This window comes from Gemmatimonadota bacterium (assembly GCA_016719105.1).
In the GTDB taxonomy this organism is placed as follows: domain Bacteria; phylum Gemmatimonadota; class Gemmatimonadetes; order Gemmatimonadales; family Gemmatimonadaceae; genus SCN-70-22.
On record JADKAQ010000014.1, the window covers coordinates 114,086 to 171,756 of the forward strand.

Below are 57,671 nucleotides of genomic sequence, written 5' to 3' on the forward strand. Positions count from 1 at the left end.
AGGAGCACCGCGCGCGTCGCCAGCGCGCGGCGCGGCCGAAACGGCATGTTCCACGTGCGCCGTACAAGCGGCGTGCACCTCGTGAGCGGCGTCAACAGCGTGAGCGGCATGGGCGGCGGCTCCGGAATGAGTCGTTAGGCCTGCGGCGGCCACCAAACTTCCCACTCTCGCTGCGCCGCGGCTAGGGGATGCCCCCAACACCGATTGCCAGCGCCCCGTCGCGCCGGTACATTCGCGCCGACCTCACCCTCCCCCGACATGCGGTCACGCCCCGTGGCGCGTTGCCTGGCGCTCCTCTGCTTCGCGTCGATCGCCCCGGTCGCACGGGGCGACGCCCAGCCACTCCCCGTGGCCCCCACCCGGGCCGGCGCCGCCTGGGTCGAGCGGACCCTGCGCGGGATGCCGCTGGAGCGAAAGGTCGCCCAGCTCGTCGTGGCCGAGATGCAGGGGGGGTACGTGAGCAGCGGCGACCCGCGCGTGCAGGGGTGGACATCGCTCGCCCGCGACCACGGCATCGGCAGCTTCGTCTTCTACGGGGGGACGCCGCGCGACGCGGCCGCGCTGTTCAATCGGCTGCAACGCGTCGCGCAGGTCCCGCTCCTCATCACTGGCGACTGCGAGGGGGGACCCGGGCAGCAGGTCTCCGGGGCGACGGAGTTCCCCCGCCAACATGGCCTTTGCCGCCGTCGGCGACGACTCGCTGGTGTATCGCGCCACGTCGGTCGCCGCGCGCGAAGGGCGGGCGATGGGGATTCACCTCACCTACTCGCCGGCCGTCGACATCGCCTGGCGCCCGGAGAACCCGGCCGAAGGGGTGCGCTCCTTTGGCGGTGATCTCGACCTGCTGGGGCGCATGGTGCGCGCCTACGTGCGCGGCTACCACGACAACGGCATGCTCTCGGGTGCCAAGCACTTCCCGGGACGCGGCGACGTGGAGCGCATGCCGGGACGTCCGGACTTCACCTGGAATCCCAAAGCGGCGAATGCGGTGGCCGCGCAGGACTTCGCGGCCTTCCGGCACGCCATCAGCGCCGGCGTCGACTACGTGATGACCGAACACGTCGCCGTCCCTTCGGTCACCGGCGGCTCCGATCTCCCCGCCTCCGTCGAACGCAAGCTCGCGACGGACTGGCTGCGCGACTCACTCGGCTTCAAGGGCATGCTGACGACGGACGACCTGTGGTACGATCACGTCGTCGCGCGCTTTGGCGCCGAAGAAGTCGCCGTACGTGCCTTCGAGGCCGGGCACGACCTCATCCTCAAGCCCAAGGACCCGGTGCGTACGATCGCGGCGATGGTCGCCGCCGTGCGCAATGGACGCATCAGCGAAAAGCGGATCGACGGCGCGGTGCGCCGCCTGCTCACGCTCAAGGCCCGCCTCAACCTGCAGCAGGTGCGGCTGGTCGACGAGTCGAGCCTGGCCGATCGCGTCGGCACCGTGGCCCACTGGAAGCTGGCGCAGGAGGTGGCCGATCGGTCGCTCACGATGCTCAAGAACGATGGCGTCCTCCCGCTCGCCCGCGCGTCCATTCCCAAGCTGGTGAACATCAGCGTACAAAAGCTCGACAACGACCCGGCCCCGGCGACGCTCGCGCAACGACTCGCCGTCACCTTCCCGGGTTCGAAGAGCTTCACCCTCACCGCCCGCATGGATTCGGCCGCCTACGCCGAGGTGTGGAACGCGACGCGCGACGCCGAGCTGGTCGTGCTGTCGCTCTTTGTCGCGCGCGACCGATTGGGTGATGCCACACCGATCCGCGAGAAGGACCTCGCCTTCCTGCAACGCGTGATCGCCGCCAAGCCGCGCGCCGTCGTGGCAATGACGTACGGCAATCCGCACCACCTGCGAAAGCTCCCTGCCGTGTCTGCCTACTTGATCGGTTATGGCGAGCGCGGGTGGTTCGGCAACCAGGAGATCTACTTCTCGTCGTTCATCCGCGCGGTGAAGGGCGAACTCAACCCCAAGGGGCGCTTGCCGGTGAAGGTCAGCGACGCGTATCCCATCGGCAGCGGCCTGTCGTATCCGCAACCATGACCGACCGCGACATCATCCTCGTCGCCAGCGGCGACTCGCGACTCTCCGCCAACCAGGTGTGCTGGCCTGCGCAGGCCGAACTCGAGGCCACGGTCACCGCCACCTTCGCCGCACTCGGACAACGCGTCGTGCGCGGGCACCCGATAGACGCCGCCAAGGGACACGGCTTCATCGACGGTCAGGCGCACGGCATCGAGGTCTTTCGTTCGATCGATCCCGCCGCGCCGCTCGTGGTGGCCGAGGCGGTGTGGCAGTACAGCAGCCATGTGCTGGCGGGGCTCACTCGGCATCGCGGGCCAATCCTCACCCTCGCCAATTGGAGCGGGCAGTGGCCGGGGCTCGTGGGGCTGCTCAACCTCAACGGTTCACTCACCAAGGCCGGGATCCCCTACTCCACCATCTGGAGCGAGGACTTCTCCGACGACTTCGCCCGCGGCTTCATTGCCGAGTGGATGACGCACGGTCGTGCGATCCACAACACCTCGCACGCACGCGCCCTTCGCGACGACACCTTCGCCCGCGCCTTCGACGAGGATCGTGAGGTGGGGGCCGAGGCCGGCGCCCGCCTTCGCGACGAGCAGGCCATACTCGGCGTCTTCGACGAAGGGTGTATGGGGATGTACAACGCGATCATCCCCGACCACCTCATGCACGCCATGGGGCTGTTCAAGGAACGCCTGAGCCAGAGCGCCCTGTACGCGGCGATGCAGCGCGTCCCCGAGGCCGTCGCCCGCCGGCACTACGAGTGGCTGCTGGCGCGCGGGATGCGCTTTGCGTTAGGCACGGACGAGGCGACGGCCCTTACCGAACGGCAGGTGCTCGAGGGACTGCAAATGTACGATGCCGCCGTGCGGCTGGCCCACGACTTTGGCTGTTCGGCAATCGGCATCCAGTACCAGCAGGGGCTCAAGGACACCTGCGTCGCGTCGGACCTGGCCGAAGGGCTCCTCAACAACCCCGATCGGCCGCCGGTGCTGGACAGCAACGGAAGCGAGATCCTCGCCGGACGCGCGGTCACGCACTTCAATGAAGTGGATGAGTGCGCGGGCGTCGACGGACTCCTCACCGACCTCACCTGGCGGTCGCTCGACATCGATCCGTCCAACACCCTGCACGACGTGCGATGGGGGGCACCGGTGCGTGACAGCGGCGTCGACGAGTTTGTCTGGGTCTTCGAGATCTCCGGGGCGGCGCCAGCGTCGCACTTCATTGGCGGCTATGCGAGGGCGACCGGCGAACGACAGCCCCCGATGTACTTCCCCAAGGGGGGCTCCACGCTCAAGGGAGTCAGCCGACCGGGCGAAATCGTCTGGAGCCGCATCTACGTGCAAGGCGACGCGCTGCACATGGACATCGGGCGCGGCGGCGTGGTCCGCCTCTCCGAAGGGGAAACACAACGGCGCTGGGCGGCGACCACGTCGCAGTGGCCCATCATGCACGCGATCCTCTACGGCGTCACGCGCGACCAGTTGATGGCCAAGCATCAGGCCAACCACATCCAGGTGGCGTACGCGCCGAGCGCCGAACTCGCGCTGCGCGCCCTGGTGCGCAAGGCAAGCATGGCACAGGCGATGGGAATGCGCGTGAACATCTGCGGCGACGTGCACGATGCGCTCGACCACCATCAGCCACCGGAGCTTCACCGCTGAGCGACGCCGTCACGCCTCCCGATGCCACCAGCGCCGCACCAGCCAGTGTCCGGCCGCAGGCGCCGCTCGTCGAGGCCCGCGGCATCGGGATCGGCTTTCCCGGGGTGCGCGCCGTGTCGCGCGTCGACTTCGACGTGCGCGCCGGTGAGGTACACGCCCTCGTCGGCGAGAACGGCGCCGGCAAGTCGACGCTTGGCAAGCTGCTTACCGGGGCGCTGCAGGGTGACGAGGGAGAGATCGCGGTCCACGGCGTGGTGCAACGCTTCCCCTCCCCGCGCGAGGCGCTCGCCGCCGGGATCGCCATCATCCCGCAGGAGTTGCAGCTGGTGTCGTCGCTCGACGTGGCGGAGAACATCTCGCTGGGACGCGAGTCAGGCGACGGTTTCGTCGATCGCATCAGCGCGCGGACGATCGCCCGCCGTCACCTCGACGCCGTCGGCGCCCCCCACATCGCGGCTGACACGCTCGTGCGCGACCTGTCGCCCGGCGACCGGCAACTCGTGGCCATTGCCCGTGCCCTCGCGTGGGAAGCACGCTGCCTGATCATGGACGAGCCCACCGCCTCGCTCGGCGCCGGCGAGGAAGCGCGCCTGGAGCAGGTCGTCCGCACCCTGGTTGCCGGCGGGACCGGGGTGGTGTATGTCTCGCACAAGCTCGACGAGGTGTTGCGGCTGGCGGATCGCGTCACGGTCATGCGCGACGGGCAGCGGGTCGTCACCCGCGAGGCGCGGGGACTCTCCGCGCACGATCTCGTGCGACTCATGGTGGGGCGCGACCTTCCGCCGAGTGACCTCCCACGCGTTCCGGCGACGGCGCGGGAGGTACTGCGCATCGAGGGACTGTCGGTCGAACGGGCGGCCGCGGGCGGTGAAGGGAGCGGCGGCGCGCGACTCCAGGACGTCTCCCTGCGCCTGCGCGCCGGCGAGGTCGTGGGGCTCGCCGGCCTCGTGGGCGCCGGCCGCACCGATCTCCTGCTGTCGCTCGTTGGGGCACACGGAGGCGAGGTACGCGGGCGGCTGTGGCTCGACGGGCGCGAGTACGCACCGCGCACCCCCACGCACGCCCGCGACGAAGGACTCGTCCTGCTCCCCGAGGAGCGGAAGAGCGCGGGGATATTTCCGCAGCTCCGCGTCGACCACAACATCACCATGTCGTCGCTCGAACGCGTGAGTCGCTGGGGCTGGATCGATCGCGCGCACGAGACCGGGGAAGCCGCAGGGCTGATGAAGCGCACGGGCGTGCGCGCCGCGTCGGCGTCCGTCGCCATCAGCACGCTGAGCGGCGGCAACCAGCAAAAGGCGCTGCTCGCGCGTTGCCTCTTTTCGTCGCCCAAGGTCCTCCTGCTCGACGAACCGACGCGTGGCATCGACCTCGCGGCGCGCAGCGATGTGTACCGCGAGCTGCACGCGCTCGCCGCCGAGGGGTTCGGCGTGCTGCTGGCCTCGTCGGACATGTCCGAGGTGCTCACGCAGTGCCATCGCATCCTCGTCTTTCGCGCCGGGCGCATCGTCGCCGAGTTCGATCGAGAGCACGCAACCGAGGAGCTGGTGCTCGCTGCGGCGGCGGGTGCGGGCTCCCCTGGCGAACACGCATCGGACGCCACCATCGCAGCGAAGGGCGCCTCGCCGCCAACTGCGAACGACACGTACTCGTCAGGCGGCAGCGGACCGCCACCCGCAATGTCGGCGAGGGCGTCGCAACTGCTCGCCCGGTATCGCGGCGCGCTGGGGCTCATCGCCGTCCTCATCCTGTCGATCGTCTTTTCTCCCACCCGAGGCGGGCGACCGGTCTTCCTCGACATCGGCAACCTCACCGACATCCTGCGGCAGGTGGCCGAGAAGGGGATTCTCGCCGTGGGGATGACGGCGGTCGTCATCGCCGGTGGCATCGACCTTTCGGTCGGGTCGATCCTGGCGTTCGGGGCGACGCTCAGCGCCTGGCTGCTGATGAAGCAGGGCCTCGGGCTGCTGCCGACCGCCATCATCGTGCTCGGCGCCGGCGCGTTGTGGGGGTGGGTGAACGGCATCGTCGTGGCACGCTGGAAGCTCCCCGCGTTCATCGCCACGCTCGCCACGATGAGCGCCGCTCGCGGTGCGGCGCGCTATCTCAGCGGCGGGACTGCGATTCCCCTTGGCTTTGGCGACGGAGGGGCGCCGGAGTCGGTGCGCGCGCTCGCGGCGCCGTTGCTCCCGTATGTCCCTGCCCCGGCGCTCGTCTTCGGGATCGCCGTCGTGCTCCTGCACCTGTTTCTCGCGCGCACGCGCGGCGGGCGATACCTCTACGCCATCGGCGACAACGTGGCGGCGGCGCGGCTCTCCGGCGTGCGGGTGTCGTGGCACACCACGTCGGTGTACGTCATCTCCGGGCTCCTGGCCGGGATGGCCGGGCTGGTGCACTGCGCGCAGCTCGAGCAGGGGAACCCTAACGACGGCGTCGCCTATGAACTCGACGCGATCGCCGCCGTCGTGATCGGTGGCACGTCGCTGAGCGGCGGGACGGGCAGTGTGGCCGGCACCCTCATCGGGATCCTGACGATCGGGGTCATCAACAACAGCATGGGGCTCAACAACGTCGATGCGAACCTCCAGCTCATCCTCAAGGGCGTCATCATCCTCGCGGCGGTCTGGCTACAGCGGCGCCGTGCGACGTAGCCTGGCGCTGGTCGCCGCGGCGTTCCTCATGTCCGCCTGCGGCAAGGAACAGGGAACCCGGAAGCTGATCGGCTTCTCGCAGGCCAACCTCGGCGAACCGTGGCGCGTGGCCATGAACGCCGAGGTGGCCGAGGCGGCCAAGGGGCATCCGGAGCTCGAGTTTGTCTATGCCGATGCGCAGCAGGACAACGCCAAGCAGGTGGCCGACGTCGAGAACTTCCTGCGGCAGAAGATCGACCTCCTGATCATATCACCTAACGAAGCGAAGCCGCTCACGCCCATCGTGAAGCGTGCCTTCGAGAGCGGGATCCCGGTCGTCGTACTCGATCGCGAGATCGAAGGAGAGACCTACACGACGTTCATCGGCGCCAACAATCGCGACATCGGCAAGGCGGCCGGCGAGTACGTCGCGACGCTGCTGGGCGGCACGGGCGCGGTCGTGGAGATCAAGGGGCTTCCCGGTTCCACTCCGGCGCGCGACCGCAGTGAAGGGTTCCGTGAAGCGATTGCCGGCTTTCCCGGCATCAGGATCGTCCACGACCCGGTCGCCAACTGGCTGCGCGAAGAGGCGATGACACAGATGGAGTCGGCGCTGTCGGCGCACCCGACCATCGACCTGGTCTACGCACACAACGACCCGATGGCGATGGGGGCGTATCTTGCCGCCAAGGCGAAGGGGCGCGACTCGGCGATGAAGTTCATCGGCATCGACGGGCTCCCCGGCCTGGACGGCGGTCGTCAGGCGGTGCAGGATGGCAAGCTCGCCGCCACCTTCGTCTATCCCACCGGTGGCCGGGAAGCAGTCGACATCGCCGTGCGCATTCTCAAGGGCGAGCAGGTCCCGCACCGGATCACGCTCGGAACAGAACGGATCACGAAGTAGCGAAACGGGGGCCCGCGCAGCATCGCCCCGGGGTGATCGTCCCGACGTTCAGCGATCGCGTGAAACCTCCGCCGGGGAGCCACGTATGGTTGAAATAACCATATCGCCTCCCCACCGATGCCTCCAGATCCGCGCGCCTTTCTCCCCCTCAAGCCCGTCGACCTGCAGCTCCTCCTCGCGCTCGGCGAGCAGGAGCTGCACGGCTATGGTCTGGTGCAGGCCATCGCCGATCGCACCGACGGTCTCGTGTCGCTCGATCCGGGGAACCTGTATCGCGTCATCAAGCGAATGCTCGCCGACGGGCTCGTGGCCGAGTCGACCGCCCGACCGGTGCCGGAGCTTGGCGAGGAACGTCGCCGCTACTATCGCATCACGCCGCTCGGGGGGCGCGTGGCCGGGCAGGAGGTCCGCCGGCTGCAAGCGTTGGTGAACCTGCCGTCGGTGCGCGCGCTTGCGGCGCAGTACGCCCCGTGAGCGAGCGCGTCTTCGGATTGCTGCTGTACTGCTTTCCGCCGGGCTTCCGGCGGCGCTTTGGCACGGAGATGCGCGCGCTCTTTCGCGACCAGCTGCGCGATGCGCGCACGGGTCGCGCCCCCGTCCCCGTCGTTCGATTCTGGTTTCACCTGGCCCCGTCGCTCGTGGGTGCCGTGCTGCTCGAGTGGCGCGATGTCGTGCTCGAGCGCCTCGTCTCGTCACCGATCGCCCCCCCTCCCTTCATTCCCCGAGAGCGCATGTTGCACTCCTTGACCAGCGACGTCCGGCTGGCGATTCGGATGCTGCGCAAGAACCCCGTCTTCACCCTCATCGCCGTCCTGGTCATCGCGATCGGGAGCGGGGCGGTGACGACGATCTTCAGCGCCATGAACGCCATCGTCCTGCGCCCGCTCCCGGGGACGCACGGGACCGAGCGGCTCGTCGACATCGAACGTCGCTCGGCCGACTACAGCGAAGGGACGACGGCGTCGTACGACTACTTCACGCAGTTGCGCGAGCGTACGCGCACGCTGGATGGCATCGCCGCGTGGACCAAGGTGTCGCTCACGCTGGCCGACCGGGGGCAGGGGAACGCGGTGTACGGCAACATGGTCAGCGGGAACTACTTCTCGCTGCTGGGCGTGCGGCCAGCGCTGGGACGATTCTTCGCGCCTGACGAGGACCGCACGCCGCTGACCCATCCGGTGGTGGTCGTGTCGCAAGGCTTCTGGCAATCGGCGCTGGGGAGCGACAGCGGCGCCATCGGGCGCGCCGTCACGGTCAACGGCAATCCGTACACGCTCATCGGCGTCGCCCCGGCCGGCTTTCGCGGTGTCTTCTCTCCGCTCAGGGTCGACGCGTGGGTCCCGCTGATGATGCAACAGCAGCTGCGCTCGACGCACGACCTGGAGGACGCGGCGTGGCTGCGGACCTTTGGACGGCTTGCCCCGGGCACCTCCGTGGACCAGGCGCGGCAGGAACTCACGGCGCTCACGGTGGCGTACATCGCCGATCGCGGCGAACGCGGGGGCAATCGCGATTACAACACCATCCGGCTCTCGGCGCTCACCGGACTTCCCGCGGACGCGCGTGAGGGCTTCCTCGGCTTCATGCAGCTCCTGCTCGGCGCGGCCGCACTCGTGCTCCTCATCGCCAGCGTCAACGTCGCCTCGATGTTGTCGGCGCGGGCCATCGCCCGGCAGCGGGAAATGGCGGTGCGCGTGGCACTGGGGGCGGGGCGCGCACGACTCGTCAGGCAGCTGCTCACCGAGACGATGATGCTCTTCACGCTGGGAGCCATCGGCGGGATGGGAGTCGCGACCATGGCGACGGCGGCGCTCGAGCAGGTGCCGATTCCGACCGATGCCGCCATCGTGCTCGAGCTGTCGCCCGATCCGCGTGTCCTCGCGTTCGCCCTGGCCATCTCGCTGGCGACGGGACTCATCTTCGGACTGTCACCGGCGCTGCAGGCGTCGCGAAAGGATGTGACCGCCCAGCTGCGCGAGGGCTCGACCGGCAGCGGGACGCGTCGGCGCCTGATGAGCCACGCGCTCATCGTCGGGCAGCTCGCCATGTCGCTGGTACTCCTGGTGGGAGCGGGGCTCTTCCTGCGCGCGCTGCAGGGCGGTCAGAAGGTCAATCCCGGCTTCCAGATCGCGGGGGTGGCATCGGTGGCGTTCAATACGGAGGCCTTCGGTTATGACGCGGTTCGCGGACGAGCATTCTACGAGGCGCTGCGCGAGTCGGTACGCAGCATACCTGGCGTCGAGGCCGTCTCGTTCACCGACCGTCTCCCGCTGGCGCTCAGCAGCAGCGGCGCCACGATCGACGTCGACGACGCCGTGAACGGCGCCGTCGATCGCGAGGGCAAGGTTTCCGTGCAGCTTTCGCAGGTCGACGCCGGCTTCTTTGACGTGTTGCAGCTCCCGATCCGCAGCGGTCGCGCCATTTCCTCCACCGACAACGCCGAGTCACCTCGGGTTGCGGTCATCAATGAGACCATGGCACGCCGTCTGTGGCCGCTGGGCACAGCCATCGGCCGAAGCTTCCGCTTCGGGCCGGAACGCGTGACCGTGGTGGGCGTGGCGCAGGACGCCAAGTACGACCACCTCGCGGAAGCGACGCCGTCGTTCGTGTACTTCGCCAGCGCCCAGAACTGGCGGCCGGATCAGTGGCTCGTCGTACGATCTGCCGGCGATGCGGGCGCACTCGCGGCGGCGATCGAGCGCGCGGTGCGCGCCATCGATCCACTGCTCCCGCGTCCCGTGGTGATGACCCTCACGCAGACCACGAGCATCTCGCTGCTGCCTCAGCGTGTGGCGGCGCTCGTGACCGGCGTGCTGGGCGCCGTGGGGTTGCTGCTGGCGACCGTCGGTCTTTACGGGCTGATCGCCTACTCGGCCAACCGCCGCACGCGCGAGATCGGAATTCGCGTCGCACTGGGCGCCACGCGCTCCGATGTGCTCGCGCTGGTGGTGCGCGAAGGCATGTGGCTGGCGGGGCTGGGCGTGGTGATCGGTGTCGTGCTGGCGGGCGCGGCGTCGCAACTGCTACGGAGCCTCCTGTTCGACACGAGCCCGCTCGACGTGCCGACGTACGCGGTGATGTCGCTGCTCTTCATCGCCGTGGCGATGCTGGCGAGCTACCTTCCCGCACGCCGCGCCGCGTCGGCCAACCCGGCCACGGCGTTACGCTCGGACTGAACCCCGTCCCCTTCCCCTGCACTGTGCACCTGCTCGCGATCTCCGGGAGCCTTCGGGCGCGGTCGTCCAATCGCGAGCTGCTGCGTGCCGTTACCCTGCTCGCACCACCGGACACCGTCGTCGACTTCTTCGAGGGGCTCAACTCCCTTCCGCACTTCAATCCGGACGATGACGGCATCGGTGCCGTGCTGCCGCCGAGCGTGGTGTCGCTACGGCAGGCGATCGCGCAGTGCGACGCGCTCCTGATCTCCAGCCCCGAGTACGCGCACGGCGTCCCCGGTTCGTTGAAGAACGCGCTCGACTGGCTGGTGAGCGGGGCGGAGATGGTCGACAAACCGACCGCGCTGCTGACGGCCTCGACCCATTCGCGCTTCGTGCACGCGGCGCTGGCCGAGACGCTGCGGACGATGTCGACGCTGATCACGCCGGCCACCACGCGGGTCGTTCCGCTCGATGGGCGACGTTTGCAGGCCGAGGCGATCGCTGCCGATCCCGAGCTGTCGACGGTGCTTCGCGAAACGCTCTCGGCGCTTGGGGCACTGGTGGCCGGAGCGCCGCGCCGGGAATCGTGAGCGGCGGTCGATCGTCCTTGAGGGTAGCCCGCTCGACGCGCCTCATCCGGTGTGCCTCTCGCATTCCTGGGAGCGCCGGCCCCAACCGCCGTACCGTCTCCCATGCACAAGTTGATTGCGCTCATCACGACCACGGTCGGCAGCGCGGCCGGTTGGTGGATCGGTGCGCACATCGGGATCATGACGGCCTTTGTCGTGAGCATGGTCGGTTTCGGCGCAGGGCTCTGGGGGGCGCGGCGTTTCATGGAGCATCTGGGGATGTAGGGCGAGGCGCACCCTGACGACGGCCTTCGCATCCGCGCGTGCTCCGGCTCGGCGCCACGGCGATCGCCGAATCCGCGCCCTTGCGACGCCCTATAACTTTCGCGCATGAATTGGGGCCGCCTCACCGTCCAACTGACGCTCGCCGCGCTTCGTCGCCCGGCGCTCGCCGTCGACCTCCTCCGCGTCGCGTGGCGGTTCCGGGCGAACGGCTGGTACGCGCGCTTCCCGTTTCTCCCGCTCCCGTCGCGCAAGTACGTGCGGTGGCGCATGCACACGGCGTACGGCGACCCCGAGATCACACCGCCGGCGGAGGACATCATCCGCTACGCCCGATGGGTCGGAAAGCAGGGGTAAAGGCGTCCGCGCGCGGCGCCAGCGACGCGGCGGCTCCCCGCGTCGCGCCCGACCCGCGCGCCACGCCCGCCCCTGCCCCGACGCGCGAGCAGCGCCTCGAGCGGCAGGCGTATGCGTTAGGCTTCGACCTCGTGGGCTTCGTCCGCCTCGGGCCGGCAGAGACCGCCGCGCACTTCGACGACTGGATCGCGAACGGGCGCCACGCCGACATGCAGTACATGGCGCGCGACGCCGAACTCCGACACGACACCCGGCGCCCGCATCCTGGTGCCGTGAGCGCGATCGTGGTGACCATGGACTACGGCGGACGCCAGCCGCGAGGCCCCGTCGCTCGTTATGCACGCGGCGACGACTACCACGACGTGATGAAGGAACGGCTGCAGGCGTTGCACGCCTGGCTTTCCGCCGACGTGGGGGCGGCGATCGACGGACGTGCCTACGTGGACACGGCGCCCATCCTCGAGCGCGACCTCGCCCGCCGCGCCGGGCTGGGGTGGTTCGGGAAGAACACGAATCTCATCAACCCCACCCGCGGGTCGTACTTCTTCATCGGGTCGCTCTTCGTGGCGATGGAACTGGTGGCCAGCACGCCGTTCGAGGGCGACAAGTGTGGCGGCTGCACGCGCTGCCTCAAGGCGTGCCCGACCGGCGCGTTCGTGGCGCCGAAGGTCCTGGATGCCACGCAGTGCATCTCCTACCTCACGATCGAGAATCGCGCGGCCATCCCCGAGCCGCTGCGCGAGCGTGTGGGGGAGTGGCTCTACGGCTGTGACATCTGCCAGGACGTGTGTCCGTACAACCGTAAATTCTCACTGCCGTTGACGGAACTCAGATTTGCCCCCCGTCCCGTGGTGGACGGCATGGATGCAAGATCGCTCGCGAGGCGCCTGCTGGGGATGTCGGTCGCAGAATACACAGAGTCATTCAGGGGCTCGCCCATGAAGCGCGCCAAGTTCTCCGGCTTGCGACGCAACGCGGCCGTCGTCTTGGGCAACGTTGGTTTGGTGGACGACGCGCCCGCGCTCATTGCCGCACTACGCGACGAGTCATCACTGGTGCGCGGCCATGCAGCGTGGGCACTGGGGCGACTCGGATCCTCGCTCGCAGCGACCGCACTGCGCGAGCGATTGGTCGACGAGCCCGACCCCGATGTTCGCGACGAGATATCGTCCGCCCTCCGCGCACGCGACGAGCTCCCTGATTCGATTTCGAAGTAGCGTGGAGCGTGTGGCGCGGTGCGCAACGTGACAACCGCTGTCTTGAAGTTGGCCCGACGTTTCTCCGGGATCCGCTCGACGACGACGATCACGTCGAGCGCCCAATAGTCAAACAGTGCGGCGCGATCCTCGGGCGAGCATCGATCCCACACTTGCCCGATGTTTCGCGTCTCGTGAATGATCCCGGACAATCGCTGCCACGCATCTTCGTGGGAATGCGCAAAGCGCTCCGCCTCTCGCACGGCGCCTTCTGCTGTCGCAACCTGGCGTTTGGCGGCCTTCAATTCTGTGATGAGTGCGTCGTCATCGGAGGGATCCCCCGTACCCTCCGCCAGCCTAGACACCGTTCGTGCAAGCGACTTGTACTTTCGCTCGCTCTCAGACAAGCGCGCGCGTGCCTGCTCGATCAGAAGCTCCGCCTCTTTGCGCCGCTCATCGCGGTTGTGGAGGAGATCGCGCACATCGCTCTCGAAACTCTCGCTCGCGCGTTCGCGAACGATCAGGTCCTTGATACGGGTCTCGATCTCGCCGGCATCGACGCTCCAAACGCTGCAGCCAGCCGCGTGCATCCTCTCGTAAAGCTCGGGCTGTGCACGACGCTTAGGATTCGCGTGCGTATAGCAGCGCTTGCTGCCCTGCTCGGCCTTGTTGCGCCCCCCGTTGTATTCCAAGCCGCAGTGCGCGCAGACGGGAGCCAGAGGATAGGATTCGCGCTTTCGGCGGTGTCGGCCGCCACCATTGACGGTGCGCGAGGAGAGTTTGCCAGCCACGTGCTCGAAGAGATCCACATCGACCATTGGCGACCAGTGTGCGGGTACTTCGTGACGCGCGCGCTCACCTCGGCCATCCGCCATGTATTGCACCCGCCCGATTAGCGCGCGATTGGTCAGCAGCTTCTTGATGGCGCTATGCCCCAGCCGCCCACCGCGGAGCCCCAGGTGCCCTTCATCGAAGAGCTCACGGCCGACGGCCTCGAGCGATGCACCGGCAACGATTCGCCGCGCGGCTCGAGTCCACAATTCAAGGACGAGAGGGTCCGGCACTAGCGAAACCCCACCGCCGCCCGCGGTCGCCAGTTCGCCCTTCTCCAGGAGGCGCCCAGTGCGCGTGTCGAGTCGTTTCGTTCCCCACGGGGCGCCACCATGCGTCCACCACCCAGCCTTGGCATGCTCGCGCACACCGCGGCGAACGTCGCGAGACAGTTTTTGTGAGTACGCCGGAGAGTTGTAGGCTTCGACTGCGATCATCATCGAGTCGATGAGCACATTTCCCGTTCGTTCGCGCGACACGAAATGCAGCCGCCAGCCCAAAGACTCGAAGGTGTTGAATGCCGTCTGAAACGCGATCAGGTCGGGCTCCCCGTCCGCATCAAGCACACGAGCAAAGCGGCTCGGGTCGTACAGTTCGATGCGAGCACCGACCGATTTAGGTGCCGGGTTCTGCCGACAGAAGTCAAGCAGGTCCTGATACGCCGGCCGGTTGAACGACGTGCCGGACGCGTTGTCACGCCAGTACCAGACGGGATCCACGACGCCCCACCTCTGGTCCATGGCTTCGATCTGCTGCGCGTGCGAAGCGACCTGGCGTTCAGTCGACTCCGTGCTCTTGCGCACGTAGCGCACGCGCCACGACATGCCCCCCGCCGCGGCCACGCGTTCCGTCCACCTACGAAATTCCGGCAGCATTCGTATGCTCCTCCAAAAGATGGGTCGCGACAATCTCCACACACCGACGCTGCCGCGCACGTTCCCCACTGATATCCTCCAACCGGGCCGCGATCCTCGCTGAACTCGCCGCCCGCACGGCTGGGCTGATTAGCCCAGCTATGCGAGACGGCAGCGCACGAGTCGCGGCCTCGATGGTCTCGATTGGTGGATGTGGGAGCGGAGCCACAGCGGTCCGAGGGGAGATTCCGACGTTCCTCAACGCTCGGAGACGGCCCATGAACTTGGCGGCACCCCCGAGGTAGCCCGAATTCGTTCGGGTACTTCCAGAGTGTAGGGGGACGCCACATACGAGCCATTGTCGCGCCAGTCTTTAGCCGCGACTCACTGTCTCTCATGACGATCTTTCGCCCGCCGGAAATCGCCTATCGGCACGCGTCGACAACGACAGAGCGCCCCGGGGTCAGGTCGACTCCGAGGCGCTCCACGGCCCGTTTGAGGGGGTGCTTGGGCTATGCTAACTGTCCGTTCCCGGCGCCCCAGGGAGCCGTAGCGCGCGCCGGTCATGATCCCGGGACACCACAAGCGCGAGAACCTCCTGCACCATCTCAGCGCTCAACCCGAAGGCCTCGGGGCGCGACAGCAGCAGCGACCCGGCAACGATGGCGGCGTGGGTTCGGCGACGTCGTTCCCGCTGTCGCTCCCGTGCTTCGATGTGATGCTGCTGGGCGCGGAGCTGTTCGATGCGTTGGACGATTCGGTCAATCTTCATTGCTCGGCTCCCAGCTCGGATGCTCGCATCGCCGCGATGGCGATCAGCGATGTAACCAGATGGCGAGCGACCTGTTCAATGCGCCCCTCGCCGTGGATCCGCGGAATCCAACGTTGGTCGTCGAAATGCCACGTAGCTTTGGCGTAGTAGCCGGGCTGGGTGAGCCGGGTCACCGCCGTGCCATGAGGGGAGATGTGCGGCGGACTCGCGTCGTACGAAATGCCATGTATTCCGAGCTCGGCGATCAACGGCCAGTCTCGTCGAGCCAGCGCAACGTTCGCGACTACGATCTCGAAGACGTCTCGCATTCCGCAGTCGTCTGCGAGCTGCGCAGCCGCGCGTAGCATGTGCGCTTGAACATCCGCACTGACCTCGTCGTGACACAGTGACCGGAGCCCCTGCGACGGGAGGCCAAGCTCCGACAGAACGTCGTCGAGTGATTCGTACACCATCACGTCGCGATGCAGAGCAGCATAGTACGCGTCGCGAAGCTCATATGCGTTGGACTGTCCGCTATTTGACATTGTCATTCCTCGGCGAAGGTGAGTCCGCGAGTGCGGCCATGGCGATTGCATCTTTGTCGCGGCGAGCCGCAGCCATGAGCACCGTCGAGAGATCGGAGATGCGACCGAGTCTGCTTGCTGCCGCGACGATTAGCGCACCAAGACGCTGCGCTTTCCTTTCAGCGACGAGTGCGGTTTGTTCATCCGCGCTGCTGGCATTGGCGAGTCGTGCGCGTGGCCCGCGCAGTGCGGGGGTTGTCTGCTGGCGTAGGTTCATTCGGGTCCATCGTTCGAGAGGAGATAGGGTTTCGGCCGGAAGGCCAAAGACACGGTCACCGGATCGTCGCGACTTCGGCAAGGGCGGCGTGTTGGCGGGGGTCGCGGGGGCGGGGGCCGGGGCCATACGCTGGTTGTGGATGGGGCTCCCGACGCCGCAGGCGAGGGCACGCTGTTGCAAACCTTCGGTTTGCGCGTGTCGGGGCGATGCCCCGAGCCCCAACCGCGCGCCCGTGTCGATCTATCACTTGTCGTTCAGTTCGATCTCGCGGTCGCAGGGCCGCAGTAGCTGCGCTGCTTCGGCCTATCGGTGGGGGCGGCTTGGCGGCCCCATCACCGATGAACGACTTGGGGTGACGTTTCACTACCCCAAGAAGCGGCACGTCGCTTTTGCGTGCCTCGTCGGCTGGGCCGGGGACAACGCATCGCTCTGGAACAAGGCGGAGGCAACAGAGCGACGTCGCAACAGCGTCGTCGCACGCGAGGTGCAGGTCGCGATCCCGCGCGAACTGGCGCCGGATTCTCAGATCGCACTCGCAGTCGCCTTCGCCACGTTTCTGCGCGAAACGCACGGCGTGGCGGTCGACGTGGCGGTGCACAACCCGCGTGCGCGCGATGGCGAGAGCCAGCCGCATGCGCACCTGTTGATGACCACGCGACGAGTCGCCGACGACGGCAGCTTCGGCGAAAAGACGCGTGAACTCGACTCCCTCAAAACGCGCAGTGCGAGCGTCGAGGTGATTCGGTCATCGTGGGCCGCCATGTGTAACACCGCCCTCGAAGACGCTGGTGTTTCGGAGCGCGTCGATCACCGGTCGTACGCGTGCCAGGGCGTTGACAAGGAGACAGTTCACGTCGACAGAGCAGCGCTTGCTTTGGAGGAAAAGGGCGTCGCTACGGCTGCCGTGGCGGAATCAAATCGAGCGGTCAACCGAAACGCCCGCCGCAAGGCGCGCGTGGTGCCGCCACCGATGGCGACGACCGACGCCATCATGCACAACGAGTCCCGGCAGCCCGTACGTGGAGCTCGTGGCAGGCCGCGTTAGCACTCCGGCCACCATGCATGCACCGCAGCACTACGACGCGGCGCCCACCGCGTCGGATGCGTGAAACAGGGCCTGCATCGCGGCCAGCGTCGTCACCGCCGTCCACCGCGGATCCCGAACCGCCGCCTCCAACGGAGTCCCTAGCAGCACATTCGTCCGCTGGTTCGCGCTGAGCCGAGAGACAAACTCCGCCGCGTCACGCATCACCGCACCCGGCCACTCGGGATACCCAACCAGACCGTGAGCGCGCACTAGCAGCGCGCCCACCTGTCCGCCGCGTTGCATCGCCCGATGGAACGCCACGTTGAACGCTTCATCGCCATCGGCAGCACACGCGATGAACCGAGCCAGTTCACGAAGGAGACGACGCCGGGCGGCCTCCACCTGCCGACCCAGCGCTTCCAGTTCCTCAACGTTCGCCTTTTGGCGCATAGCGAGCACCATCTGCCGCGCGTGATCGCGTGCGACTGCATGCGCCTCGGACCACCTCGCTTCCGAGATCGTCGCGCCAGTCCACATCGCGAGTAGCGCCTCAAGGCGTTCAGCGCGCTCTACGATCTCGTTCCCATCCTCACCGGCCCAGACGGCAACAACTACCCGAAATGAGCCCTCGTCCACAGCGTCGAGCACCAGCGGCACGCGGTCGCCGGACGCGTGCAATGCCTGCCCCAGCGTGCGCACCTCTGCCTGAAGCGCCGAGAGCGGCACCGCGTTCGGATCCGAAGCCAGCTCCGCAGACGACGCGGCCAGCACGCGCTGCCCGCCCCGGGCCTCCACCATCTTGCCGTCCCGCAGCAGGCCGTGCGCCTGCACAAGATCCTCGATCGTCACACCAGGCGGCTTGTCTTTCGGAGGTAGCTGCTGCGCCCCCTGAAACGCCGCGTTGGCCAGCGCGTCCGCTGCGGCGCGGTTCGCTTCGGCCGTGAGCTCTGCGGCACTGAATGGCTTTACGCCGAGCAACATTCGTCGCGCGATCGACAGCACCGGCTGCATCGCCCCCACGTAACTTTGGAACAGGTCACAGCGAAGGCTCAACACCTGGTACACCCGCTCGTCCACGCTATCCGCGAGGACGAGGTTGACGATGCGCAGGTCGGTGGCAAGTTGCCCAATGCGATCGATGCGCCCGATCCGTTGCTCGACACGGGCCGGGTTCCACGGGAGGTCATAGTTGATCAACGCGCCGGCGGTCTGAAGGTTGAGTCCTTCGCTCGCGGCGTCCGAGCAGACCAGCACCCGTATCTTTCGCGCCGACAACCGCTCCGTGATCTCTTGCTTGGTCACGTGCCGCCAACGCCCGTCGTCAAACACCAGGCCCCCGTCGCCTGTGTAGCAGGCCACGCCGGCACCAAGACTCGGGAACAGAGCGTCTCTCAGATACTCTACCGTGTCCGTGAACTCGGAGAACACCAGGCACGCGCGACCATCGTCTGTCGCATGATGCAACGCCCCGACGAACTGTTCGAGCTTCGAATCGGCGCCGCCCAATCCGGTGAGAAGATCAAGCAGTCGCTGCACGTCTCGCAACTCTTGTCGCGCGACAACGGGATCATCCGGTAACGACGACGCGAACCGTGGCGCGGGCGCGCCCCCCATCATTTCGTCAATGTCTTGCTGGTCGGATGTATCCAGCTCGTCGGCAGTATTCGCGGCCGCACCCCGCGCCACGGTCTCAAGGCCCTGCTTGCGACGCTCCAGACTACGACGCAACGCCAACGGTGAACTCGCCGCTCGGCGGCGGTACACGGTCATCACAAAGCCCTTGCCGGGCCGCTCCGCTTCAAGCTCCTGAAAGCGACGTTCCACGTACGACTGGATGCCATCGTATAGCGCGCGCTCGTCCGGGTTGGTAAACTCGTAGCGCACATCCTGGATCTTGCGCGTCGCCGGCGGACGTGCGATCAAGCCGAGCTGGTGATACATCCGCAACGTTTGCCGCGTGTTCCGATGCATCCGTCGTCCGAGAGGCGCACCATCGCGCAACAGTCCCACGAGCTTATGACGACCTTCGCGACCTGCGACAAACAGTTTCGTCGCAAGCTCCGCAGTCGTTACCGGCAGTTGGGGAAAGGCTCCGTCCTCGGTCACCGTCGCCGCGATCGCGCGGCCCCGATCCATCGGCACTGGTACGTCCTGCGCTGCCGCCAGCGATTCGTAGTAGTTGCGCACGACTCCGAAGTCCGACATCCACGGCGCGCCCTCACCAAGCACTGCAAGCAAGTCCCACGGTTCCCACGGATGCGTCTGCATCGGTGTCGCACGGAGCAACAACAGTCCACGCGCTCGACCGCGAAGCTGCAGCTGTCGCAAGAGCTCAAGCAGCAGTGTCGCGGAGTTGAATTCCGTCTCCACTTGACTCGCGCGCCGTGCTGCGTGCGCTTCGTCAAGCGAGCACGAGATCCCATACCGGCGAGGCGAGAACGACACTCGCGTTTTGCTCCAGTCGCGCCATCTCGCGGCTCATCAACAAGAACAACGGCTGCCTCAGCGCCGTAGCCAGATCGAGCGTCTGCTCCTCGTACCCATCGGGCCACACCAGCGTGGACTGCCCTTCGAGCCGCGGCACCAACAACCCGCCTTTCTCACGCAGCTCCTCTTGCCACTGACGCAAGATCCCCGCGGGCACGAGCAGCAGTGCGCGACGCACGCCGCGGCCCGCAAGCAGGCGCCGCAGGATCATGATCGCCTCGACGGTCTTACCCATCCCCACTTCATCGCACAGCAGCCGCCCCGCCGGCCACGCAGACGCGCACTCTTCCACCACGCGCACCTGATGCGGCCAGAGCCACACGCCTGGCGCCATAGCGTCGCTGTTACGACCGCCATCCGGGAACCACGGCGCCTCCAGCGCGAAGCGCCAGCGCATCCACGCTTCGAGCCGCTCACGCCGGCTCATCACCGGTCGTGGTGGTACGATGGGCATGTCCTCGTGCTGCGTGTAGCGAATGAGTCGGTCGCGCACCGCCGCCGGCAGCGAGATCACATCCACCTGCGAGTTGTTGCCAGCCCAGAGCTGGTCGAAGCGTTCGCGAAAGTGTTCGTAGCGCTCCGCGTCTTCCCACGACCGTGTGACTTCCAACTCTTCGTAGTTGGCGATCAGTCCGTTCGCTGACTCGTTGCCGCTGCCGTTGAACACCAGCGCGTCGCCCGCCGTGTCGGTGATGATACCGAACTTTGCGTGAAGAATCCCGCGCCCCGAGCGCATGATACCAACGCGCACCTCCAACAAGCCCGCGCTTCACCAGTAGGCCGAGCAGCGCGAGTCGCTCCTTCTCAATAGCGTCTCGAGGTTCCATGAGGCGAGCAGCAAGCTTCTGCGCCAACGCATCGGCACCGTGCGCATGGACCAGCGCATCCACGTCCTCGCGGGTCAACTCCTCGTTCACCAGGAGTCGCACCGGCGCGTCGGCGTACGGTTCCTCTGCGTCGAGCAGGCGCGCGACGAGCGGCGCGAACCCGCGCGCCGCCACCGCGAGCACGCTGGATGAGAAATAGGCGCAGCAGCGGTCGTACCGCACCGCTTCGGCGAGCGCGGGCTCGTACAGCTCCGTCAACAGCTCCGGGTCCGGCGCGTTGACGAATCGCTTCCACTGCCGATCGCGAAGCGCCATCTACTCCTCGTCTTCCGCGTCGTCCTCGTCCTCCGCCTCCTCGTCGGCCTCCAGTTCCGGTTCGTCTGACGAATCGACCGCGGCGAAGAGCCCGCCGTCGATGATCTCCGGCAACCTCTCGGTCCAGTCCGGGGCGGGAAGGCCGAACAGTGGGAACAACAGCGCGTGCCACGCCCGGAACTCGGGGAACTTGGCGGCCGCGCTAGTTTTGCCGCGCTCGATGCGAACCCCCGCCGGGGCGGCCTGCACCAGCGCCGCCATCAGCCGGGCAACAGCCGAGTCCTTGTCCCACCCTTGCTGACGCGCGAGCGAGCGCGCGGCACCTACACCGGCCGTGCCTCCGCCCGCCTCTGCGTACCGGAGCGCAAGTGCATGACAACCGTCAACCGCGGTCTTGTAGGCGGCATCGTTGGGGTGCACCTTACCCCCCTTGCCGGCCTCGTCGGCATCTTCGATTGCCTTGTCGCGACGACGATCCTTGGCCGACTGAATGTTCACCTTGTCGGCGGTGCGCTTCACGAGTCCGGCAGCGGCGAGTTGCGTGACATCCATGCCCACGGCGTGGCCGAGCAGCTTGGCCTCGTTGAAGCGGAACTCCGCAGCACCGAGCACGTCCCAACAGAGGAGCGCGAACTTGCCTTCGGGCTCCACGCCCTCAAGGCCACGCGCCGCGAGCTGCTGGATGCGCCAGTTGCTGACAGCGTCCGAGGCAATGTCGATCGCGCGATCCACGCCCACTTCGTCGCCCGTGTCGGTTCGTACCTCGGCGTAGCGACTGTACACCTCGAGCGCCGGGCCAAACGAGCCGACGAGCTGGTCCACGGCGTTTAGCCCTTCCTTCTGCAACCGGTCGGCGGCCGATTCCGCGCGCTGTCGTAGCTCCTGCTGCATTGCGCGGTCGAAGTAGCCTATGCCGGCTTCGGGGTCTCGCTTGCGGGCTACGCGGAAAACGGTGCTTTGCGCCGCGTTCTTCTTGGCTTGATGCAGGCTGTTCTCACTCTCAGTCTTGATGGGCCAAGTAGCCGTTATGGTAAAGCCCGACCGAATGAGTGAAGTGAAGAGTGCTTCCCACGCCTCCTGCTTCTTGTGCGTGAACATCACCGTGAGGACGCCGTCGTCCTGCAGCACACGATGGCACTCACGAAACGTGCCGGTCATGAGTTCGCGGTAGTGCTGTCGCGCCTTCTCTTTGGCAGCCTTTGCCGTTTCGCCGTCGTCGCGAAAGCGGCTGATGTTGACGACGGCCTCTTCGTCGTGCTCGCAGAGATATGTCGCGAACCAGTCGGGATGGCGGTGCCCTTGCGTTCGCTTGAGCCAGACGTAAAAGAAGTCGGCTAACTCCGAGTACTGCACGTTGTCGTCATAAGGTGGGTCGACGACGACAGCCGCCAGCGTACCATCTTCGATGCCGGGCAGTGCCGTAGCGGAACCCATCGTCAGTCGAACTGGTGAGGCAGATCCAGCGCGTGGGAGTGCGGCGAGCTTTTGCCACGCGTCGATCACGCTCTCCATCGCCCATGCAAGGCCTCCACCCGAGCCGCAAGGAGCCATCTCAGCGTACGTTGACTTAAACGCAAAATCGTGGCGATCAAAAACACTTCGTAGCGTCTTTTCGAGAACATTCCAGGAGGACAGAGCGCTGTTCCAGTTGGCAAACTTGTCAACTACGAACGCCAGCAAATGCTCCACCGCAGCCCCGCGCTCCTCGCCTTCGACTCGTTCGATCTCAGGACGCAGCTTTCGCAACTCCTCGACTAGAACACCCATCCCCAATAACTGCCGGGCCGAGAACATGTCTGCCCATCGTGGCATCCCGTAGACGCGCGGACGTGGATCGCTTGATGCCTCTGGGTACAGCTCTGTCGGAAGTACACTGGCTCGCTCCCACGTCGCCCGATGCGTCGCCAGCTCGTGGCCCGCCGCCTCGATCGCATCCAAGTCCGAAGGCTCCGGCGCCTCGAACATCAAGCCCTGCGGCGTCTTCACCGCGACCGCGTATAGCCGGCTCCTCATCTCTCCTGCCTGCGCCTTGGCTTTGATGTACTCGGCCGGGATCAGGTTGGTGCTGAAGATTGAGATTCCTTGACCCTTCTTATAGCTCGGCGGCGGTGCCTGTCTTAGTTGCCCTCGACCGTCGCCCACTTCGCGCACGCGGATAGACCAAGTGCCCGCCTGTTTGTCCGCCACCGGCTCTGCCACCACCTGAAGCCCGCCCTTTGGTTTGAGCAGCGACCAGTCGGGAACAAGCGGAGTGTCATGGCCCGTGTCTGGGCAGGGCACGGTGCGGGCGTAGATGTACGCGTGAACAAGACCATCCTTCCGCTTCGGGAAGAACTTCACGAGCCGCGGCTCGATGCGCTTCAGCCACTCGCGCCCCCAATGACGAGCACGATCCGCGAACTCCGGCCCGTAGCGGAACGGATAGTCCGTCGTGGCTTCGAGCACACTACAGGCGACAGGGTTGTACTCGTTTGCCAGGGACCGGACGCCGATGCGCGCTGCTTCGAGAGGAATCGATCCGCCTCCGGACATAGGATCGATCACGGCGACGTCCTCACCCCAGAGCTCGCGCATAGCCGCGTGCGCCTGGTCGAGGTCGCGGTCCGGCAGCCCGCGCGTGAACGCACGGCCCACACCAAAGCCGCCCGGAATGCGGACACCCGCGTCCATCAGACGTCGAATGCGAACGAGGTCGCCGCTCGGGCGACCGAATCCCAGCAACCGTTCAAAGACATCCCGCGGAAAATCCGCGGGCAGCAAGGAACCAAGCACCGCGGCGCGCGAGGCTGTCAAAGGCCGCCGGGCCCACCAGACATGCATCCGCTTGTCGGGAGGCTGCTGACCCGTAGAACGCTCGCGGATGCATTCCACGCCAATCGCTGCGGCCGGCAGCCACTCTTCGATCAGTACCCGTGGCTTTCCGCCCGTCCCCGTCATCGCCGCGCGCGCCTTCGCCTGCGTCTGCGTCATTTGGTTGCCTCAGTGAGAATGCGTAGCGCACGTATTGCTCGGCGCCCGTCGCGTCGCGTCATTGTCGCAAGCCACCACGCCGCCTCGGTAGCGTCGGACTCCTTGAGCTGCGCGGCCGCGCGTGACAACCGTCCACCGTCGCGCAGTCCGCTTGCCACCAGTGCATAGCACGCCACTCGTGCCCCCCAGTCGGCGTCGAGGGCGTGGTAGGGCCCCGTCGCCAACCGCACTCCCGCCGAACCGCCAGAGCCTCTCACTGCCGCGCGGAGGAGCGGCATCGCCGCCGCAAAGGCCAACGGCGAGATAGCCTTGATGCGCGTTAGGCGTTCCAGGTGCTTCGCCGTGAGGGTGCGCCGATACAGAATGCCGGCATCCCCTTCTCGGCGGCGAACAACGCGTAACGCAAAAGACGCTTCGCGCACCATCACGCGGCACCGCCCGCACTAGGCCCAAAGCGGCAGCTCACGCGGAAATCATCACCGCGATTCGCGAGCGCCTTCAGGTGGTCTCCCGCCATCAGCAGCCCCGCATCGAACTCCAGCGTCAGCGAAGCCTCGAACGAATCGGAGGACGTGAGCGAGTTGGCGATCGCCGTCGCCACATCGAGCGGCTTCACGGGATGTGTGTGCTTCACGCCTTCGATGTTGAGCCCCATGGTCCCGCCACCCTTCACTTCTCCGGCGACCGACACGTTGAGCGAGATGCTGCTCGCGCCGAACGGCTGCGCCAGTTGCGAGAGAAGCTTGGCGCCGGCCGTGGTACGTGCGGTGAGCACGAGCTGCGTGAGCGGGCGCGAAGCGGAGGCTTCTACCGCCTTGGTGATGTCCGCCGTGACGAGGTCGCCCGCAGGCGCAGACGGCGGCGGCGGGGGCGCTACTGGCTGGGTGCCCGACGACCCACCGGACGGCGCGCTGTCCACTGCCGTCCACCCAGCCACGGCGGGAGCCGAGGGGAGCGCCACGAGCACATCGTCCGACAAGGCCAGAGTGTTCAACGTGCCGTCCTTAACTCGCCGGCGCGCACCGGTGGGCCCTTCAACTACGCCGTCCCGATCATACGCGCGGCCGTCGCCCACTCGCAGCACCAACTGGCCGTCACGCACACCGCGCAGCAGCGTGCGACGCGTCAGTTCATCGTCCGGCACGAGTCTGAGCCCCGGCGCGCTGAGCAGACGCTCGTGAACCGCGCTCGCTGTCCACACATCCGTCTCGCCCGATACCGGGACGGCACCCTTGAGATACTTCTGGACCAGCAGCTTCGGGTCGAGTGCATCGGTGGCACCAAAGATCAGCGCCTTGTCCTCGAGGAACCGGCGCAGCACCTGCTGCCCCTGCGGTGCTTTGAGAATCTGGTCGTCGCCGCCTTGGAAGGTCTCGTCGATCGCGTACGCGCTGCCGTCGGCGAGTACGACACGGTCGAAGGCGCGGCGACCCTGCACACGGAACTGCTTCTCCAGCTCCGGCTTGAGACGCTTCAACTGTTCGCGAATCAACACGCCGGAATCCCCGGTGCGATACTCGCGCTCCAGTTCTTCGGCAGCCATCAACGACTGCGCACGCTGCACGGCGGCGCGATAGGCTGCGTCGGTTGGCGCGACCGCGACCAGCGCATTGATGAAGCGCCGCTTGATTGGCGCGCCCGGGTCGCGATCGTCGCCGTGTGCGGCCGTGGACTTCCCCTTCGCTTCAGAGTGGCACAGCACGAGCTGGAACTGCCGACCGTCGCGCACCGCATTCGCGAACTCGCGCCACTTGCGCACGCGGAAGCCCGCACCGGCGAAGTACTGCTGTGCTTCGGTTTGCACACGCGCCTCGGCATCGGCGAGCGGGATGCGGTTGCGCCGCTCCTCGATTTGCTTGCGCACGTTGGGCTCAACGCGAAACTGGTAGCCCGAGCCGCCGTCCATCGGATACGTGTGCCAGCAGTTTCCGATCAGATGGTCCAGCGCTTCCACCGGTTCCTGGCCCGCTTCATCGGGGCGCAGCACTGCGAGCGTAAGATCGTCCGGCGTGAGTCCCGCGTTTGACGTACCGGGAAGACTCTCCACCATGAGGGCCGATGCCACACGCGAATGGATGCCGCGTGCGCCGCTGTCGAGTTCACTGGCGTGCGCGATTACGTCCGCCGAAACGGCTGCCTCGAATTGTTCCTTTGTTGAGCCGTTGCAGCAGGTCGCCACGAATGCGTGTGCTTGAGAAGTCCACCTCGCCCGCTGTGATGAGGTCGACGTCGTCCTTGCGCTCCCACACGTCGCGAATGATGCGCGCGAACAGGCGCAGCACACCGCGGGAGCGTTGGAAGTCGGCGAGCGCGCCGAGGCGGTCCTTCGCGGTATCGAGGAGCCGGGGGTGGAACGGATACGAGTCGGCGATACGCTTGGCGTATTCCTCGGTGCGAGCGTTTGCCGGAAGGCTGCCGGGATGTTCATCGGCGACGCGTGCATACAGCGCGTGATACGCCTTGGCCGTGTCCGACGCAGCGTCCACATCCACCGACTCGAAGAGCCGGCGGGCGATCACCTTGGCCGATTCCGAGCCGATGGGATCGAAGTCGCTGGTCTTGCGACCGAGTAGTTCATCGAGAGCGCGAGCGGCGACGAGCACCTTGCCCAGGTCGGCCGATTCACCCGCGTAGCTGGGCTGGGCGCCGGGGTCGGTGACCACCAGTACCGTCTGCGGCCGGCGCGACGCGATGGCAACCAGCTTGTTGACGACGTTGAGTGTGTTCTTGCGTCCTTGGTCGTCGAGCCCGGAGAGGTAGAGCACCAGCTCGTCGAGCAGAATCAGCACTGGGCCGTCGGGGAGGAACGCCTCGATGGCGGCCTCCGTCGGCTGGGCGGCGACGTCGTCAGCCGCCCCGAGTGTCGTGACCGCCGAGGCGCCGCCGAGCAGGTACGCCAGCTCGCCAGCAAGGCTTTTGACCACCACCCCACCGTGTTGGGCAAAGACCGGGTGGCCAGCCTTGGCGCCGTCCACGGCGGCCACGTGCACCGTCTTGGGGCGCCCTTGGGCGGGGAGCAGCTCGACACCTAGCCCGGACTTGGCGACGTTGCCGGCCAGGTGCCAGAGGGTGAGCAACGTATGCGTCTTGCCGCCGCCAAAGCCCGTGCTGAGACGCAGCGCCAGGCCGGGCTCCTTCTCGTTTGCGAGCGCCCCGAACACCTCGCGCACAATGCGCACGAGGTCGCGCGCTGGGTGCGTGTTGCGGAAGAAGAGCTGCGGGTCGAGGTACACCTCCGGCGCACCGGCGTGTCCTGAGATGACATCGCCGAAGTCCGCCGCGAAGATCGCGTCCTTCAAGTCGCCGGCGAGGACGTCAGCCCGTGGTGTGCAATTGGTTAGGATGCCCAAGAGATCGTTTCCGTTGGTCAGTGGTGGTGCTTGGCAAGGAAATAGCGCCGCTTCGGGTCCTGCGGTCCGCTTCCAACTTCGCGAACAAGCCCGTTACCCACTAGGCGGGCCAGGCGGGTGCGGGTGGCCCGAGGGGTCAGGCCAATGACCGCGGCGATCTCACTGGTCAATTTGCCCTCCCCGTCTGACAGTCCATCGACGATGGCCTGGTCGGTGTCGTCGAGCGTGGGGCGGTTGACCCGTGAGGTGAAGATGGTCACGCGAAACCTCGTCGCGATCTCCTCAAGCCGAGGGTCGGCCAGCCCCGCGTCGCGGCACGCGGCGGTCATTCGCTGGATGCCGCTTCCCCACTGCTCGATAAGGCCGAGGGCATGGAAGACGCGGCCAATTACTCGGTTTCGGAGCTTGGAGATGCCATGCTCAAGGTCTGCGACCGTTAGGCCGAACGGGAGCAGACCAGGGTTCTCGATCTCCAAGCGGTCGTCGAAGATCGAGATACGAATCGGTGCGCCGCGCTGCGCGTAGTCCGCGTGGGCGACCGCGTTGATTACGGCTTCACGCACGGCTACGGGCGGGAGGTTCCAGCGATCCGTTCGGCGGACTCGCCCGATGTCGGCACTGTACAGGGAGTGCTTCTCGATGAACGCGATGGCGTCCTCGATGGCGCCGACCGGGAGACCGCGGAACTCGGCCCGGTCGAGGATCTGGCTCTTGTCCAGGCCGTCGAAGCGCCCCGCTTGGATCCACGCGTCCGGAAAGTGGTGCTCGCGGTCGCGTCCGAAGAGCAAGACGCCACCAACAGTCGGGACGGTGTGGCCCTGATACGTGGTGAGGAGCCGCAAGGACTCAAGGTCGCGCTTTCGGAGCGTCCGGGTGGGCTTGAAGGACTCGGAAGCAGCTCGGAAGTCGAGTGCTTCCGAGTCGAGGTCGGGCATCGGCTGCTCGTCGTACGTCTCCCCACGGGCCGTGCGGCGGAGCTCCTGCAGCATGTCCTCGTCCGCGCGGCGGTTGGTGGAGCCGACGCGCACATAGGTGCCGGACTCCGCCCCCTCGCGCTTGAGATAGTGCGGTCGCGCCGCGCTCGGGTGGACCTGAATGGCGATGACCTGCGTTCGGCGCCACGGCAGGATCTCGATCTCCGGCAACAGCCGGGGCGCGATGGAATCGCTCACGATACTCGCGATGCGCTCCTCAACATCGAGAGCATCTGGAACCCCACGCACATTTCGAGAGCGGTCTTCAACCCCACAAGCAGCGTGCCGCCCGCCGTGTTGGCAAAGGCGACCAGGGTCTTGAGCACGCCATCCGGGGAGGACAGGTCGCGCTTGAACTCGAGGGTTTTGCCTTCCGGGCGGGTGAGGATCTCGACCAGGTCCATATGCTCGGAAGTATGCTACGAAGTGCCAGTGGGGGCAAGCTTCCGAGTACGTTGCCCAGTAAGACGTGCGACCCGACGCTAAACGGACCCGAAGACTACGGTCTTCTTTTGATCATGTTGCTCGAATCGCTACGCCCCCGGCGCAGCCAATCCCTTTCGCATCTACTGCTGCGCGGGCCCGTCCTCCCATCTTGCTTCCCGAAAGCTACAGAGGCAATTCGTACTGATGAGGTCCATAAGCAAACGGAAGCTCTCGATGACGCTCCACGTGGGCCGCCAGCGCGCCATAGAATCGTGCTACGCTGTCAAAGTCCACGAACGATAGGGAGGCCATTAACGCTGACGCGTCAACGACACCACGATCGGCGCCCCCAGAAGCTCTACGCCACTGGTCAAACACACCGCTTTTAATGAGGCGGCACTGGCGAGTTCTCAAATCTGCTTCGTCATGTTGGGACTGAAGCGCGGACCCAAGCGCGCGCGCAACGTACTCCGCCAACCGCGGGCCTAGCAGAGCGCGTCCGTGAAGCGCACTTCGGACGGCTCGCGCCACATTACCAGCCGGGTTTGGGTTTGCCTCGAGATTCAATTCGAGTACTCCCTCTCGCAATTCCGCGATGTATTCGTCGATCTCGCGGATGCTATAGAGAATTTCCGAATCCAATCCGTACGTTACCGCATCCCACGTGAAGAATGTCGTATGAGGGAGAGCACGAAATCCACCCTGCGATGACACGTGCCCCGCACTGAACGCCCACGTCGCACTGAGCGGCCAGACATCGAAGCGCCAGTGCCCCGCACGGAGCCTGTATCCACCGAATCGATTTCGAATGCCACCAAAAGGATAGAGCGCCTCTCCAAGAGCAGTCGGGTCGTCAGTCGACACAACCAAATCGAGGTCAGAACGAAACGCGGACGGTCTAGCGAGAGCAAGGTCTCTGACGGCCCTCCAAAGAGCGCCGTCCTTCCCACGGAACGGATGGCGTTCAAAACGCTCGTCGCCTCAGCGCTCGAACGCATGGCCAGCTCAAGGAGAGTCTTCACTCGGCCAGCGAGCTCGTTGCCATCATTTACAGGGGCCGCATCGTGCCGACCGGCAAGCGCCGCTTGCACCTGTCGAATTCTCGATTCGGCGGCGTTGCCACGCACTCTCTCCGAAACACTCCTTGCGAACGCATATGCGCCTTCAGCGCCAGAGTCGTTCTGCGCGCTTGCTGTTCGTCGACAAGGGGTCTTCGTTGAATTCGTCGGAGTAGCGGGCATCTATTCTCGAAATACTACGGTAAACTCGGCCGGCCTGGGGCCATCCACCCTACTGTACAAACCCCGAGTGAACAGTAACTCTCGGAGTCTCGCAGCATCAGATCAAAAGGTCTAACTCAGGTCCGCTGCTCGCCGCCAAGCGCAAGCGTAGAGATCGCGAACAGCCTAGTTTGGCACTGCGACATCGGCGCTAGCCACCGGCCGCGACGCGCAGCAACCCTCGAGAAGCGAACTCTTGGTGAAGCGACATCGCGAATGAGTCCGTCATACCCGCTATCATGTCGGTCAGGAGCTGCAACTCGCCATAGAGCACGGGTTGCACCGGCACGTTCGGGGACTCGAACACGCGTCTGTAGTTCTCAGATATGAGCGCATAGACGTACGCGCTTTCTGCACTGAGCCGCGGTCCGACCGGTTTCTGCCGATCAGCACGGTCGCAGATTGCACGCCAGAAAACGTCCATGAGTTCGTGAATCACCTTGGCGCCCCGAGCCTCGAGGCCGAGGACGTTGCGATGGTTGTACGCGACGCGACGATCAAATTTCTTGAGAGACTTCGAAAGCAAGCTCGCACGGCTTGCGGATATCAAGTCCCCCTCGAAGCGACCCTTGAGGATCGCATCTAAGTTTGCCACGAATGCGTCTGACACGGCCCCAACCATTGCGGTCATGGCGTATGCCCTAAACTTCTGCATGGATACGTCGTTCGTTTCGCCGGGAGAGAGGTTACTCCCACGCAACTTATTACGGTCGTCAGCAGCGCGACTCAGTACGTTCTCTAGGAGCGTGCTTGCTTCAGATTGAGGTTCATCTTGGACGCTTGCCCGCAGAAATTCTTCGAGATCCGGGAATGATGCCAACGCCTTCTTTACCGCGTCCTCGGCATCCACAACCGAGTATGCAATGTCGTCACACGCCTCCATGATATAGGTGAGCGGATGGCGTACCCGTTCGGCAATTCCGGTTTCGCGCCGCACCTCTTCGACAATGTGCGACTCAGACTGAAAGAAGCCCGCCTTCTTTGCGCCGGCGTATGTATCATCCTTGTTGGCACGGTCCGATGGGACCGTGTACTTCAGCAGTGCAGCAAGAGTACCGAGCGTCAGGTTCAAGCCGCGGTCATCGTTAAGAAGTTGAAGCCTCGCGACCAACCGGAAGGTCTGCGCATTCCCATCGAACTTCAGAAAGTCCTTCTGCATAGCGAGCGATAGTCCGGCTCCATCAGTGAAGAGGGCTGATGACTTTCGCTCGAACCACTGTTGAATCGCGCGCTCGCCTTGGTGACCGAACGGTGGATTGCCAAGATCGTGAACGAGTCCGATGGCAAACAGCATCGCAGGCAAATCGCGTTGCGGGCGCAACCCCGGATCGATGACGTCCCTTAGCGGGCCGAACGCCAGCCGCGTTCCGATACTGCGAGCGAGCGCAGCGACTTCGTGCGAATGCGTCAAACGATTTCGTACGCTGTCGTGCTGCTCCAGTGGGAAGACCTGGGTTTTGTCTCCCAACCTGCGAACTGGCGTGCAGAACAAGATTCGGTCGGCGTCGCGCTCGATCGCGGTCCGGTTATCGTCCTCCTCCACGGCAGGAGTAGCCGAAGGAGCGCCCGTTGGTTTCTTGCGTCGATTGGGATTTAGCAGGGATGCCCAATCCAGAGGCTTGTCCATCATCGACGGGTCGTTTGATGCCATTGCTGTTTCGGAAGTCATGTCCGGAAACTGAGATCGAACGGAGCAAAACGCGAGCGGCGCCGTGGTCTGACCTGAGGTGCGCTTTCAGGAACGCCAAGAGGCCGCAACCGTCCCACCAGGGGCCAACCACCCGCCCCGCCCCGCGCGACGACTCGGCGGCGCGGCGGCGCGGCGGCGCGGCGGCGCGGCGGCGCGGCGAAGCGCCTCTGGACTAACGCGCAAGTAGGGGCCAGGGCTGTGCCAGACGGCCCAGGTGGGAATGTCAGGTGTCGGCCGAGAATCTTCTAAGTACCTGACCTCCTTAGAGTTAACCGCCCCGTTGACAGCGGAATCTCAAAACGGTTTTCCGGCCACTCCCCCCAGGAGGTGTGCCCGTGGAACGTCAAGTTCGCCAGGGCGCTTCCCCCCGACTCGCCCTTCGCGGCGCGTACGGCGTTAGGCGGTGATGCACCAACGCTGGCCCGGCGCCTCCTCGCCATGTCGCACGACGACTTCGTCGAGGCATTCCGCGGCTCGGCCATGAAGCGCGCGAAGCTGCCGGGACTCAAGCGCAACGCCGCCGTCGTACTGGGGAACGCCGGAGGCGCCGACGACGTCGAGCGGCTCGCGCAGGCGCGCGACAGCGCAGAGCCGCTGGTGCGGGAGCACGCCGAGTGGGCGCTGGAGCAGCTCCAGCAGTAACGCTCGATCGCGCATCATCCCAGCGTGCCTCGCGTTAGGAGACGTTACTGCTCCAACCCCTTGCTGCCGATCTTGATGCGGTCGACCGGAACACCGAGCAGTCGCTCGAGGTTCTGGCGCGCCCCCTGACGCGCCTCCTGCAGCAGCCGGTCATCTCCCGTCTCAACCCCCCGCATGTAGGTCGAGTAGTTCACCCCCATCATGATCGCGAGCAGTTCGGTTGCCTCCTGCTTCTCGCGATCCGAGAGCCGCGCGATCGACGGATTGGCGGCGAGCATGCCGCGAATCTGGTTGAAGACGGCGCGCTCCTGGCTCATCGAGACCTTGAGCGCCTTCTTTTCCGCCAGGAGTTGCAGCCGCTCCAGCGGATCGGCGCTGCGCTTGATGCGCGGGTCCTTGTCGTAGGGCACCTCGTGCAGGTCGTGATACGTCATGTAGGTGTTCACGACGTAGTACTCCAGCGCGTAGGCGAGATCGTGCTCGGGAAAACCGTCGGTGCGCGCCGTCCGCGTGTAGAGGTCGAGCAACGACCCGAAGAAGCGGACCGACGCGTCGCGCGCGCTCCCGGCCGCCGCCCGCTCGGAGAGCACGGCCGGCAGGATCGGCGCTCCGGAGTGCCGGAACGCCGAGGGATTCGCCGCCTCGGTTGCCGCGGCGCCCCCCGACTGCGCCCTGCCCGTCCCACCAGCGCCCTGACGCTGCTGACTCATGTCGGTCGCGCGTCGGTTGCTCAGGATGTTGTTCAACAGGGAGGTCTTGTTGATGTAGTCCTGCACGGGGTTCATCCCGATCTGCGCCAGCGCCGGCGAAGGCGTGGCGACGAGCGCGAGCGGCGCGAGCAAGGGGACGAGGAAGGCGATCGGGCGCGAACGCATGAGGCTCCGAGATGTGGCGGTCGGATCTGTTACACCACCGCCGCCGCGACGGTCGCGGTGGCGCAGCTGGCCAAGCTATGCCTCGTTACTCGCCCCGCCAGCCGCCGCGGCGCGAAGGCCCCGGCCGGCGTTGGCAACGAGCAGGAACGCCACCAGGGCAAGCCCGCCGGCCACGGCAAAGGTGACCCGCATGCCTAACGCCACCGCCGCGGGTGCCGCCGTCGCCACATCAGCCGCCCCTGATGCCCGCGCAAAGAGCGCCCCCATGACCGACGCCCCCGTGACGAGGCCGAGGTTGCGCGAAAGCGCGAGCAGGCCAGACACCACGCCGCGCTGGTCGGCCGCCGCCTCCGACATGACCGCGGCGTTGTTGGCGGTATGGAACAGGGCGTAACCCGCGGTGATGATCGCGACCGGTGCGACGTACGCCATGACGCCAAGGCGGCCGGGGACGCCGCTCACGAGCCACGCGCCTAACGTCACCGCCCCAAGGCCGGCGAGCGCCACCCGCCGCGCGCCGTACGTATCGGCAATTCGACCCGCCGGCACGCCGCTGAGCGCGGCGACGATCGGGCCCGCCGACATGGCCAACCCCACCATCACGGGCGACAACCCCAGGGCGCGCGCCAGGTAGAACGGCCCCACGACGAGCGTCGCCATCATCACGGTGGCCACCAATGCGTTGGCCACCAGGCTCGCGGACAGCACTCGATCGGTCAGCATTGACGGCCGCACCAGGGGCTGCGCCGTACGTGACTCGACGCGCGCAAAGAGCGCGGCGGCCGTGGCCGCGCCTGTCAGCAGTGCCACGTTCGTTGCCCCGAACGCCCCGCGACCAATCGTCATCCCGAGCGCGTAGGCGCCAAGCGTCACGGCGAGCAGCGCCGTTCCCGGTACGTCGAAGGTGAGGCGCTCCGAACGCGCGTCGACGCGGTCGGCCGGGAGGTACCGGTGGGAGAGCACCAGTCCGACAATGCCGAGCGGGACGTTGATGAGAAACAGTGCGTGCCACCCCGGGCCGGCGATCAGCGCCCCGCCGAGCGTGGGGCCGAGCGCCGTACCGATCGCGGACATCGTGGCCAGGATCCCCATGGCGCTCCCGGTTCTCGCAGACGGAACCGCCTCGCCCACAAAGGCCATGGTCATCGCCATCATGACCGCCGCCCCGATTCCCTGGGCCCCCCGAGCCAGGACCAAGACCGGTAGCGTGGGCGCGAGTCCGCAGAGCAGCGAGGCGATGGTGAAGAGCGTGACCCCAGCGAGCAACAATCGCCGACGCCCAACGATATCCCCCAGTCGCCCGGCACCGACCACGAGCGTGGTGACCGAGAGGAGGTAGGCGAGGACGACCCACTGGATGGCCTGAAATGGGCGTCCGAACGCATGCGCAAGCGTGGGCAACGCCACGTTGGCGACGCTCGTGCCGAGTGACGCGAGCAGCATCGACAGCGACATCGCGCCAAGCGCGCCACGGACCGCGGACGGCGCCGAGCGTCGTCGGGGGTCGGAGGTGCTGTCGCGCTCGATGACTGAAGACAAGAAGGGCTCCGTATGAAATCGGCTCCGGCAGCGGAGTCGTGAGCAGCGTAGCCGGCGGTGAGATGTGGCGGAACGCGCACGAGTCGCACGATATTCGTGCGTCCAACGCCATCTCACTCTGCCTCGAATGGCTACGCACATGGCTCATCCCGACCTCAACCTGCTGGTCACGCTCGACGTGTTGCTCGCGGAAGGGAACGTCGCGCGCGCCGCGAAGCGCCTCCGACTGAGCCCGTCCGCCATGAGCCGATCGCTCGCACGGTTGCGCGAGGCGACGGGCGACCCGCTCCTCGTGCGTGCCGGGCGCGGGCTCGTCCCCACGCCGAGGGCGATCGAGCTGCGCGAACGTGTGGGGCATCTCGTGCAGGAAGGCGAGGCGGTGCTGCGTCCGGTCGAAAGCCTCGACCTCACTCGGCTCTCGCGGACCTTCACCCTCCGTACGAGCGAGGGCTTCGTCGAGAACTTCGGTGCGCTCCTGGTCACGCGCGCCGCCGAGCAGGCTCCCGGCGTGCGGCTGCGATTCGTGCAGAAGCCGGACAAGGAGAGCACCCCGCTGCGACAGGGGGCCGTCGATCTCGAGACCGGCGTCGTGGAGCCGACGACGGGGCCCGAGCTGCGCACCCGGGTGCTGTTCGAGGATCGCCTGGTCGGCGTGGTGCGGGACCAACATCCATTGTGCAGCGGCGTGATGAGCCCCGAGCGCTTTGCGTCGGGTCGGCACATCAACGTCTCGCGGCGCGGCGACGAGCGCGGCGACATCGACGAGGCGCTCTCCACACTCGGGCTGACGCGCACGGTCGCGACGATCGTCGACGGCTTCGCGAGCGCGATCGCTCTGGCGCGCGGGTCGGAGTTGATCGCCGCGGTACCGGAGCGCCACACGGGTGTGCTGCGCATGGGGATGTACACCTTCCCGCTCCCCGTGCCGACGCCGGGGTTCGCGGTCTCGATGCTCTGGCACCCGCGACTGCATGCCGACGCGGCGCATCGGTGGCTGCGCGCCCTGGTGCTCAAGGTGTGCACCGCGGGATAGCCGGCACGACTAGTCGTCGAATGCAGAGATGGCGTCGGATGCACGTATTGCGTGCACGCGGTGCGCGTTCCGACATCTGACAAGGCGCCTTACCCTGATCCCGTCGACGCCGCGCCACCCTGGGCGAGGTCGCCCCCCTCACCCCGGATCAGGAGCACTTCGATGACCACGACGCGCCGCATGGCCGCCGCAACGATTGCCCTGCGTCTCGACGCCACGCACAACCTGGCCGGCTACGCTTCGTTAGGTAGCAAGCTCGGGATGGGGCGCGTTCGACTGCGCATCAGGGCGCGCGACTACGTCAGCGGCCTCAAGCCGCTCACCGGCACCGGGCGGACGGCGACTCGCCAGGACGTCACGATCCTCGCCGGACTTCGGCTGGCGAAGAAGCGCGCCGCCCATTGAGCCAAGGCGCGCTTTCACGACGCCCCACTTCCCGTGATACTGCACATCGTGTCCGCCTTCCTGTTTTCGATCGTTGGCGCGCTGCAGTTCTCCCCCGCGTTCCGCCGTCGGCGGCGCAGGTTGCATCGGGCGACTGGATGGCTCCTGGCGCCGTGCGGCCTCGTCGTCGCCCTCACCGGGCTGTGGATGGCGCACTTCTACCCGTGGCCCGCGGGTGATGGAATGATCGTGTACGTGGAACGCCTGGTGTTCGGCTCGGCGATGCTGGCCTGCATCGTGTGGTCACTAGTGGCCGTCGGGCGGCGCGACTTCGCAGCGCACGGCGCGTGGATGACGCGAGGCTACGCCATCGGGCTCGGAGCCTGGACGCAGTCGTTTACCCATCTGCCGTGGTTCGTGCTGAGCGACGCCGCCCCGGGCGAACTGGCGCGAGGGATCATGATGGGGGCGGGGTGGGTCATCAACGTGGGGGCGGCGGAGTGGTTCATTCGCCGCCGCATCTCTGGACCCGCCACGAAACGCATTCCCCACTCGGGCGTAATACCGACATGACGTCCCCCTCTCCCGAGTTCCTCGACCTCCAGGCCGCCCTCGCCGGCGAGTACTCCCTCCAGCGCGAGCTCGGCCGCGGAGGCATGGGGATCGTCTACCTGGCGCGCGACGTCCAGCTCGATCGCGACGTCGCCATCAAGGTGCTCCCCTCACACCTGGCGCAGACGGCCGAGTCGCGGGAGCGGTTCCTGCGCGAAGCCCGAACCGCCGCCGGGCTCTCGCACCCGCATATCGTCCCCATCCACCGCGTGGGCGAAGCCGGTGGCTTCGTCTTCTTCGTCATGAGCTACGTGGAGGGCGAGACGCTGGGCGAACGCCTGCGATCCAGGGGACCGCTCGCGCCCGCCGACGCCGCACGCGTGATGCGCGAGGTGGCGTGGGCGCTCGCCTACGCACACGGGCGCGGCATCGTCCATCGCGACGTGAAGCCCGACAACATCCTGCTCGAAGCGGCGACCGGTCGCGCCATGGTCACCGACTTCGGCATCGCCAGCGGCGGCGGCACGACGGGACCCGCGACCGACCCGGGGAAGCTCATGGGGACCGCGCATTTCATGAGCCCCGAGCAGGGCGCGGGCGAAGTCGTCGATGGTCGCAGCGACCTGTACGCGCTTGGCGTGGTGGGCTACCTGTCGGTGAGCGGTCGATTGCCGTTCGAGGCGGCGAACCTGCCGGCCGTGTTGGTCCGTCAGGCGACCGAACGGGCGCCAGCCATTCTTCGCGCCGCCCCCGGCCTGCCGCCGGCGCTCGCCGCCGCGATCGATCGCTGCCTCGCCCGCCAACCGGCCGAGCGCTTCGCCGACGGTGAGGCGCTGGCGGCCGCCCTCGCTCCGGCCCCCGACAATCGCCCCGTCCTGCCAACCACCCTGCGCGCCTGGCTCGACGCACGCAATCCGCTCCTGGTGCCGTACATGGGATGGTCGGGCGTGTTCGGCACGCTCACCCTCGCCAACCTCATCGCGTGGGTGACCGGCAACCGCCCCGACGGGCCAGCCGACATCGTCCTGCTGGCGGGAATCGCCTCGCTCCCCCTGTTTCCGATCGTTGGGTTTCACCTCAACGAAGCGTATCGACGGTTCAAGGGCGGGCATTCGCTGGCCGATCTTCGCGCGGCGCTCGAGGTGGACCGACGCGAGCGCGCGGAGCGCGAGGCGCTCACGCGCGGCGACGACGAAACGTTCGCGCACCGGGTGCTGCGACTCAGCACGGTGGGTTCGGCCACGTGGCTCGCCGTCACCATCGGCTTGATGATCCAGGGGACGATTCGCGAGAACCGGGTCGGCATGCTGTGGGTGCTTGGACCCGTCGGCACCACGATGCTGCTGGGCGCCGTGAGCAATGCGCTGGGGGTGCAGTTCATCCCCGACTCGTTGCGCGCGATGTGGCAGACGGGGATCCGCGATCGCCTGTGGAACAGCCGTGCGGGACAATGGCTCGCCAGGCGACTCGGCGCACCGGAGCAGTCACGCGCCGTAGGCGGAGGTGTGTTTCGCGCCACCGAAGCCGCGCTCGGCGTGGCGGCATCCGAACTGTTCGCCGCACTCCCCAAGGCGTACCGCGAGCAGCTCGGCGACTTGCCGGCGTTGGTCGAATCGCTGGAGGCGCGGGCCGCTGAAGCGCGCGCAGAGATCGACGTGGTCGCCGCGCTCGTCCCCGCGGCGTCGAACGACGCCGAGCTGCTTACCGCGCGACGCCACGCGGCCGTCACGCGGCTGGCCCAGAGTGTTGCGGCGCTCGAGGGGATTCGACTGGACCTGTTGCGTTTGCACGCGGGGGCCAGCGACCTTGCGCCGCTCACCACGCTGATGGACGCCGCTCGTCAGGCAGGCGACGACGTGCGTCGCCTGGCCGACGCCCAGCGCGAGGTGAACGACGCGACCGTTCCGCGTCGGCTCGGCGCGGGGCGCATTCCCACCCCGGTCTAGCGCGCACTCCGTTCGCCGGTCAAAGCAACGAAGGGGTCGTGCGACCGTCGCGTCGCCGCGAGCGAGTGGGGGCGCTTGCCCTTCCCCCGTGGAGCCCCCCAGCTTCACCAGGACCAACGACCTGAACGCGACCGCCATGCTCACCCCGCCGCTCACCGACGTCGAAGTTCGCCTCCTCGGCTCGCTCATCGAGAAGGAGGTGACGACTCCCGACAACTATCCGCTGTCGCTGGGCGCCCTCGGCGCCGCCTGCAACCAGTCGTCCAACCGCGACCCGGTGATGCAGCTCGACGAGGAGACGCTCGCGCCGGCCATCGTGGCGCTTCGCCGACGCTCGCTGCTGCGCGCCATTCAGCCCGCAGGATCGCGCGTGACCAAGTACATGCACCTGCTGGGCGAAACGCTGTCGCTGGACGCGCGGGAGCTGGCGGTGTTGTGCGTGCTCATGCTGCGCGGCCAGCAGACACCGGGCGAGCTGCACGCGCGCACCGCGCGGCTTGCCGAGTTCGGGGGGACTCGCCGACGTCGAGGCGACGCTGGAGTCGCTCATCACCCGCGAACCGGAGCCGCTGGTGGCCCGAATGCCGCGGCGGCCGGGACAGAAGGAGCTGCGCTACGCCCACCTGTTGAGCGGCACCCCTGCAGCTGGCGACTGGGGGCCCGGCGACGACGGTGACGTCGCGATGCCCGCGGGCGCCGGAGCGGCACGCACGTCCGCCAGCGACGAACGCGTCACGGCCCTGGAGCAATCAGTCGCCGAACTGCGTGTGGAGCTGGCCGCACTGCGCACGATCTTCGACGAGTTCCGCGCGCAATTCCAGTAGGAGGCGTTTCCGAAGCCCTTGCCGCCGGCCACAGGCGGCAAGGCCTCGGGGCGTTCCCCTCGAGCAGCTCGTTAGGCGTGCATGCCTGCCCCGGCCGCGCGCAACCGCACGCGCGTCCCCCACGGGTCCTGCGTCGTCGCCATGCCGTCCCCTTCGCCCGCCCATTCCACGGGATACCCCGCGTCGGACAGGCTCTGGCTCACCGCCGCGACGTCCGTCGCACGCGGGAGTTCGATCGTCCACTCGAGCAATCGCGCATCGGTGTCGGCCGGGGGGCGCGCGCCCGCGCCCGCCCAGGTGTTGGTCCCGAGATGGTGGTGATAGCCATCGGCGCCGAGGAAGAGCGCCCCGGGGTAGCGCCACGTCATGCGGTCGAATCCCAGCGCCTCGGAGTAGAAGGCCTGTGCCTGCTCGATGCTGCCGACGTGTAGGTGTACGTGGCCGATCACCGTCCCGGCGGGCATCCCGCTCCACGCCTCCTCACCAGCCTCGGCGACGAGTCCGCGGACGTCGACCGGATCGGTGGCGAGCATCAGTTCGCGCCCCAGCCGGTGCCACGTCTCGCGGGGGCGATCGGCGTAGACCTCGATGCCGAGACCGTCGGGATCGGTGAGGTAGAACGCCTCGCTCACCAAGTGGTCGCCGGCCCCGGCAGGCGTGCGGGACTCGGACAAGTGCCTAACGAAACGCCCCAGTGATGCGCGGTCGGGGAGCAGGATCGCGACGTGATAGAGGCCAAGGAGCCCACGCCCGGCCGGGCGCACTCCGCGCCGCTCGACTAGCTCCACGAGCACGCGATCGTCGGCGTGCGCCGCGAGTGTCGCCTGCCCGGCGTCGCGAGCCACCTCTCGAAAGCCGAGCGTCTCGACGTAGAACGGCAACGAGCGAGCGAGGTCAGCGACCTGAAGTCGCACGGGACCTAGCCGCGTCCCTGCGGGGAGGCGATACCCGTTTGGCGCCTGACCGTAACTGCCCGGGAGAGCTGGCTGCGCCCCGTTGGATTCGCCGTAGCGATCCTGTGTCGTCACCGTCATGACAAGACTCCGGAAATCACCGACGCGCTCGGCGCGCCAGCGTGGTCGATCGTGAGGTCGCGGCAGCTCGCGATTGGGACAGGCCGTGGGGAGACGTGGAGCGCCTTCTGGCCGCCTCAGGTGCAAGGAGCCGAGTCCGCCGCTTGTCCAGAATGCGAACGGTGACGACGGTCGGCCAGTGCCGGAGGCTTGCGAACTCGCTCGCTCGCGCGAGGCGATGCCGGCCCCAGGGCTGAAGGCGGGAGTCGCGACGAAATCGGCTCATCTGCCGCGAGATCGGCAGGAAGCGAGGGTGGCGGTGCCGCTCCCCTCCTGCCTCCCCTCGACCGAGGCGAAAATCGGAGGGCGAATGCTTGCCGGACAGCGTGACGGCACGGGGCCGCGCCTTGTCGATCGTGTTCGTCGCCTCCTCGAGGTCCTCCCGAGGAAGCACGACCATCATCGAATCCGCGGGGGCGGCGGGCATCTCTCCCCATGCGGGGATGACGACGAGTCGTGCCGGGGAGGGGTGACTGACGGGGCCGCTCCGCGTCCGCTTCAGCTAGCCGCCCCGGCTCGCCTTCCACGCCGCCAGCACCTCGCGCTCGCGCTCGAGCGTGATCCCCGCCCGCAGCTTCTCCTGCTGATCCGCCGGGCGCGAGTGATACCACGCCATCCCGTCGCGCACTGTCTCCGCCAGCGGGCGGAAGGTGAGCCCGGCAGCGATCGCGCGGTCGATCTTGCTCGTGCAGTACGCGAGCGTGCTCGCCCCGGGATACGACCAGACCGGCATCTCGGCCCACGACCGCACCTTCTGCTCGGTGAGGAATGGCTGCGGGACCCACGTGAAGCGCGCGTCGTTGGCGAAGCACCCCTTGATCCCCCACAGCATGCCACCGATGCCGATCGGAGTCGCGGGCCCCACGGCGTTGAAGACGCCCATGGTGCGCTGCTCGGCCAGGCGAATCATCCACTGCGACAGGTCACGCACGTCGATCCACTGCACGGGGTCGTCGAAACCTCCCGGCGCCAGGATCTCGCCCCCCTTCTCGATGCGCCACGGCCAGTAGGTGAAGCGATCGGTCAGGTCGCCGGGGCCGACGATGAGCCCCGGGCGCACGACGGTGCTCTTCCCGGGAAAAGCCTCCTGCACCAACTGTTCGCAGCGGGCCTTGCGAGAGCCGTATCCTGCCTGGTCGGCCTCGGGGCCCGTGATCGGCGCGAGGTCGAGCAACGGCGAGTTCTCGTCAGGCATCACGCGGTCGCTGTTGGCATAGACGCCGGTGCTCGAGACATAGATGAACTGCCCCACCTTCCCCTTGAGCACCGCGGCCGCATCCACGATCCACTGCGGCTTGCCGGTGGGGTTGTCGATCACCACATCCCAGCTGCGCCCCTTGAGTGCATCCAGTCCACCGGGGGCGTTGCGGTCGCCCACCAGCTTCTCGACGTTCGGGAAGAGCGAGGGGTTGGTGCGCCCGCGATTGAACAGGGTGACCGTGTGGCCACGTGCGATCGCGTAGGACACCTGCTCGGGGCCGATGTAGCCGGTTCCTCCGAGAATGAGGATGCGGAGCGGCGCCGGCGCGGGAGGCACGGGCTCGCGCGTCGCACGAGGATCGACGATGGCCGCGAAGGCGCGATCGGCGCGCGTGCCGAGCGCACCGATGCCGAGCGCGCCGCCCGCGAGGGCCGATGACTTGAGGAAGGTGCGTCGATCGAGCGACATCGCCGTGGGGATGATGGGGGAGGAGGCGACGACTGGGGAGCGCGATAGTGTACCGCCGTGCGCGCCGGAGCGCCTCTCCCCACGTGTGTCCCGCGCGCCCGGGACGCAAGGCGTCGCACGGCATGACGAAGCGACGCTCACCCCACGCTACGGCCTTCCCCGGACCTCGAAATCGCCGGCGCGAGCGCCAGGTACCAACTGCCACCCCTCAGCCAGTTCCAGCACCCACCCCTTCCCTCGCACCGTGCGCCCGTCGATCGCCGGGGGACCAGCGATCCGAAGCAGGGCGAAGTCCGACGAGAGCAGCGCGCCGTCGCTCCCCTCGGACACGACCAGCTTGCCCCACGCCGCCCCGAACTCCCCGGTGGGATAGGCCATCCCCAGCGAATCCATGGCGATGAGCGTGTTGGGATCGAACGACCGCATCACCCCGCGTTGCGTGAGTCGCACCACGGGGCCCTCGACGAGCGTGGTGCGCACGGCGGCGAGCTGCGCGTTGCGGCGCGCCTCACGATCTGCCTCCGCCGCGTCGATCGCGGGGTAGCCGTACGGCTGGGCGAGCGCAACGAGCGCGGACTCCGTGGTGTCGCGCGACGGCGTGCCGAGTGCCGCCGTCAGCAGCCCTGCGAGCGAGCGCACGCGGGCGATCCGGGTGCGCCACCCCGGAGCGAATTGATCGAGCAGCAGGCCGTACGCGGGGCCGGTGGCGTAGGCAAACGAGCGCACGTACGACGGGCGACGCATCACCCCGTCCATCGTGCGCACGGTGCGCAACGGGCCGAGCGTGGAGCGAGCGGAGGCGACGACCTGACCGGCGTGCTCGGCGAGTCCTTCCTGCAGTTCCAGCGAGTCCTCGCGCGCGCGGGCGTCGGGGAAACAATCGCTGCCGGTGTGCACGAAAGGCGAGGGCGGCGCGCGCGTGCGCGCGTTGCGCCTCGCCGCGCGTGGTGAGCGCGTAGGCCAGCGCCTGCACCTCGAGCCGCAACCAGGTGCGCCCAGCGCGCTCGTCGAGGTGAACGCTCGGCTGCTCCCTGATCCACAGGCCTAACGATTTCTGGATGCGATGGAAGGACTCGTGGGCCAGCAGCGTCGTACGATCGAAGTCGTCGGACGAGAGTGGGAGCATGACCATGGCCAGCGCCTCGCCATGCCACTGGAACGCGGTGTTCGCCACCATGACCGAGTCGGGGAGCCGACCGACCCAGAGCGATCCGGCGGCCGAGAGCCCCGCATCAGGCAGTCGGCGGTTGGTGACGACGACGCGCGACGATGGATCGACGAGGACGATGCCACCGCAGAGACGCGTCCCCCACAGCGAGGCTGCGGTTTCGCGACAGCGTGACTGGAACGCCGCGAGCGCGGCGCCAACGCCGGCGGTGTCGGCCCGTTGCGCCCCGAGCGAGGTGGCGACGCTCGCGCAGGCCGCCAGGAGAGAGAGGCCGTGCCGCAGGCGCAGCGGCGTGGTGAGCCAGGTCATGCGCCGAAAGTACGCGTCCAGCGCCAGGCGGCGAGGGCGACGTGACGAACCGTTCGACGGCGTCTACTTCGCCACCACCGTCAGATTGAAGGTGGCCGTTCGGCTCGGCGCGTCACTCCCGGTGGCATTCACCGTGACCTCCTTCACCCCCGTGGTCGCCGAGGCGCCGGCGGTGATGGTGATGCTGAGCTGGTCGGTCGAGGTGGAGCTGACCCCTGGCGCCGTCACCCCGGCGGGGAGCCCGGAGAAGGTGACGAAGACAGGTCCGGGATAGGCCGTGCGGATGATCGTGATGGGGAGGGTCGTGGTCGCCCCCTGGATCACGCTGGCGGCGGTGGGCACGCCGATCTCGAACTTGGGCGTCACCGGGAAGATCGGGCCGGTCGACGCCTGGCCGCCGCTGTCGGAGTTGCAGGCCGCCACGACGACCGCCATGGCGAAGAGTCCCCGGGTTCCCCACGGGCGGGTCACGGCGCGATGCATCGGATAGTCGTTAGGCGAAAGGGCGACGGCACTCCCGCAATCTCGCCTGGTCGCACCACGTGGTCCAGTTCCCGCGGCCACGGTTCCCCCCCCCGTCGGCACCGGCGCGTGCGCGTCGGTCAGCTGCGGCAGGCGCGCACAACGGCGTCGGCGCGGTCGCCCGGGCCGCGGTCGAGCGGTGAATCGAGGTTGAATGCCAGGTGCGCCGCCTCGTGCTCCATCGACCAGACGAGGTCGTCGAAGGTCCGGCGCCCCACGTTCAGCGAGTCGATCTCGCGAGCGAGGAAGATGTCGCCGTTGGGATGGGCTTCCCCCGAGGCGAGCTGCACGCCAACACGCCACATATAGGGACGAATCGTGATCTGCCCGCTCCGGTAGGCGCGCTCGAGCACCGCGCCGTAGGCTGCGCAATCGCCGCCCTTCGCCTTGAGCGCCGTGAGGCGCCGCTCGAGCACCACGATCTCAACGGGCCGGAACGACGACGAGGCGGCGCAGCCCGTGCAGGTCGCCTCGCTCGCGCTGCTCGGCCCACCCGCCGGCGTCGACGCGGAGGCGAGCGCCACCGCGGGCGCATGATCGGCGACGAGCGGAGCGGGCGAGGGGGCGCGGTACGCGGTACTGCGTCCGCAGGCGACCACTCCAACCATCAGGACGATCCGTGCAAGGCCTCGCGTCATGCCTACTCTCTCATGCCCGTGGCGGCGGGACGATTCCCGTCGCCAATCTCGCACGATTTCCCTTCGGGGCAAGCACACCCCGTCCGAACGGGGGGGCTAGGGGACGATCGGCTTGAACTGCCCGAGCTGCGGCTCGACGACCTTCTTGTCGCCGACGATGGCCACCGACACCCGGGCGGGGTCGAGGTGCTTCTGCGCCGTGCCGCGCACATCCTCCGGGGTGACGGCCAGGACCTTCTTCACGTAGGTCCCGAGGTAGTCGTCGCCCAGGCCATGCAGGTCGGCGAATTGCAGCTGGCCGATGAGGCCGGAGCGCGAGCTGTTCTGGATGGTGAAGACGCCGGCCATGTTGTTCTTGATCCCGTCGAGCTCCTTGGCGGGGGGCGCCTCGGTGCGCAGGCGCTCCATCTCCTTAAAGATCTCGGTGAGCGAGTTGCCGGTGTCCTTGGTGGTGACGTCGGCGACCTCCACCCAGAGCGACGATCCCTTGCGCGTCCAGAGGAAGGAGAAGGGCGAGTAGGTGTAGCCCTTGTCCTCGCGGATGTTGCTGGTGATGCGCGAGCCGAAGGCCCCGCCTAACAAGGCGTCGGTCACCTGCATGGCCGTCCAGTCGCTCGACGTGGGGTTGGCCACCGGCAACCCCATCCACATCGAGCTCTGCACCGCCCCGGGGCGATCGATGAGCTCGAGCTGTCGCCTGGCGACCGGCACGGGCGGGTTCTCGGTGGGAGGCGCGCCCGCCGTCCAACTGCCGAAGGCATCGCGCACCGCCTTCTCGACCGCGGCGGCGTTGAAGACCCCGCTCACGTACAGATGCGCGCGCTTTGCCCCGATCTGCTTCGCGTGGAACTCCCGCACGCGCGCGACCGTGAAGCCGCGCAGCATCTCCTCCGTGGGAAAGACGCGGGCAAACGGGTGGTTGCCGTAGGCGATCTCGCGAAAGCGCTTCTGTGCGAGCGTCCCGGGTTGTGCCAGCGACATGGCGTTGTCGCGTGCATGCTTGTCGAGCGTGCGCGCGAGATCGGCCGCGTCCAGGCGCGGGTTGCGCACGACATCGGCGACCAGCGCCACGAAGCCTGGCACGAAGTCGCTGAGCACCTCGCCCCCGAGCGTCATCGCCTCGGCGCCGCCGGTGGCGCGAAGCGAGCCCCCCATGTCGGCGGCCTCGCGCGAGATGTCCTGCGGGGTGCGCGTGGTGGTCCCCTCGAGGAGCATGTCGGTCGTCACCTGCGAGAGCGACACATCCTGCGGCCCCTCGTCGATGATCCCGGTGCGCACGGTGAGTTCCACCGCTGCCTTGGGGACGCGCCCGTACGGGACGAGCGTCACGCGCATCCCGTTGGGGAGGTCGAAGCTGCGGCGGGGCGGTACGCGGAAGTCCTTCGGCGTTCCAGGGGCCGGCGGCGCCTGGCGCGCGGGCTTGGTGGCCACGGTCGGCGCCTGGGCATGGACGGCGGACCAGGCGGTCGCGGGGAGAAACGCGACGGCGAACGCGAAACGACGTCCCGTCAGCTGCATCGTCGGCATGGTCAGTTCTCCTGGGCGCTGGCGGTCGGGGCATCCTTGGCCCCCGGCTTCACCGTGTACACCGTGCGGTTCTCCTTGCGGAGGTACTCCTGCGCCGTCTTGCGAAGCTGCTCGGGGGTCACCTTGGCGAACTCCGCCTCGAGTCGGTTGAAGCGCGCCGGATCGGAATCGAAGAGCGCGAACGACGCCAACAGGTCGAGCTTGCCGAGCCCCGCGAACTCGTCCACGACGCCGTACAGCGAGGACCGCATCTTGGTGCGCGCGCGCGCCAGCGTCGCCGAGTCGACGGGGGTGGTGCGCAGCGCCTCGACCTCGCCGTCGATGACGCGGAGCAGCGAGTCGGCGGTGACGCCCTTGTCGTGATAGATGGCGAGCATCCAGAGCATCGGCCCTTCGTAGTTGAACATGTTGCCGAGCCCGAAGTTGATCCCGGCGTTCACGTCGCTGGTGAGGCCGGCGCGCTGGACGAGCGCGTCGTAGAGGCGCGAGTCGCGCCCCTGGGCGAGGATCTGGTCGATGAGGCCGAAGGCGAACCAGTCGGCGGTCCATCGCTCGGGGACGTGATACGCAACGCCTAACGCGGGGCGGTTGGCGAGGGCGTCGGTGCGCGAGGCGCGGCGCTCCTTCTCTTGCCGCGGCTCGGCAATGTCGGGGCGCTCGGGCTGCGGGACCGCCGGGATGTCGGCGAAGTACTGCGTCACCCATGCGGTCGCCTGCGCCGGCTCGAAGTCGCCGACCACGACCACCACCGCATTGTTCGGCGCGTAATACGTCTTGAAGAAGGCCGAGGCGTCCTCGAGCGTGGCCGCGTCGAGTTCCTTGAGCTCACCGTAGAAGTTGTGCGCGTTGTACCAGTTCGTATGGGCGGCCATGGGGAGGTCGATCCAGGGGAACGACCCGTACGGCTGGTTGAGCACGTTCACGCGCACCTCGTTCTTCACCACGTCCTTCTGGTTCTGCAGGCTGGTCCCATCGATGGCCAACCCCTTCATGCGGTCGGCCTCGGCCCAGAGGATCGTCTCCAGCGTGTGCGACGGGACGATCTGGAAGTAGTTGGTGAAGTCGAAGCGCGTGGAGCCGTTGAGGATCCCGCCGTTGGACTCGATGAGCTTGATGAATTCGAGCTTCCCGAGGTTCGCCGACCCCTGGAACATCAGGTGTTCGAACAGGTGGGCGAAGCCCGTGCGGTTGCGCGGCTCGTTGCGGAAGCCCACGTGGTAGTAGACGCCGACCCCCACGGTGGGTGAGGTGGTGTCTCGCGAAAAGACGACCTTGAGCCCGTTGGCGAGGGTGTCGTAGACGACTGGGACGGTGAGTGCCGAGCCGGCGCCGCTGTCGGTGCCTGCGTCGGCGGGGGGCGACTCGCGCGAACAGGCCGCCAGGAGCGGCAGCAGCAACGTCCACAGGGGAGCGAACGCGCGGAACTTTCGTCGGGAATGCATGCGATGGTCCGTCGTGAATTGTCGTGATGCGCCAACTCGTCCCGGCGCGCCCCGGTTGTCAAGAGCGACGTGACGGTCCGTTCTGCTGGCGACGCCAACGTCGTCTTGTTTTCCCGGGGGCGCCGTCGCCATCCTCCCCCGCTGACCGCATCTCACCGGAAGCGGCCCCCCTCCCCCGGATCGACATCTCATGGGAAAGAACCGCCTCGAAGCGTTCAGCGACGGCGTCCTCGCCATCATCATCACCATCATGGTGCTCGAACTCAAGGTCCCGCACGGCGATGGACTCGAGGCGTTGAAGCCGCTCCTCCCGGTCTTCCTGAGTTATGTGCTGAGCTTCGTGTACGTGGGGATCTACTGGAACAACCACCATCACCTGCTCCACACCGTGCGCCACGTGACGGCGCCGATCCTCTGGGCCAACCTGCACCTGCTCTTCTGGCTGTCGTTGATCCCCTTCGCCACCGGCTGGATGGGGGAGAACCGCTTCACCGCGCTGACGGCGGCCGTGTACGGCATCGTGATGTTCATGGCGGCGATCGCCTACACGATCCTCTCGAAGGCGATCATTGCGGCCGACGGTCCCAACTCCGTCCTGCAGCAGGCCGTCGGCGGCGACGTCCAGGGGAAGGTCTCGCTCGCCGCGTACGCGACGGCGATCGCCGTGGCGTACTGGGTTTCGTGGCTGTCGATGGCGCTCTACGTGGCGGTGGCCCTGATCTGGTTCATCCCGGACCGCCGCATCGAACGGGCGCTTCGGTCGGAGCGGTGAGGGAGCCACGAGCGAGGGCCGGCTCGTGCCGGCCCCCGCGTCATCGTTAGGTATCGCCGACTCGGCGATGGCGGTAGTGGCCGCGGTCAGCGCACCACCGGGAGGATGAGACGCGACGCCGCCGCCCCGGAGTGGTGCACCGCATTCCGGGCGACCCGCCACGTCGTCTCGTCGTAGTTGCGCCCGCCCGTGTTCAGGTTGCGGTCGAATCGCGGGAAGTTGGAGCTCGACACCTGGACGCGCAGTCGATGCCCGGGGGCCAGGTACCACGACGTCGCGTGCAAGTCGACCGGCACCTCGTACACCTTCCCCGCCTCCATCATCCGCGCCTTGTCGAAGCCGTCGCGGTAACGCACGCGCGTGATCCCCTCCTGGATGTTCATCGACTTTCCGTCGGGATGGACGTCCAGCAGCTTCACGGTCAGGTCGGTATCGGGGGCGTCGCTGCTGAGGTGCACGTAGGCGCGGATGGGCCCCGACAGCTCCAACCCGTCACGCAACACCTCGCCGGTGTAGACCAGCACGTCAGGGCGCAGCTCGATGTCGGCGTTGTCGAACGATCCGGGCTGGTCCTTGGGATTCCCCGTACAGCAGATCGAACCGCCGCGCGCCGGGACCGGCCGGTCGGGATCGTAGGTGAAGGTGTCGACGCGTGCGCGCGTCGGGGCGCGACTCGTCAGGCGACCATTGCCATTGCGCGTGTTGGCGCCACCATCGCTGTCCAGGTAGATCGCGGTCTCGCGCATCCTGGCCGCGGGCCAGCGGTCGGACGCCTGCCACGCGTTGCGGCCGATCGTGTAGTACTGGACCTTGGGGAGCCCGTCGAGCGCACGTGCGTTCCCCCGGAGCCAGCGGTCGTACCAGGCGAGGTAGGTCTCCCAGTAGCGCAGCCGCGCGTCGCCCACGTTGAGGTCGCCCACCATCGTCTGTGCGCTCGCCGCCTCGGAGGCGCAGTGCACCGTCGGGGAGACGATGGCGTACTGTCCGTCGCGTGCACGGTCGTTGATGGCGTTGGCCTGAAAGATCCTCGCCGACTCCAGTGCCTCGGCGGCGAGGTCGAACCAGGAGGTGACGTGCAACGTGGCCACGCCCACGCTGTCGTCGGCGGTCAGGTAGCCTTGCCTGTCCCACCAGGGGTCGTCCGGCGAGCGCTCGAGGAAATTGCGCCAATCCCAGGACGGCGAACCCGCGCGATCGGGCATGTCGATCACCGGCAGGGTACGGAAATACGACGCCAGGTCGACGCTCGGCATCGGCTTGGCCCCCTTCTCGGTGGAGGCGAAGACCGGCATCCACCCGAAGTTGATCGAGATGGAGAAGGCGCCCCCCTCGACCGATCCCCAGAACTCCCGGCGCCGCCCCACGCGCCCGAGGTTGCCGCCCGCCGCCTGCGCAATGGCCGCGACATGCCGCGGGTGGCGCGTCTGCGCGGCGAGGATCTGCCCTTCGCCGAGGTAGGAGCAGCCATACGTCCCGACCTTTCCGGTGGACCATGACTGCGCCCCGATCCAGTCGAACATGTCGGGCCAGTCGGTCATGTCCCCTTCGTACACGCGAAAGGTCCCTTCCGAGGCGAACTTGCCGCGCACGTCCTGCACCACGACCGCGTAGCCGTGCGAGGCGAAGAAGTCGGCCGGGACCGTGGCGGCGCGATACGCTGCCTTGTTGTAGGGGAGGCGGATGAGGATCGTCGGCAGCGCACCCGTCATCCCCTTGGGGCGATAGAGGTCGGTCGCCAGGCGCACGCCGTCGCGCATGGGGATCATGAGGTCGCGCTGGACCTCCACCTCGTACGCGCCCTTGGGGCGGGGATACGGCGCGCCGGGGGCGGGGGGGGATCCCTGCGCCCACGCCGTGGGAGCCGCGGCGAGGAGCTTCCATGCCAGCACACATCCGACCGCCAGCTGCATTCTGCGTTGCATCATGTCGTCCACGAAGGGAGGGGAGATACGCTCGCTCGATCGCTTCACCAGCACGTCCGGGTCATCCCGCCAACCTCCCGGTCGGGGGCGCGTCACATTCGCTTCCGGCGCGCCGTGTCCATCTCGCCGTGTGTGCACGCGAGCCGACCTTCCCCTCGCATCGCCACCCGCAGGAGCAACGCGATGATGGACGGGAAGGCGTGCCCCTCAGGGAGCGAAAAAAAGAAGGGCGGAACCTAACGCTTCGGCTTGGGCCGCGCGAAGCTCACCCCACGGGGAAGCGCGGGCTCCACGGGGGCGTTCAGGCTCACCACGTCGCCATCGCGATCCGCGGCAAAGGTGACCTTCCAGCGGAACCCGGCCAGCAGCGGGTTCCCCGGCGGCGGAACGAGGCGGAAGGTGTCGAAGTGGTAGTGCTCCATGGGGAAGGAGAGTCCCATGAACGCGAGTTGCAGCCGGTCGCCTTCCCTGGCGATTGTCACGGGGCCGTATCCCGGGTGGGTATACGTCCCCACGTACTCGTCCAACGGATGGCTCGGCTGCGTTCCCGCGCGCCGTAGCGCGTCCTCCTTGGCCTGCGCTTCCCTGGCTCGCGCCTGCGTCGCCGCCTGCCGCTCCTTGAAGCGCTTGCTCCAGTCGATCGGCGTGAGGCCGAGCAGGCGGTCGTAGACCAGGTACGGAATGAAGTCGCGCACCTGCGTCCCATTCAGGTTCGTCAGCACGACGACGCCGATGGAATCGCTTGGCAGGAAGTTGAGCTCTGCCGAGAAGCCGTCGATGTTCCCGCCGTGGTGCACGAGGCGGTGTCCGCGGTAGTTGTTGAGGAAGAGCCCCATCCCGTAACTCTCGTCGCCCAGTTCATTCCACTCGCCGGTGGGGGGGACCGGGGGGCGCGGCATGAACATCTGCGGCGACTGCATCTCGCGCGCATCCTTGGCGGCGATGACTTCTGTCCCGTTGTAGGTTCCCCCCTGCATGTGCATGGTGAGGTACTTGGCCATCTCCTCCACGCTGGCGTTGATCGAACCGGCCGGCCCGACAGCATCGAGATTCCGGTAGGGGACCTTCACCACCGAGTCGTTGTCGGTCTGGCCGGAGAGGGCGTAGCCGAAGGCATAGTCTGCCGAGCGTTGGAGGTCGGCGACCGACAGGTCGGCGGTCGACATGCCAAGCGGCGTGAAGATCCGGTCCTTCACCACCTGCTCCCACGTCGTCCCGTTCAGCTTCCCCGAGAGGTAGCCGGCGGTCATGAACATGAGATTCTGGTACTGCCAGTAGCTGCGGAACGGGCGCGTCGGCTCGAGGTAGCGCATGCGCTGGTACAACTCCTCGCGCGTGAACACGCCCCGGCCCCAGAGCAGGTCGTGCCGCGGAAGCCCGGAGCGATGGCTCACGAGGTCGCGGGGCGTCATCCCCTCCGTAGCAACGGCATCGTACAGGCGGAAATCGGGGAGGTACTCGCGTACCGGCTTGTCCCAGTCGAGCGCCCCCTGCTTCACCTGCGTGGCAAGCCCGGTGACGACAAACGACTTGGTGACGGAGCCGATGGCGAACTTTGTCGTGGCCGTCACCGGCGCCTTGGCGGCGACGTCCTTGTAGCCGTAACCCTTGGCGAGGATGACCTTCCCCTTGTGGACGACGGCGATGCCGACGCCGGGGACCCGCCAGGCCTTGAGGACCGAGTCGATCTGGGCGTCGAATCGGGCGTCGAGGGCGGGAGGCGCAGCGGGGCGGCGCTGGGCAAGGGCCGGGGTGGCCACCGGCACAGCGGCCAGCAGGGCGAGGATCGCGTGACGGACTGGGCGCATGGACACCGGGAGAGCGATTGGGGAACAGGACGAGAGGCGACGTTGCAGCTCACGGAGCGCATTGCCGTCAACGGCAGCGGGCGGGCGGTGTGGAGCCATGGCGTCCGCAATCGCCCGGGCGCTGACGCCCACTACGGTACCACCGATCGGCCCCTGCCACCACGGCGCGCGCGCGATTCCCGACCGCGGTGCCTCGGACATCACGTCAGGGGCGGCGAGTGCGACGGCGGCCAGCCCGGCGAGCGTGACGAACCCCGGCTCGCGCCCCCGCGAACACGGGCGTCACGCCACGCGCACTGGTACGACAACCGGTGTCGCCTGATGCCCCGTGAGGGCAAGGAATCGGTCCACGCCGTCGCGGTTGATCACCAGCGTCGCCGTGTTCACCATCGGATGGCAGCGCCACGCATCGCGTTCCCACACGTCGCGATCCACGAGGAGCACCACGTCGTGCGTGGGGTCGTTCGCCAGCCCAAAGAGCGACACCGCCCCCGGCGTCAGGCCCAGGAACTTGAGCAGCCGTTCCGGGGAACCGAGGCTCAGGTTGTCGGCCCCGATGCGCGGCGCCAACGCCTTGAGGTCGACCGCCTTCTCACACGACGTCACGAGCAGCCAGTGACGACGTCCCTTGCCATCGCGCAGGAAGAGATTCTTGGTCTGCACACCCACCAACTCGGCGGGGACCAGGCGATCGGCCTCGTCGCAGGTGAAGACGGCGGGGTGATCGCCTCGCGTGAAGGCGATGGCGTTCGCCCACAGCAGTTCGCAGAGCGTCGCGTCGGTGTATGGGGTCTCGATCGGCATGCCGAAAGTTATGGCCTTTGCCGGTGGTGGTGAGGCCTCCCGTCGCGCGCGGCGTGGGTGCGAGAGCCGAAAGCGGGGTCAGGAGATAGTCGGGGCAACCGACGGCGTCTCGCTATCGACTCACGCGTCGTCGTGCGGTGCCCCTGAATACCACGACCCTCCCACCGCGGCAGCAGCGCCGAGCAGGGCCAGGAGCGCCAAGGTGAAGACCCAGAGGACATGCACGTAGTAGTACGGTGGCTGGTGCATGCGAGGGAGCAGCGAACCCAGCGCGGGCCACAGGAGCAGCGCGAAACACCAGAAGAGCCGGCGCGCCAGCACGGGCGCGCGCCCCCACGTGAGGGTGAGCCAGACGGCGACGGCTTCGCCCGCCATCAGGCACGAGCAGGCGACCACCGCGAGGAGCGGATAGGTGAACGGCGGCGCGTTGCGACGGGTGAACTGATAGTACAGCGACGGGTCGGCGCTGCGGATCGCGGCGAGCGCGATGAAGACCGCCAGGAGCAACACGAGCCCGAGCCCCACGTCGCGCGCCAGGTGCGATGACGCGTCAGGCGCTCGGTCGCTCGCCTGTCCGCGTTCGCCGGGTGCGACGTTCACGACACCTTGAGCTGCCACGACACGCCGAAACAGTCGATGACCCAACCGAACCTCCTGCTGACCCCCGAGTGGTCGAGCGGCATGGAGACGGTGCCGCCGGTGGCGAGCGCGGCGAAGGCGCCCTGCAGGTCGACGTCGCCCTCACCTTCGACAAAGATCGACGTCGACGGCGTGAAGCTGAAGGCGTGCGCGGCCCGCGCGCTCCGACAACCGCCATCGCGAGCGCCCGCCGCCGCTCGCCGTGCGTACCCTCGCGCCACCGATTGGCGGGGATAGCTTTGTCGCCGGTCGACCCACCCGAGCTCGTCCGGCCGCTCGCCAACCTTCGTCTCGTGGACCGCCGCATGCAATCCTCCCTGCGTCTCTTCGCGGCGCTCACACTCGCCGCTTGCGCCTCCGCTCCGTCACCACGGGCGGCCGAGTCGTGGACGGAGGCCGAGCAGGCGCGCTACCTGGGACCGCTGCAGGCGAATGTTCGCTCGACTGCCGGGAGCGCCACCGGGACGCGAGGCGCGGTGACGGTCGCCTACAACGCATACGCCGCTCGCGCCGGGCTCGACGTCCTCCAGCGCGGGGGGAACGCCATGGACGCGGCGCTCACCACCGCCATCACGCAGGTGGCCACGACTGCCGGCGCCCCGGTGAGCTACTTCGGGATCATGTCGCTGGTCTACTACGACGCCAAGTCGGGGCGCATCGCGACGATGTGGGCGGGGTGGCGGACGCTGCGCGGGGAGACCAGTCCGCTCACCATCCCCGGTGCCGTCACCCTCAACAGCGACGGCGAGGCGTTAGGCACCGTTCCCCATGGGCGCACGGCGCTCGTCGGTGGCTTCATGAAGGGGGTCGAGTCGGCACACCGCCGCTTCGGGCGCCTCCCGTTTCGCACGCTGTTCGCCCCCGCCATCCGTGTGGCCGACCAGGGGATGCCGGTGCACGCCACGCTCGCGCACCAGTTCGAGCTGCGCGCGAAGGACCTCGCGCGCCTCCCCGCCACGCGCGCGGCCCTGCTCAAGCCTGACGGGTCGCCGTGGCAGGTCGGGGACACGCTTCGCCAGCCGGCGCTGGCCGCCACGCTGCGGCGCATTGCTGCTGACGGAGCCGACTACATGTACAAGGGCCCGTGGGGCGCGCGCCTCGTCGCCGCGGTGCAGGCCGACGGCGGCGTGATGACGATGGACGACCTGGCGTTGTACGACGTCATCTGGAGCGATCCCACCCGTGCGACGGTGGGAGACATCGAGATCGCCGTCCCCGGCGCACCGAACGCCGGCGGCCTGGCGCTCATCGAGGCGCAGCAGATGGGGGTCGCGGCCGGCATCACGCGACTCGGGCACTGGTCACGAAACGCGGAGTCGCTCCGACGTGCCGCGCTGGCCACACAGGGATACGTCCTCGACTATTTGCCGCCCGACGCGCGCGCCCAACTCTTCCCCGGCATCGACTTCAGCGACCGCGCGCGCCTCACAGGCGAACATGGCCAGGCGCTCTGGACCGCCCTCGAAGCCGGCAAGCTCCCGATCTCGTTGGCGAAGCAGCCCCCCAGGCACTCCGACGACGTCGTCGTCATCGATGGCGAGGGGAACATGGCCGCCATCACGCACAGCATCAATTGTGTGTACTGGGGGAAGACGGCGATCAACGTCGACGGCATCTCGATCGGCGACCCCGCGTCGTTCCAGCAGGCGGCGGTGGCGCGCGCCGGGGCGGGCCAGCCGCTCCCCGACCCCACGGAGACCGGGCTGGTGCTCAAGAACGGCACCCCCATCCTCGCCTTCGCCTCGATGGGATCGGGGTTGCACCAGCGCACCTTCCAGGGGCTGCTCAACGTCTTCGGCTTCGGGATGTCGGTGGACGAGGCGATCGACGCCGCGGACTTCTTCCTCCCGGCCTACAGCGCGAAAGACAGTGGCTACGTCCTCCCCGTCATCGCCGGGCGCTTCCCCAAAGACGTGCTCGACGGAGCGGGGGTGCGCTATCGCGAGATCACGCTCGATCGCGCACGGCTGGGCGGCGAGGGGGTGTGGGTGGCGATCAGTCGCGATCCGAAGACCGGCCTCCTGCGCGCCGGTTCGCACAACCGCAACAACAGCGCGGCACTCGCGTGGTAGGGTGAGGGCTGGGGGGAGCGGAAGCGAATCGACGGGTGCGTGCGAGCGGTCAGCGCGGGACGCGGTAGCTTGCGCGGCCGGCCCTTTCGAGCGGGTGCTACAATTCGAGGTGAAGCGGCGTCATCCCGTGAGGGGGCTCGCCGAGCCCGGCGCGCGTGACCCACGGCCCAGGATTGGAGGAACGATGTCGAGACGAATCGCGAGCGTGGTCGCCTGCATGGCGCTCGTCACGGGGGCGCTCGCGTGTGGCCGGCAGGGCGTGGCGCCGATCGCGCCGGACGACGAATTCACGCTGCAGCAGGCCGCCGATTCGATTCCGCTGTCCTACCGACGGGACGTGCGGGTGGGCGACGTGTGGATGACGTTCAGCAGCGTCCCGACCGACTCGCGCTGTGCCAAGGGGGTGCAGTGTGTCTGGGCCGGCGATGCCGTCGCCGAGATCGCGGTGCATCCGGGGTGCTACAAGGACGGCTGCAAGGCGCCCTCGCAGCTGCTCTCGCTGCACACCAACCTCGAGCCCAAGAGCGGCACCGCGTGGGGGCATCGTATCACGCTCCTCGCGCTGCAGCCCCACCCCGTGTACGGCACCGTGACCGATTCCTCACGCTACGTCGCCTGGATCCGCGTGAATCCGTAGGCTCCGGCGTGCGGCGGGGCCGCGACGCGTGATGGTGCGGGTCGGCGGTCAGCTGCAGCGGCCCGTGTGAGTGCCAGTTCCCATACACGCACCCCTGCACCGACGCGAAACGGGCGGCCCCCAGACTTCTGGAGGCCGCCCGTTCAGCGGACGGGAGATGCGACGTCGCACCTCCCGTCTGCCGTCTCGCCGTTCAGTATCCGGAGTTCTGCACGATCCGCGGTGCGACGTCGATCTCGTTCTGCGGAATCGGGAAGAGGGTGCGGAAGGCCGGGATGTTCAGGAGCGTTACTGCCCGCTGGGTGCGGACGAGGTCCGGCCAGCGATCGCCCTCGAAGGCCAGTTCGCGACGGCGCTCGGCGCGCACGGCGTCGCGGACCTGCGTCGCCGTGGTGACTTCCACGCCTAACGTATGCGGCGCCACGCCCGCCCGTTCGCGGAGCAGGTTGTACGTTTCCACTGCACCGGCCAGGTCGCCCTGGTTGACCTGCGCCTCGGCCTTGTTGAGGAGCACTTCACCCAACCGGATGATGTGCAGGTCCTCGGCCCCTTCGGTCGAGCGCCACTTGGCGCCGAAGCGGCGGTTGCGGCTGTCGCGCTGGATGGACCACGCGAGCCGTTCGTCCCCGGACTCGAACGAAGCCGCCAGGGCGGCCGTCGGCGCGATCTCGTACCGGCCGCCTAACGCCTTGGACAGGTAGTAGTACCCCGTCAGGTTGTACTCCGTGGCCGTGAACGACGTGCGCCAGATGTCCTCGGGCGTGTCGTTCCCCGACGCGGCGAAGAGCGACGAGAACGTCGGCGCCAGCTCGACCCCTTCGTCGAGCACCCGGTTGGCGGCCGTGATCACCGACGCATTGCTCCCCTGGTACAGGAGGACGCGTGTCTTGAGCGCCTCGGCCGCCAGCCACGACCCTTCGCGCGTGCGATAGTCGGTGCTGATGAGCTGCTGCGCCTGGTTGATGTCCGTCAGGATCTGCGTATACACCTGCGCGACCGTTGCGCGCTCGGTTCCGGTCAGCTCGTCGAGCGAGGAGGGCGGCGCCAGACGAATCGGGACCGGTCCCCAGAGCTTTACGAGGTTGTGGTAGTGCAGCGCGCGCAGGAGGTGCGCCTGCCCCACGATGTCCTTCCGCTCGTCTTCGCTGAGCGTCGTGACGTTGGGCACCTTGGCGATGAGCGTGTTGGTGCGCCCGATGCCGGCGTAGATCGCATCCCACATCCCTTCCAGCGTGCTGTTGTCGGCCGACGTGACATGCTGGTCGATGTCGGCATACGTGGTGAACGTCCCCACGTGCGCGACGTCGTCCGAGGCCAGGTCGGAGAGGAAGAGGAAGTCCCCACCGTAGTAGCTGCCGCTCTGCAGGGCATCGTAGGCGCCGGCCAGCGCCGCGCGCGCGCTGGCGGCGTCGATGATGGCCTGCGACTCCTCGACTTCGGTGGTCGGCTCGACCGTGAGGGTCTTGTCGCAACCGACGGCCGCCCCCGCGAGGAGCGCGACCATCAGCGGG

The 57,671-nt window shown here is 67.6% G+C and carries 43 protein-coding genes and 2 pseudogenes (2 of these 45 running past the window's edge); 19 read left to right on the top strand and 26 right to left on the bottom strand.

From position 1 onward, the window contains the following. Positions 1-47: the start of a DUF2961 domain-containing protein gene (locus IPN47_15170; protein ID MBK9409356.1), read on the bottom strand. The gene continues 2,341 nt to the left of window position 1, outside the view; the window shows 47 of its 2,388 coding nt (coding positions 1-47); the start codon lies at positions 45-47; its stop codon lies off the left edge, out of view. A gap of 623 nt (positions 48-670) precedes the next feature. On the opposite strand from IPN47_15170, the gene IPN47_15175 reads away from it, so the two are divergent. The 9 genes from IPN47_15175 (at position 671) to IPN47_15215 (ending at position 11,584) form a co-directional block, all read left to right on the top strand. Beyond that, positions 671-2,035 (top strand): hypothetical protein, encoded by a 1,365-nt coding sequence (locus IPN47_15175; GenBank protein MBK9409357.1) that lies wholly within the window; start codon positions 671-673, stop codon positions 2,033-2,035. Continuing rightward, positions 2,032-3,684 (top strand): fucose isomerase, encoded by a 1,653-nt coding sequence (locus IPN47_15180; protein MBK9409358.1) that lies wholly within the window; start codon positions 2,032-2,034, stop codon positions 3,682-3,684. Before IPN47_15175 ends, IPN47_15180 begins: the two co-directional genes overlap by 4 nt. Before the next feature lie 113 nt (positions 3,685-3,797). After that, a complete protein-coding gene (locus tag IPN47_15185; GenBank protein MBK9409359.1) occupies positions 3,798-6,335 on the top strand; it encodes an ATP-binding cassette domain-containing protein in 2,538 nt (845 codons plus the stop codon). After that, the gene (locus IPN47_15190) at positions 6,325-7,218 is read left to right on the top strand and encodes a substrate-binding domain-containing protein (protein ID MBK9409360.1); all 894 of its coding nucleotides are present in this window, start codon (positions 6,325-6,327) and stop codon (positions 7,216-7,218) included. Before IPN47_15185 ends, IPN47_15190 begins: the two co-directional genes overlap by 11 nt. Before the next feature lie 117 nt (positions 7,219-7,335). After that, positions 7,336-7,692, top strand: a complete 357-nt coding sequence (locus IPN47_15195) for a helix-turn-helix transcriptional regulator (GenBank protein MBK9409361.1) — start codon at positions 7,336-7,338, stop codon at positions 7,690-7,692. Then, the gene (locus tag IPN47_15200) at positions 7,689-10,394 is read left to right on the top strand and encodes an ABC transporter permease (GenBank protein ID MBK9409362.1); all 2,706 of its coding nucleotides are present in this window, start codon (positions 7,689-7,691) and stop codon (positions 10,392-10,394) included. The genes IPN47_15195 and IPN47_15200 overlap by 4 nt, the downstream gene beginning before the upstream one ends. 23 nt (positions 10,395-10,417) lie before the next feature. Then, positions 10,418-10,966 carry an NAD(P)H-dependent oxidoreductase gene (locus tag IPN47_15205; protein MBK9409363.1) on the top strand — a complete coding sequence of 183 codons (549 nt, stop codon included), beginning with the start codon at positions 10,418-10,420 and terminating at the stop codon, positions 10,964-10,966. Positions 10,967-11,068: 102 nt separating this feature from the next. Beyond that, the gene (locus IPN47_15210) at positions 11,069-11,230 is read left to right on the top strand and encodes a hypothetical protein (GenBank protein MBK9409364.1); all 162 of its coding nucleotides are present in this window, start codon (positions 11,069-11,071) and stop codon (positions 11,228-11,230) included. Between the two features lie 105 nt (positions 11,231-11,335). Continuing rightward, positions 11,336-11,584 (top strand): hypothetical protein, encoded by a 249-nt coding sequence (locus IPN47_15215; protein MBK9409365.1) that lies wholly within the window; start codon positions 11,336-11,338, stop codon positions 11,582-11,584. Between the two features lie 760 nt (positions 11,585-12,344). On the opposite strand, the gene IPN47_15220 is transcribed toward IPN47_15215, so the two are convergent. From IPN47_15220 to IPN47_15230, 3 genes are all read right to left on the bottom strand, one after another. Then, positions 12,345-14,486: a recombinase family protein gene (locus IPN47_15220; protein MBK9409366.1), complete on the bottom strand. Its 2,142-nt coding sequence runs from the start codon at positions 14,484-14,486 to the stop codon at positions 12,345-12,347. A gap of 747 nt (positions 14,487-15,233) precedes the next feature. After that, positions 15,234-15,545, bottom strand: coding sequence for a hypothetical protein (locus IPN47_15225; protein ID MBK9409367.1), 312 nt, complete (start codon positions 15,543-15,545; stop codon positions 15,234-15,236). A 205-nt stretch (positions 15,546-15,750) separates the two neighbouring features. After that, positions 15,751-16,017, bottom strand: coding sequence for a hypothetical protein (locus tag IPN47_15230; protein MBK9409368.1), 267 nt, complete (start codon positions 16,015-16,017; stop codon positions 15,751-15,753). A gap of 232 nt (positions 16,018-16,249) precedes the next feature. Between IPN47_15230 and IPN47_15235 the strand changes: the two genes are divergently transcribed. Continuing rightward, positions 16,250-17,062, top strand: coding sequence for a MobA/MobL family protein (locus IPN47_15235; GenBank protein ID MBK9409369.1), 813 nt, complete (start codon positions 16,250-16,252; stop codon positions 17,060-17,062). Between the two features lie 30 nt (positions 17,063-17,092). Here the strand turns inward: IPN47_15235 and IPN47_15240 are convergent, their stop codons facing one another. From IPN47_15240 to dgt, 7 genes and pseudogenes are all read right to left on the bottom strand, one after another. Beyond that, entirely contained in the window at positions 17,093-19,312 is a 2,220-nt protein-coding gene (locus tag IPN47_15240) for an SWF/SNF helicase family protein (GenBank protein MBK9409370.1), read from the bottom strand. Positions 19,313-19,445: 133 nt separating this feature from the next. Continuing rightward, positions 19,446-20,267, bottom strand: a complete 822-nt coding sequence (locus IPN47_15245) for a hypothetical protein (GenBank protein ID MBK9409371.1) — start codon at positions 20,265-20,267, stop codon at positions 19,446-19,448. 406 nt (positions 20,268-20,673) lie between these two features. Beyond that, on the bottom strand, positions 20,674-23,643 hold the full coding sequence (locus tag IPN47_15250) for a DUF1156 domain-containing protein (protein MBK9409372.1): 2,970 nt from the start codon (positions 23,641-23,643) through the stop codon (positions 20,674-20,676). A gap of 424 nt (positions 23,644-24,067) precedes the next feature. Continuing rightward, complete coding sequence (locus IPN47_15255) at positions 24,068-25,822, bottom strand: hypothetical protein (protein MBK9409373.1); 1,755 nt, start codon at positions 25,820-25,822, stop codon at positions 24,068-24,070. After that, positions 25,743-26,942 (bottom strand): ATP-binding protein, encoded by a 1,200-nt coding sequence (locus IPN47_15260; protein MBK9409374.1) that lies wholly within the window; start codon positions 26,940-26,942, stop codon positions 25,743-25,745. The genes IPN47_15255 and IPN47_15260 overlap by 80 nt, the downstream gene beginning before the upstream one ends. A 68-nt stretch (positions 26,943-27,010) precedes the next feature. Beyond that, positions 27,011-28,371, bottom strand: a pseudogene (locus IPN47_15265) (putative DNA binding domain-containing protein). A 1,453-nt stretch (positions 28,372-29,824) separates the two neighbouring features. Next, complete coding sequence (dgt, locus tag IPN47_15270; protein ID MBK9409375.1) at positions 29,825-31,300, bottom strand: dNTP triphosphohydrolase; 1,476 nt, start codon at positions 31,298-31,300, stop codon at positions 29,825-29,827. A 390-nt stretch (positions 31,301-31,690) separates the two neighbouring features. On the opposite strand from dgt, the gene IPN47_15275 reads away from it, so the two are divergent. Then, entirely contained in the window at positions 31,691-32,005 is a 315-nt protein-coding gene (locus tag IPN47_15275) for a hypothetical protein (protein MBK9409376.1), read from the top strand. A 44-nt stretch (positions 32,006-32,049) separates the two neighbouring features. Here IPN47_15275 and IPN47_15280 read toward each other — a convergent pair whose 3' ends face one another. Beyond that, positions 32,050-32,880, bottom strand: a complete 831-nt coding sequence (locus IPN47_15280) for a hypothetical protein (GenBank protein ID MBK9409377.1) — start codon at positions 32,878-32,880, stop codon at positions 32,050-32,052. 75 nt (positions 32,881-32,955) lie between these two features. Beyond that, positions 32,956-34,335, bottom strand: coding sequence for an MFS transporter (locus IPN47_15285; GenBank protein MBK9409378.1), 1,380 nt, complete (start codon positions 34,333-34,335; stop codon positions 32,956-32,958). Positions 34,336-34,558: 223 nt separating this feature from the next. Here IPN47_15285 and IPN47_15290 point away from each other — a divergent pair, with 223 nt between their 5' ends. The 5 genes and pseudogenes from IPN47_15290 to IPN47_15310 all read left to right on the top strand — a co-directional run bounded on the left by IPN47_15290 (position 34,559) and on the right by IPN47_15310 (position 39,158). Further along, positions 34,559-35,452: a LysR family transcriptional regulator gene (locus tag IPN47_15290; GenBank protein ID MBK9409379.1), complete on the top strand. Its 894-nt coding sequence runs from the start codon at positions 34,559-34,561 to the stop codon at positions 35,450-35,452. Between the two features lie 162 nt (positions 35,453-35,614). After that, positions 35,615-35,857: a hypothetical protein gene (locus IPN47_15295; GenBank protein MBK9409380.1), complete on the top strand. Its 243-nt coding sequence runs from the start codon at positions 35,615-35,617 to the stop codon at positions 35,855-35,857. Positions 35,858-35,890: 33 nt separating this feature from the next. Further along, positions 35,891-36,409, top strand: coding sequence for a DUF2306 domain-containing protein (locus tag IPN47_15300; protein MBK9409381.1), 519 nt, complete (start codon positions 35,891-35,893; stop codon positions 36,407-36,409). Then, positions 36,406-38,334 (top strand): serine/threonine protein kinase, encoded by a 1,929-nt coding sequence (locus tag IPN47_15305; protein ID MBK9409382.1) that lies wholly within the window; start codon positions 36,406-36,408, stop codon positions 38,332-38,334. Before IPN47_15300 ends, IPN47_15305 begins: the two co-directional genes overlap by 4 nt. Positions 38,335-38,470: 136 nt before the next feature. After that, positions 38,471-39,158 (top strand): annotated as a pseudogene (locus IPN47_15310) (YceH family protein). Positions 39,159-39,229: 71 nt separating this feature from the next. On the opposite strand, the gene IPN47_15315 reads toward IPN47_15310, so the two are convergent. The 7 genes from IPN47_15315 to IPN47_15345 form a co-directional block, all read right to left on the bottom strand. Beyond that, on the bottom strand, positions 39,230-40,192 hold the full coding sequence (locus tag IPN47_15315) for a VOC family protein (GenBank protein ID MBK9409383.1): 963 nt from the start codon (positions 40,190-40,192) through the stop codon (positions 39,230-39,232). Positions 40,193-40,733: 541 nt separating this feature from the next. Continuing rightward, positions 40,734-41,900 (bottom strand): NAD-dependent epimerase/dehydratase family protein, encoded by a 1,167-nt coding sequence (locus IPN47_15320; GenBank protein ID MBK9409384.1) that lies wholly within the window; start codon positions 41,898-41,900, stop codon positions 40,734-40,736. A 147-nt stretch (positions 41,901-42,047) separates the two neighbouring features. Then, positions 42,048-42,797, bottom strand: coding sequence for a hypothetical protein (locus tag IPN47_15325; GenBank protein ID MBK9409385.1), 750 nt, complete (start codon positions 42,795-42,797; stop codon positions 42,048-42,050). A 643-nt stretch (positions 42,798-43,440) separates the two neighbouring features. Beyond that, positions 43,441-43,860 (bottom strand): hypothetical protein, encoded by a 420-nt coding sequence (locus tag IPN47_15330; GenBank protein ID MBK9409386.1) that lies wholly within the window; start codon positions 43,858-43,860, stop codon positions 43,441-43,443. A gap of 119 nt (positions 43,861-43,979) precedes the next feature. Beyond that, positions 43,980-44,537, bottom strand: a complete 558-nt coding sequence (locus tag IPN47_15335; protein ID MBK9409387.1) for a hypothetical protein — start codon at positions 44,535-44,537, stop codon at positions 43,980-43,982. A 96-nt stretch (positions 44,538-44,633) separates the two neighbouring features. After that, positions 44,634-46,064, bottom strand: a complete 1,431-nt coding sequence (locus IPN47_15340) for an insulinase family protein (GenBank protein MBK9409388.1) — start codon at positions 46,062-46,064, stop codon at positions 44,634-44,636. A gap of 2 nt (positions 46,065-46,066) precedes the next feature. Next, positions 46,067-47,506 (bottom strand): insulinase family protein, encoded by a 1,440-nt coding sequence (locus tag IPN47_15345; GenBank protein MBK9409389.1) that lies wholly within the window; start codon positions 47,504-47,506, stop codon positions 46,067-46,069. A 190-nt stretch (positions 47,507-47,696) separates the two neighbouring features. Between IPN47_15345 and IPN47_15350 the strand changes: the two genes are divergently transcribed. Further along, the gene (locus IPN47_15350; protein MBK9409390.1) at positions 47,697-48,278 is read left to right on the top strand and encodes a DUF1211 domain-containing protein; all 582 of its coding nucleotides are present in this window, start codon (positions 47,697-47,699) and stop codon (positions 48,276-48,278) included. Between the two features lie 86 nt (positions 48,279-48,364). Here IPN47_15350 and IPN47_15355 read toward each other — a convergent pair whose 3' ends face one another. From IPN47_15355 to IPN47_15375, 5 genes are all read right to left on the bottom strand, one after another. Further along, a complete protein-coding gene (locus IPN47_15355) occupies positions 48,365-50,203 on the bottom strand; it encodes a CocE/NonD family hydrolase (protein MBK9409391.1) in 1,839 nt (612 codons plus the stop codon). A 233-nt stretch (positions 50,204-50,436) separates the two neighbouring features. Continuing rightward, positions 50,437-52,008, bottom strand: a complete 1,572-nt coding sequence (locus tag IPN47_15360) for a serine hydrolase (GenBank protein ID MBK9409392.1) — start codon at positions 52,006-52,008, stop codon at positions 50,437-50,439. A 282-nt stretch (positions 52,009-52,290) separates the two neighbouring features. Continuing rightward, a complete protein-coding gene (locus IPN47_15365; protein MBK9409393.1) occupies positions 52,291-52,812 on the bottom strand; it encodes a prolyl-tRNA synthetase associated domain-containing protein in 522 nt (173 codons plus the stop codon). A gap of 120 nt (positions 52,813-52,932) precedes the next feature. Continuing rightward, positions 52,933-53,412 (bottom strand): hypothetical protein, encoded by a 480-nt coding sequence (locus IPN47_15370; GenBank protein MBK9409394.1) that lies wholly within the window; start codon positions 53,410-53,412, stop codon positions 52,933-52,935. After that, a complete protein-coding gene (locus tag IPN47_15375) occupies positions 53,409-53,762 on the bottom strand; it encodes a VOC family protein (GenBank protein ID MBK9409395.1) in 354 nt (117 codons plus the stop codon). Before IPN47_15375 ends, IPN47_15370 begins: the two co-directional genes overlap by 4 nt. Between IPN47_15375 and IPN47_15380 the strand changes: the two genes are divergently transcribed. Together IPN47_15380 and IPN47_15385 are read left to right on the top strand one after the other, a co-directional pair. After that, positions 53,757-55,523 (top strand): gamma-glutamyltransferase, encoded by a 1,767-nt coding sequence (locus IPN47_15380; GenBank protein ID MBK9409396.1) that lies wholly within the window; start codon positions 53,757-53,759, stop codon positions 55,521-55,523. The genes IPN47_15375 and IPN47_15380 overlap by 6 nt on opposite strands. 184 nt (positions 55,524-55,707) lie before the next feature. Beyond that, entirely contained in the window at positions 55,708-56,160 is a 453-nt protein-coding gene (locus IPN47_15385; protein ID MBK9409397.1) for a hypothetical protein, read from the top strand. Between the two features lie 193 nt (positions 56,161-56,353). Here the strand turns inward: IPN47_15385 and IPN47_15390 are convergent, their stop codons facing one another. Beyond that, positions 56,354-57,671, bottom strand: the 3' portion of a protein-coding gene (locus IPN47_15390; GenBank protein ID MBK9409398.1) for a RagB/SusD family nutrient uptake outer membrane protein. It continues 53 nt past the right edge of the window; the window shows 1,318 of its 1,371 coding nt (coding positions 54-1,371); its start codon lies off the right edge, out of view — the gene reads right to left on this strand; its stop codon occupies positions 56,354-56,356.

Excerpts from the sequence above, each read along its gene's own strand:
- IPN47_15175 (MBK9409357.1), top strand. The coding sequence starts at position 671 with ATGGCCTTTGCCGCCGTCGGCGACGACTCGCTGGTGTATCGCGCCACG.
- IPN47_15180 (MBK9409358.1), top strand. The coding sequence starts at position 2,032 with ATGACCGACCGCGACATCATCCTCGTCGCCAGCGGCGACTCGCGACTC.
- IPN47_15195 (MBK9409361.1), top strand. The coding sequence starts at position 7,336 with ATGCCTCCAGATCCGCGCGCCTTTCTCCCCCTCAAGCCCGTCGACCTG.
- IPN47_15210 (MBK9409364.1), top strand. The coding sequence starts at position 11,069 with ATGCACAAGTTGATTGCGCTCATCACGACCACGGTCGGCAGCGCGGCC.
- IPN47_15215 (MBK9409365.1), top strand. The coding sequence starts at position 11,336 with ATGAATTGGGGCCGCCTCACCGTCCAACTGACGCTCGCCGCGCTTCGT.
- IPN47_15220 (MBK9409366.1), bottom strand. The coding sequence starts at position 14,486 with ATGCTGCCGGAATTTCGTAGGTGGACGGAACGCGTGGCCGCGGCGGGG.
- IPN47_15225 (MBK9409367.1), bottom strand. The coding sequence starts at position 15,545 with ATGCGAGACGTCTTCGAGATCGTAGTCGCGAACGTTGCGCTGGCTCGA.
- IPN47_15230 (MBK9409368.1), bottom strand. The coding sequence starts at position 16,017 with ATGAACCTACGCCAGCAGACAACCCCCGCACTGCGCGGGCCACGCGCA.
- IPN47_15240 (MBK9409370.1), bottom strand. The coding sequence starts at position 19,312 with ATGCAGACGCATCCGTGGGAACCGTGGGACTTGCTTGCAGTGCTTGGT.
- IPN47_15245 (MBK9409371.1), bottom strand. The coding sequence starts at position 20,267 with ATGCGCTCGGGGCGCGGGATTCTTCACGCAAAGTTCGGTATCATCACC.
- IPN47_15250 (MBK9409372.1), bottom strand. The coding sequence starts at position 23,643 with ATGACGCAGACGCAGGCGAAGGCGCGCGCGGCGATGACGGGGACGGGC.
- dgt (MBK9409375.1), bottom strand. The coding sequence starts at position 31,300 with ATGGACAAGCCTCTGGATTGGGCATCCCTGCTAAATCCCAATCGACGC.
- IPN47_15280 (MBK9409377.1), bottom strand. The coding sequence starts at position 32,880 with ATGCGTTCGCGCCCGATCGCCTTCCTCGTCCCCTTGCTCGCGCCGCTC.
- IPN47_15285 (MBK9409378.1), bottom strand. The coding sequence starts at position 34,335 with ATGTCGCTGTCGATGCTGCTCGCGTCACTCGGCACGAGCGTCGCCAAC.
- IPN47_15290 (MBK9409379.1), top strand. The coding sequence starts at position 34,559 with ATGGCTCATCCCGACCTCAACCTGCTGGTCACGCTCGACGTGTTGCTC.
- IPN47_15295 (MBK9409380.1), top strand. The coding sequence starts at position 35,615 with ATGACCACGACGCGCCGCATGGCCGCCGCAACGATTGCCCTGCGTCTC.
- IPN47_15305 (MBK9409382.1), top strand. The coding sequence starts at position 36,406 with ATGACGTCCCCCTCTCCCGAGTTCCTCGACCTCCAGGCCGCCCTCGCC.
- IPN47_15315 (MBK9409383.1), bottom strand. The coding sequence starts at position 40,192 with ATGACGGTGACGACACAGGATCGCTACGGCGAATCCAACGGGGCGCAG.
- IPN47_15320 (MBK9409384.1), bottom strand. The coding sequence starts at position 41,900 with ATGTCGCTCGATCGACGCACCTTCCTCAAGTCATCGGCCCTCGCGGGC.
- IPN47_15330 (MBK9409386.1), bottom strand. The coding sequence starts at position 43,860 with ATGCATCGCGCCGTGACCCGCCCGTGGGGAACCCGGGGACTCTTCGCC.
- IPN47_15335 (MBK9409387.1), bottom strand. The coding sequence starts at position 44,537 with ATGACGCGAGGCCTTGCACGGATCGTCCTGATGGTTGGAGTGGTCGCC.
- IPN47_15340 (MBK9409388.1), bottom strand. The coding sequence starts at position 46,064 with ATGCCGACGATGCAGCTGACGGGACGTCGTTTCGCGTTCGCCGTCGCG.
- IPN47_15345 (MBK9409389.1), bottom strand. The coding sequence starts at position 47,506 with ATGCATTCCCGACGAAAGTTCCGCGCGTTCGCTCCCCTGTGGACGTTG.
- IPN47_15350 (MBK9409390.1), top strand. The coding sequence starts at position 47,697 with ATGGGAAAGAACCGCCTCGAAGCGTTCAGCGACGGCGTCCTCGCCATC.
- IPN47_15355 (MBK9409391.1), bottom strand. The coding sequence starts at position 50,203 with ATGATGCAACGCAGAATGCAGCTGGCGGTCGGATGTGTGCTGGCATGG.
- IPN47_15360 (MBK9409392.1), bottom strand. The coding sequence starts at position 52,008 with ATGCGCCCAGTCCGTCACGCGATCCTCGCCCTGCTGGCCGCTGTGCCG.
- IPN47_15365 (MBK9409393.1), bottom strand. The coding sequence starts at position 52,812 with ATGCCGATCGAGACCCCATACACCGACGCGACGCTCTGCGAACTGCTG.
- IPN47_15380 (MBK9409396.1), top strand. The coding sequence starts at position 53,757 with ATGCAATCCTCCCTGCGTCTCTTCGCGGCGCTCACACTCGCCGCTTGC.
- IPN47_15385 (MBK9409397.1), top strand. The coding sequence starts at position 55,708 with ATGTCGAGACGAATCGCGAGCGTGGTCGCCTGCATGGCGCTCGTCACG.